Here is a 57,671-nt window from a genome sequence, read left to right on the forward strand (position 1 = left end):
CTTGCGGGTCGTATCGTTGCTGCCCTGGCTGAAGCTTTCAAATATTGCCTGCAGTTTTTCGGCAGGTATGCCAATGCCGGTATCTTCCACGGTAAACTCCAGCAACACGTCCGATTCCGATTCGGAAAGCAGCTGCGCTGTCAGTTTCACCTGTCCGTTCTCGGTAAATTTGATGGCGTTGCCCATCAGATTGAGCAGCACCTGCCGCAGCCGTACCGGATCGCCTACCAGACTGCCCGGCACCTGCTGGCTTACCATGCTGAGCAGTACGTTATGGTTTTCTTCTGCCTTTGCCTCCATCAGGTCGATGGTGTCCTGCATCAGTTCGCGCACCTGGAATGCTACCTCTTCAAAGGTAAACTTCTGCGCGGCGATCTTGGAGAAGTCGAGCAGGTCGTTGATGATCACCATCAGGTTGTTGGAAGATGTCTGGATGGCTTTCAGGTATTTGCGCTGTTCGGGGTTAAGTGTGGTTTTCTGCAGCAGACTGGCAAGGCCGATGATGCCGTTCATCGGGGTCCGGATCTCGTGGCTGATGTTAGCCAGGAACTGTTCCTTTACGCGCACCGATTGCTCTGCCAGCTCTTTTGCCTGCGTCAGTTCCCGCTCGTTCGACACGCGGTCGGTAATATCGAATACATAGCCTGTTACACCGATTACACGCTGCTGTTCGTCCCGTACCGGAATGTAGTGCGCCTTGAAGAAAAAGCCGTTCAGCTCATCCACAGACTGCAAGGTTTCACCGGCCATCGCCCGACGCAGGCGTGCCATTGTCCGCGGGAACCGCTCAAACAGATCAAAGAAGGATTTGCCGACAATGCTCCGGTTATCAATACCTACCAACTCGTAGGCCATGCCGTTGGCAAACGTAATGATTCCGTTATGATCGGTGCTCCAGAGGGCGATGGGGCTATTTTCCACAACAAACTCGAGTTGGTATTGTGTAGCGCGCAATTGCTCCTCGGCTTGCCGGCGCTGTTGCTCTGCTTTGTGCAGCCTGATGGTGGTGCGAAGGCTAAGGGCTACGCCGGCCGGTGTCAGCAGGCTCTTTGGAATATAGTCGGCGGCGCCTAGTTCAAAGGCTCTGGAGGCTGTACTTTCATCGCCATGCGAAGTAACAACCAGTATGGGCGCCTGCACTCCTTTAGCCCGAAACTGCTGCAGTAGCTCCAGGCCATCCATGTCCGGTAGCTGGATGTCGATAAAGATACAGTCGTATGCCTGCTGCTGAACCAGTTGTAGGCCTTCAGCGGCAGTTGTGGCGGCATGAACGCTTGTCTGCAACCCGGAAGAGAGCAGAGAACGCTGAAGAGCCATCTGATCTGCTTCATCACCGTCGATGATCAGCAGGTGAAGCCTGTCGGCAGGTATAAAGCCGAAAGCAGGGTATGTTTGGGTTGTAAGCTTCATGTATGGGTGCCTGTAAACGGAGGCAAACGCTTCAGGGCTTTAGGGTATCTAAAAGGCAAAGGTATTGCTCCTGTAATTCTATGTAAGATAGCAGTCCCGGCTGAAACAGCATCTTTTGCGGGCTAAAAAGATATCAGTAAGCCATTCGGTCTAATTTTCGAACCCAGGCTCTGAAAGCTTCCTGTGCCTCTTCCCGCAGCATTTGTACCATTGGTATCTGCCTTTCCGATAAGGGCTTCTCTATTTCCTCGTAGATGAACTGATCGTCGAAGCCGATGTGGGCAGCGTCTGCTTTGTTGTTGCCAAAGTATACTTTGCTGGGTCTGGCCCAATAAATGGCGCCCAGGCACATGGGGCATGGTTCGCAGCTGGTATACAGCTCACAATCGGTAAGCTGGAACGTGCCCAGCGCCTGGCAGGCTTTCCGGATAGCATCTACTTCGGCGTGTGCAGTTGGGTCGTTGGAGGTGAGCACGTTGTTATAGCCACGGGCAATGATCTCGCCGTTGCGCACTACTACGGCACCAAACGGCCCTCCATAACCTGCTTCCATTTTCTCGATCGAGAGCCGAATGGCCTCCCGCATAAACTCTTCCTTCTCTTTCATACGTTACAGATTTCAGCACTTATACGTACGCCAACCAAAGCGTTTTTAAGCTGGCATATTTAGCGATACGGAAAGCTGATTCCGGGCTTCCCCATAAACATAACATACTTTAGTAGACAAGGGAAGATAGTAAAAGCCTGAAGTGCTACACGCATGCTGCTGATCTGAAAGCAAAAGGGAAGGAGCAGTGCAAAATAAATGGGAGAAGAAAGTATAGCGGGTAGGCCTGATGTGTAAAAGCGACAGGAGATATAAGTATAAAAAAATAGCCTACACTGCACTTGTGCCGTTTCTTGCATACTCGCAGTGTAAGCTATCACGTCCGTTGCCCCCTAATATTCCCACTCAACACTATAGGAGGCTGTCCTTTAAATTCAATCCTGTCAGAGACACGGTTGCATTTTTTAATACAATTTCCGTGCTCTTTAAAATTAATACGGTTGATCAGATGATAAGTTCCTGGTAATAACGCAATTACAGGTTTTTATTTGTTAAAAAGTTTGAGAATGAGTGTTCTGCAAATGTAATGCTATATAATATCTTAAAGATGTTTGCACTCGTATCTACATAAATAAACAAATTAAAAGCATGTGTTAACTATGAAAAATTATATAAACAGCTTATTTGGCTTGTTCTTGCTGATGAATTTTGTTCTGATCAGCTGCTCTGCCTCCCGCGAACAGGAAGTTGAAGGCGACCTGAATGAATTCCGTTCCTGGGTGAATACCCAGACTGCCAACATTGCCGACCGCACCGAAGAAGACTGGCAACGCACAAAAGACGACTTTAAGTATAGAACACAGGAGTTGGACGAGAAGCAGGAAAAGTTTAGCGACGATGCAAAAGAAGAGTATAAGCAACTGAAACAGCGCTTCAACGAGGCGGATGAAGAGCGGGCCCGCACACGGGAGCAACGCACCGCGCTGGAAAACTGGAAAAAAGAACTTTTGGGTGCATATGCCGACACATCCACGATCACAGCAGCCAATGTACGGGAGGTATACATACTGTTTATGGAAAATGTACGCTCAAAGCATAAAAACTGGAGCAGCCAGGACTGGGATATGGCCGATATGGTGTTCGATGAATTGGGCAAGCGCAAAGAACAGGTAGACGACGAGCTGCCGGGAGATGACGAAGTGAAGATAAAAGCCCTGCAGATGGAATACCGCACGCTCGAAACAGCAGGCGACGTTGAAGACTAAGCTGTTTTTAGATGATGATCTGGCCTTCAATTGTATTGCCGTAGACGGCGGCCTGTCCGTTTACATACCGGTAACCGCTGTACCAGGCCAGCACGGCATCCAGCTGGTGCCAGTTCTCAACTGGTCGCTCTAAGTGAGTTTGTATACATAGGTGCAGGGCTTCCCGGAAGTCAGGAGTAGGCCCTGCTCCCTTTTTATAGGTACCAAGGTGAGGAAAAAGCAGGCGTGCCAATTGCGAAGGATACGTTTCCATAACCGAAATAGCTGCAGACGTAAGCTGCGCCTTTAGCTTAATGGCTCGTGCGGTCAGCCCTCCTAAAAACATCGGCGACATGGCATGTAAGGTACGGTCACACTCCCGGTAGAAATAGTCTGCATCAGCTAAGCCCGTTCCCGAAGTATAAACCGAAGGCAGGCTGAGCGGTGCATCGATAAAGATCATTTTCGGGCTCATTTCTGCTGCCAGGTTCAACAGCCATGCATCAGCGTCCTCACCGCGCTGGGTTTGCCATACCTGTAGCCGGCCCTGCACGAGCATCGCCGCAGCGGTGGTGCCAGCCAGTTTAGAGCCGTAATCCACCCCCATGATGTTATGACTGCTTACATCCATATTATCGAAATCTTCTTCTGAGAACCATCAGGGCTCGACCTCAGTTAAAGTTGATATACTCTTCTCAGCGGTTTGCTGATTCACAACATGAAATAGCAAGATAAAAAGCAGATTGGAAGTATATGCTTTGATGTCGGAAGCATAATCCTGAACACGCGACAGCCCCATGCGTACCAATTTATACGTACGTTGCTGCTCTACCGCAAATGCCGGGTTTGCGTCTCACCCTTCCGATGCAAAGTATAACCAGGAGGGAGCTTATGTGTTTTTCTGCTGAAGCAAGTTTTGGGGCAAGTGCCGCGTTGTGTACGATCGGTGTTTTGGCTGTGCGTGAGACACAAACACGAGAGCAAACGCTGCTGGCAGGTATCCCGTTCCTTTTTTCGGCACAGCAGTTTACCGAGGGCATCGTGTGGCTGGGAGAGAGACACACCTCTTTTGCTAGTCTGCAGCAACCAGCAACCTATCTTTTCCTGGTGATCGCTTTGCTCGTGTGGCCTACGTGGATCGTTTTTTCTGTGTTTATGCTTGAGAAAGAAGTATGGCGCAAAAGACTACTGGCTGCCCTGCTATTGCTGGGTGTTTTGGTTGCAAGTATTCTGGGGTACGGTTTGTTCTCTTTTCCTGTAAAGGCGGAAGTGCTCCATCAGCACATCCATTACCGCCTGGAATTTAAGCAATTGCTGGTGGGCCGAAGCAGCATCTTATACTTTATCCCTACTGTTGTTCCTCCCTTTGTCTCAAGTGTAAGGCTGATGTGGCTCCTGGGATTGGCGCTTCTGGTAGTTTATGTCATTGCCAAAGTATACTATACGGCAAACATCGTCTCGGTCTGGTGTTTTTTTGCCGCGATCATCAGTGCAGTGGTGCTCCTGGTCCTGAGAAAGCAGCATGCTGCTGATCTGAGATAGTGTCTTATCTTTCCTTTTCGATCTCTTTCAGCAGGTCTTCCAAATCAAGTGCAATGGTATACATATGGATCGAGCCATCCGGTTTGTGCGGCCATTGTTCTGTTGGCCGGTCCCAGTAAAGCTCTATGCCGTTGTTGTCGGGGTCGTGCAGGTAGAGCGCTTCTGAAACACCGTGATCGGCAGTGCCGGTCAGAGGCCAGCCGGCATCCAGCAGGCGTTTGTAGGCAATGGCCAGGTCTTTGCGGGTAGGATATAGTATGGCAGTATGAAACAATCCGGCACTCCGCACCGGGGCGGGCGGCGCGTCTTTGCTGTACCAGGTGTTCAGGCCGATATGGTGGTGATAGCCGCCAGCAGACACGAAGGCGGCTTCTTTTCCATACATGGTCGTTAGGGTAAAGCCCAGCAGGTCGCAGTAAAAGGCAAGTGAACGCTCCAGGTTGGCTACTTTCAGGTGCACGTGCCCAATCCTAGTGGCTGCTGGTATGGTGTAGGCTTCGCTCATCAAAATACAAGTAGTTATACCTTTTGTACTTTTACCGAAGCCGAAAAGTTTTATTACCTGATTCCTGCCTGGCCGGTAACGTTTTCCAAGTATTTCTGGCCAGAGCCTGTATTCAGCAGCAATATGCTTTCTGATGGGCTTAACCAGCCACTGGTGATCAGTTTCCGTGCTGCCATCCAGACAGCGGCCCCTTCCGGCGCAACAAAAAGTCCTTCGCGGTGGCCCAGTTCGCGCATACCTTCCAGCATTTCTGCCTCCGTAATGCCCATCACCGTTCCCTCAGATTCCTGTATCACACGCAGCATCATGTTCTCGCCAATAGGTCGCGGAACAGCCAGTCCGTTCGCAATAGTAGGTTTGCCGACATACTGCTTGGCGTTTGCCTGCTTTCCGGTATAGGTGTCAATCAAAGGGCGGCAGTTTTCTGCCTGCACGGCCACCATGCGCGGCAGTTTGATGTCGCTGGCCAGCCAGCCAAGTGCTTTTAGTTCCTGGAAGGCTTTCCAGATCCCGATCAGTCCTGTGCCGCCGCCGGCAGGGTAGAGGATCACATCGGGCAGGCTCCAGTTCAGCTGCTCGGCAATCTCATAGCCCATTGTTTTCTTGCCTTCCAGGCGGTACGGTTCTTTCAGGGTCGACACATCCAGTAAACCGCCATCAGCATTCAGCTCCTGTACTTTGGCAGCACAGTCGTTTATGAGGCCATCGATCAGGTGTACTTCTGCGCCATACCAGTAGCACTCTTCTTTAAAGGCCGCAGGCGTATGGCGCGGCATTACCACCACGGCTTTCATACCTGCCCGTGCGCAGTAGGCGGCCATGGCCACGCCTGCATTACCAGCGGTCGGAATGATACACCCGGTAACGCCAAACTCCTTTGCTTTGGAGATAGCCATGCTCAGCCCGCGCGCTTTGAAAGAACCGGTCGGGTTTTGCCCTTCGTCTTTTAGCACCAGCGAAGAAAGCTCATACTTAGCAGCCAGGTTGTTGAGTTCAAGTATAGGTGTGAAGCCCTCGCCGAGACTGACGATATTGGACTTACTCAGCACGGGGAGCAATTCGCGGTAGCGCCACATGGTGCCTTCGCGTTTCGCTAAAATTTCTTTTGAAAGTGGCTCGCTGAGGTCGTATTCCGATACGAGCGGCATGGCGCAGCAACCGGATAGTTTCTGCAGTTCGAAAGAACTATACTGCTGGCCGCATGAAGAACAGGCTAAATTACGAATTCTGCTTGCTGACCTGATATTTGTTTCCATAGTTGTTCAGATTTATGGAAGCAAGTAGGCTATCTGTTATGACTAAACAAAATAGCGATTAGGTATAGGCTATTCCTTTTTGGAATAATGGCGTTTTACATATTGGATGAAATCTTTGTAAGGTGTGTTGTTCTCGGTGCCTTTGCGCTGTATAAAGTTAAAGGTGCGTTTTACCTTCAGGTCGCCGATGTTCAGCTCTACCAGTTCTCCGGATTCCAGCTCCTTTTTGACTGCCTGGCGGGGCAGGAAAGCGAGGCAGGTGTCGTCTACCCGCACAAAATTCTTCAATGCCTCGGTGCCGCCAAGCCTTACCTTGATGGGCAGGTTCAGCAGTTTTATGCGTTTCTGTAATAGGGCCTCTTCCAGCACGGCCAGTGTGCCCGACCCGACCTCCCTGATCGCCAGCGGAATCTCGAACAGGTCTTTGGCCTCAAGCTGCTGCTTTTTTAAAGGGTTTTTAGCCGAGCAGACTGGTATCACATCATCCGTCAGGAAAGGGGTATAAGTAATATTGCTCAGCTTGTTAATGCCTTCCACCACGCCCAGGTCAATCTCATGCTCGATCAGGGCTTTGAGTATGTTTTCGCTGTTCCGGTTCTTTAAGCTAAGCTGAATGTTCGGATTCTTAGAAAGGTATACCGATAGTACCGGAGGAAGTATGTACAGCGAGATGGTGGTACTGGCTCCGATCACCATACTAATCTGCGGGGAGAATTCTTCGTTCAGCGCTTTAAACTCCTGGAAAAGCTCGTTCTGAATCTGTTTTACATCCAGCAGCTTCTGGTACAGCAGCTTTCCTGATGGCGTCAGGGTGACGCTGTTGCCCAGTCGCTCAAAGAGCCCGGTTTTGTAATACTCCTCAAGCGCCTTGATGTGCTTGCTGATAGCCGACTGGCTGATGAACAAGGTATGGCTCGCCTTGGTGAAGCTCAGCAGGCGGGCTACTTCCATAAATATCTGGTGTTTGTGCGAGAGCATGATAGTAAAAGTACGGACAACAGCACAATAGCCTTTAACCTAAGGCTATTATTTTGCAAAATAGCTGAAAGCCGGAAAGTATGATCTCTTTACCGCTAAAGGATAAGATGCAGGTTCAAAATTACGCAGCACCAAAGGGGCATAGAAGTATAAAACGATAAGCAGCCATTTACTTCAGCAGCATTTGCTTTATGTGATGTACCTGCGTGAGGTGGTGATCAAAGTGATCCTGCAGGAAAGAGAGGGTCTGAGAGATGGTAAGATAGCCGGCGTACGGGTGTTTGAAAACGCACTTGTTAAGCAGGGATGGCGGAACTTCTGTGAGCACATCTTCCAGTTTGAAGCGTACTACATCCCACTGCCGGCGCAACGAAGGGAGCGTGGCCTTATCCGGTACGGTAGCCACCACAGCCGGGGCCTGGATCTTCATTCCTGATTTGAGGACAAGCTTTAAAAGTATAGATTTATAAATGCCCGAAAAGGAAGCACTCGGTAGTTCTTCGGGCTGTTTTACTTTTCGCTCAACGTACTCAGTGGTTAACTTGTCGACCAGCACCAAGTGTGCCACCACCTGGTTAAGCGACCATTTGCCCTCCGCCGGAGATGTGTTCAGCAGCCCTTCTTCCAGTCCCTCCAGTTCATCTAACAGCCGGTTACGCGTTTTCTCCAGGCGCAGGTATTTTGCTTCTAACCTTGGGTTCATAAACTGAATATGGTTATAGGAGGCTGTGTTCATTAGTCTAATACTATTCTTAGCTGTTGTGAAATCTACGTAAAATTTTAATTAATACAACTATATGTATTTATTTTTTTAATGTAACAGATTGATAGGTAGAGAGGTATTGCAATATTAGTGGTGCCATATAATTTGATTTATTCAATAGTGTATATCATAATGGCAAAGAAATAACGTAATTTGTGTACAAGATTGTATGCAGATGACTGGAAAAAAAGACCCGATCGGGACCGCTATACAGGATTACCTGAAAGGAAATAAGAGAGCAGAGATAGTGGTAGAGAGCAGCATTACGGAAGATGATGTGATACCTGTAGACTACCTTTTCAGAACCCGGTATGAGATGCCCGAACTGGAGCAACTGGCTCTGGATGAGTGCAGCGGAAGGGTACTTGATATTGGTGCAGGGGCCGGATGCCATAGCCTGGCCTTGCAGGAACAGGGGCTGGAGGTGGTTGCCCTGGATATTTCGGAAGGCGCCGTGGAGGCGATGCAGCAGCGTGGCGTGCAGCAGGTACTCCGACAGGACATCTTCAAACTAAAAGGGCAGCAGTTCGACACCTTGCTGTTGCTGATGAATGGTATTGGTATTGTCGGGGACCTGAAAGGGCTTGATCGGTTTCTGAAACATGCGGCCACTCTGCTGCGCCCGGGCGGAAAGATCCTGCTTGAGTCGTCGGATATTTTGTACATGTACGAGGAGGAAGACGGCTCTGTGTTACTCGACCTGAATGCGGGCTATTACGGTGAGGTGAAGTATAACATGAAGTATAAAGACCAGGCGAGCGGCTGGTTTAACTGGCTCTTCATTGATCCGGCCATACTGCAGGACTACGCCGAAAAACACAACTACAGCTTTGAGCTGCTGTACGAAGGCGAGGACGGCAACTACCTGGCTCGGCTGTCGCTTAACCCGTAGGTAAAGCAAGAAAGCAGCATCCCGGAATTAAACTTAAGGTAGGCCGCAGCATGGCAGTGGCTTACCTGTATCTTCATCTGGCTAATAAACGTTTATGTGCCGTATGTATAATGCCTGCCGAACCTCTAGCGGCCGCAGCAAGTATGACATACTGAACCTAAGGAAACATGAACACTGGAAAGCCATCTACATGGGAGGTAACCAAGAAAACCTTCTCCAAGTTTTTCGATGATAATCCGCTGGATTATGCCGCTATCATTGGCTTTTATACCATCTTTTCGCTGCCGGCTGTACTCATCATCACCATACGCATTGCCGGGGCTGCCTTTGGGCAGGAGGCTGTGCGGGGCGAAGTGGTAAGGCAGATCGGTGGCATTGTTGGGCGTAACAGCGCCGCGCAGATACAAAGCATCATCGAAAACGCAAACCAGTCAGATGCATCGGTAATAGGTACCATCGTAGGGGTGAGCGTGATGGCCTTTAGTGCCACTACCGTATTTGTCGCCCTGCAGGATTCGATCAATGGGATGTGGAAGGTAAAAGCCAAGATCGAAAAAGGCTGGCTGAAGCTTGTGGTGGCTCGGGTACTTTCGCTGGCTATGGTGGTGAGCCTTGGCTTTCTGTTGCTGGTTTCCCTGTCCATCGATGTGGTGCTGGGCCTAGTAAACGATTACCTGAAGCAGGAGCTCTCCGGAATAGCCGTTTACCTGATGACGGCAGCCAACATCACGGTATCCATCCTGATCAGCATTCTTATCTTTGCCATCATCTTTAAAGTATTGCCCGATGCCAAAACCAAATGGAAGAATGTATGGATTGGGGCAACCGTTACGGCCATACTTTTTGCTATAGGCAAGTACATGCTCAACATTTACTTTCAGCACGACCCGCTGGCCGATACTTACGGCGCAGCCGGTTCGCTTGTCCTAATTCTGGTATGGGTATACTATGCTTCCATCATTTTCCTGCTCGGGGCTGAGTTTACACAGGTCTATGCGCAACTACATGATCATTACATAGAGCCCACAGATACTGCAGTGAAGGTAAAAAAGAAAGAAATAGAAACGGACCTGGATACAGGTAAAGTAGAGGAGAAGGAAAAATAAAAGGCGGAGCACTTGTGCTCCGCCTTTTATACTTTATACTTGTTCGCTTGCTAGATTAAGCGTTCTTATACATTACTTGCTTCACTGCGTCAACTGTACGCTGTACGTTTGGCAACGAAGCTTCGATCAGCGTCGGCGCATACGGAAGCGGCACGTCGCGGCAGGTAACACGTTTCACCGGCGCATCCATGTAATCGAAAGCATTGCTCTGGATGTGGTAAGCCAGTTCTGCAGAGATAGACGCCAATGGCCATGCCTCCTCTACAACTACCATACGGTTTGTCTTCTTCACAGACTCGATCAGCGTTTTGTAATCGATTGGGCGAACCGTGCGCAGGTCAATCACTTCCGCATTGATGCCGTCTTTTGCCAGCTCTTCGGCAGCAGCCAGGGCCACTTTCATCATTTTGCCAAAAGAAACGATCGTTACGTCTGTTCCTTCGCGCTTTACATCCGCCACACCGATCGGAATCAGGTATTCTTCTTCCGGAACTTCACCTTTGTCGCCGTACATCTGCTCTGATTCCATGAAAATAACAGGATCGTTATCGCGGATGGCAGACTTCATCAGGCCTTTGGCATCGTATGGGTTAGAGGGTACTACTACCTTCAGGCCAGGTGTGTTGGCATACCAGTTCTCAAAGTTTTGAGAGTGCTGCGAAGACAGCATACCGGCGCTACCGGTTGGTCCGCGGAATACAATAGGGCATGAGTACTGACCGCCTGACATCGACATCATCTTGGCAGCAGAGTTGATCACCTGATCGATGGCCACCAGCGAGAAGTTGAACGTCATGAATTCGATGATCGGACGCAGGCCGTTCATGGATGCACCCACACCGATACCGGCAAAGCCAAGCTCGGCAATCGGGGTATCGATTACACGCTCCGGACCAAACTCGTCAAGCATGCCCTGGCTTACTTTGTAAGCACCGTTATACTCAGCAACTTCTTCACCCATCAGAAACACGCTTTTGTCGCGGCGCATTTCCTCCGACATGGCTTCGCGCAGTGCTTCTCTAAACTGTATACTTCGCATATAGTTAAAATAGTTAATTCTCTGTTCTGAGGGTAAAATTAAGAGAACTCTCTCAATTTACAATGCCGTTTTGCTATTTAAGCACCCGACTTAGCGAATCAGGGCATCCTCATAAGGAGGCTTGTTATGGTAGGCTTCAAATTCCTTGTCTGCGATGGCCTTCTGGGTATAGGTTTTATCTGCACGTACCGCTCTTCTGAGGTTCTCCGACAGCATTTGCTCGTTCTTGGTTCGGGCTCCGATAATGGCTAAGCTGTAATAGGCAAGCGCATCGCCGGGTTGCTGCTCAAGGGCACGGTTGTAGAACTCTACAGCACCTTCATAATTTTCTTTCAGCAGGTAACTCAGGCCCAGGTTCATGTTGGTCTGGTAGCTGTCGCCGGCATAGCGCAGGCTTTCGATGGCATCGTCGTACTGCCCAATCTCGATCTCCAATGCCGCTTTGTCGGCGAATATGCGCTGCAGCAGCTCTTTGGAGCCTCCCAGTTTGATGGCATAGTCGTAGTATTGCAGGGCCTCCAGTTTGTCGCCGCGCACATGATAGCCGCTGGCCAGGCTGTAGTATACTTCAGCCTTCGGATTGCGGAAGCCGGCAAAGGTCAGGTTATGGATGGCTTTAGCCAGCAAAGCCTTTTTCGCTTTCGGACGATAGTCTTTGCGGGCCATCTCGATGTATACTTTGCCCAGGTTGTGGTAGGCAGGCCATTTGTCGGTGGTCTTTACAGCGGCTTCGTACAGCTTGCGTTTCTCGTCCAGGAGCGGGGTGAGCGTAGCTGCGTGTTGCAGCTCCTCTTCTGTCAGCACGTCGGCATCTGCGGTTTCATTGGCGATCTTCTGGGCCAGCAAGTATAGCTCGTAATTGGACTTACGACTGCGGTTATAGTTTATTTCTACATCTGCGTAGCGCATGGTAGGGTACACGTACTGCTGCAGGTAATCGTATGCCTCCGTCTGCTCCAGCGCCTTCTGCTTTTCCCGGTCCGTCTTCTTGCTTTGTACGATAGCTGCTACTTCCTGCACCTGTGCTTTTGGCAGGGCAGATGTCTTTACTTTTTGAACTAACAGCTTCCAGTTCTGCTCCTCTACTCGAGTCTGCAGGTCTATTTTCTTGCCGCTGTAGTCCAGAGCTTTCACCTTAGAGCGGTAGTAGTCTTCCAGCACCTTGGCGCGTTTTTTTGCCAGTCCGCTGCCAGCTTCATCCGGCGATTGTCCCGCCACGATCTTAATTTTCTGCTCGCCTACATTATCCATGGTGTACTGCTCCAGTGCCTGCAGATTAGAGCCGATGTAGTTTCGGAGCTTGGCCTGGTCCTGCTCAAAAAAGAAGCTCAACACTGTTGGGCCGGCAGCTTCTTCCGCGTAGTTGTCCGGAATATAAGTTACCTCGTTGTTGCGCACCATCAGGAGCGGGGTGGTGAGCAGTCCGGCAGCCACCTGCTGCGGTTCTGTATACTTTACGTCATCGTCGCGCTTGTCGATGGCGAGCCCCTGCACCATCAGGCGCCCTTTATCTTTCTTCGGATCGTAAGGGAAGGCTAGCACTTTCGTGATGGTGGGTTTTCCGTCTTCGTAAATAAACTCGCCAAACTCGAAGTTAAAGGATCCCAGCTCGTCTCGTTTTTCCTCGCCATACTCGTAGTATACTTCCAGTTTATACCGGTGCTTTTTTTTGATAAGCTTCTCGGGTACAGAGGCCTTCATCTCAAAAGAAACTTCGTTACCACTGGCGGCCAAAGGGTTGGGTTGCACTGAAATCTCCTGCTTCTTGGCGTGCTTTACCATGCGCGAAAGCGTACATCCACTGGTGAAAAAGCCCAAAGCGAGGGTGAGAGGCAGCAGGCGCCAGTAGTTTTTTTTGAGGTGTTGCATATCCTGATTCTGCTTCAGCCGTAAAAATGGTACACGTGAAGCTATGTTTTTGCGTTAGCATATCTTCTTGCCTCAGTTTTTCTTGATGCAAGTATGATAAATATATAACTTTAATTTTTAATCGACTACCAAATGAAAAGGCTCCAATACTTTATAGAATCTCAGGCCTTCGGTGTGTGTGCCATGCTGGGAGAAAAGCTTGGGATTGCTTCCAGCAGCATTCGCCTGTCTTTCATTTATGTTTCTTTCCTGACGTTCGGCTCGCCGGTGCTGCTATACTTTGTGCTGGCATTCTGGATGAACGTGAGCAAACACCTTCGCCGTGAGCGTAGTACCGTCTGGGACTTATAACTCCCGCACGGTTCGCTTCTGCCTCACAAAATATTCCCAGACTATACTTCCCCTGTAAACGCCTGCCATACGGGGAAAATTACCTTTGTGGCGTTGTTCTTTTCGTCGCTTGCGCCAGTAGCTGCTATTGCGCAGCAGATCGGCGTGGGCATCCAGCACGGCCCGGGCATCAGCTGTTTGACCTGCCAGCAACATACGGAAGGCTGCCATCCAGTCCAGCAGTATGCGCAGCGTTATAGTTGGGATTAGTTCTGAAGACGGCAGGTTCTTGTAGACCAGGGCCAGTCCGTTCCGGAAGTTCAGGAAAGTCTTGCGGGGGTTGGATTTGTGGAGGGTGCCACCGCCCACGTGCAACACATGGCTGTGGCCATTGTACATTACCTTGTAACCGGCGTTCTTGGCGCGCCAGCAGAAGTCAATTTCCTCCATATGGGCAAAAAAGGCAGGCTCCAGTCCGCCCATGCTATGGTACACCGAGGCCCGGACAAACATACAGGCACCCGTTGCCCAAAAGATCTCCTGCACATCGTTATACTGCCCCTTGTCTTCTTCCAGCGTCTCGAACAGGCGGCCACGGCAGAAAGGATAACCCAAAGCGTCTAATTGTCCGCCTCCGGCTCCGGCGTATTCGAAAAAATCCGGGTGCTGTTGCGCCAGTATCTTTGGCTGACAAACGGCGATCCGCTCATCCGAATCCATGAGGGTAACAACAGGTGTCACCCAATCAGGGGAGACGGCCACATCGGAATTGAGGAGCACGTAGTATTTGGCATCTACCTGCTTAAGTGCCTGGTTATAGCCTTCGCAAAAGCCCAAGTTAGAGCCGTTTTGTATGATCCGCACCTGCGGAAACGTTACCTCCAGAAAAGAAACAGAGCCATCGGTAGAGGCGTTGTCGGCAACGATCACTTCGCAGCCGGGGCTGTTGGCCACTACCGATGGCAGAAACTCCTGCAAAAAGCGGAGCCCGTTCCAATTAAGTATAACAATAGCCGTGTGGCTGGTATTAGAATCCAAGATTGCCGAAGTCTAAGCCAGGAATGTTTGGAAGTAAGCCTTCTGTTTTTCTTTTCATCTCGTCCTGGGCGCGCTCGCCGGCAGTGAGCATGGCGTTGTTCACGGCTGCCACTACTAGGTCGTTCACCATTTCCCGGTCGTTGGTATTCATGATAGACTCATCGATCTCGATCTTCAGGAGCTTGCGCTGGCCGTTTACGGTAGCTTTTACCAGCCCCGCGCCGGCTTCAGCGGTAACCGTAATGTGCTGCAGGTTGTCTTGTGCTTCTTTGAGTTTGGCCTGGACTTCTTTCATTTTGCCCATCATGCCCATCATATCAAACATAGTATCTTCTTTTAGTTTTATGTACGCGGGCCAGTTGTTTTAGCCCATCCTTTCACAAATATACAAGCATTTCGCATTAAAGTGGATGCCAGTATACTTCTACCGAAGCAAGGTAACAGTACCGGTGCGGCGTTTGGGGGTGCCGTCCTGGGTGGTATAGGTTATTTCGTAGGCATAGGCGTCGGCGGGCATTTCGCGGCCTTCGAAAGTACCATCCCAGCCGTTGTTGCGGTCGTTGCCCTGGTATACCACGTTCCCCGTGCGGTTGTAGATCGTGATCCGAAAGTTCTCGAAGAATTTGCCTTTCACCACCAGCACATCGTTTAGCCCGTCGCCATTTGGGGTAAAGGCGCTGGGTACCAGCAAGCGCAGGGGCTGCTCTATCACGGCAATGTTAGAGTAAGTGGTAGCGTTGCCGCTGCGAGAGGTGGCCTTGATGCGGTAGCGGAGCACCTGTACGTCTTCGCTGGGGCTTCGGTCGTTGTAGGCGTTGCCGCTAACCGGGGTGCTGAAGATTACGTTGCCTGTTTCGTCGAGCAACTCTAATGTGTACTGACCTACACCATTGGTAAAGCCAACAAAACCTGTCCAGGCAAGCAGCACCGGGCCTCCTTCCTGAGCAGTGGCTAGCAGGAACACCGGGCAGGTGGAGCCGCTCAGAGCAGAACTGGTGCCGCAAGCGTTGGTATAGCTGGCCCGGTAGCAAACAGGGGCGGGACTTATACTTTGGTCGGTAAAGGTGGTTTGCTGCACACCGGCCACCTGCTGATAAGGAGCGCCTTCTATACTTCGTTGGTAAACGATCTGCCTTGCTTCCTGCTCCTGCGGCACCTGGAAGGTAAGCTCTACCTGGTTGTTCAGGTTGAACGTTGAGAACAAAGTGCCGGCCACGGGTACAGTGGTGGAGGTGATGGAAACGCATTTTTCTGCCGATACCGAAGTGATAGCACCATCCGCGGATACAGCCTTTATTGTATAGCAAATGTTTTCGCCGCACTTGATCCCGGTGTCGGTGTAGGTCCGGGCCGTAGCCGGCAATGTTTGAATGAGCGTATTGCCTCGGTATACTTCGTACCTGCCGGTGTTGGTAGCCGTGTGCTGCCAGCTCAGGTCAGCTCTTTCGTTACCAGCCGTGGCCTGCAGTTTAACCAGGCAAACAGGGGAGGAGGCAACACTTGTGCCGCACACATCCGTTACCCGGATCCGATAGCAGGCTGCGTCGGTGGTATTCAGGTTGTTCAGGTCGTAGGTGATAGTGCCACCTTGTGGTGCCGTTTTGATCGTGTCGATGGAAGTATAGCTGCTGCCTTGCGCACGCTCCACAATGTAGAGGTAGGAAGGAGGGAGTTGCTCGATGTTCAGGCGAAGGGAACCGTCCTGCGTACCTTCTTTCAACACTTGTAATTGAGTAAGCCGGGGCATGGTAGCCGGCGGCAGCTGCTGCACCGTCACACTGTTGCTGATCCTGCAGGTGGCTCCGGTATAGGAGCCATTAAGCGTCAGGTTGTAAGACCCGTCGGTGGTGTAGGTGTATACTTTGGTTTGACCCGACTGAACAGTCTCGGTGGTGCCGTTGCCCAGGTCTAATGTATAGGTGTCGTAGGTCTTGTCGGTGATGGTGATGCGCACCTGCCGGTTGCCACAACCCGCGGCAGTAAAGGTGGGCAGTGGCGTATCCTTTACCACAAAAACTTTGGAAAGAGTATCGGTTTGGGTATTGCCGCCCTGGTTCGCAATTTGCAGCACCCGGTAAGTGCCGGGTGTGGTATACGTATGAAATTTTACTGTATCGGTTACGATCGGAATACCCTGACTTTTGCTGTACTCGAATACATAGTACTCATTCCTGGGATCCACTTTGCCTGTACAGTCTTTGAACCGTACCCGCTGTCCCTTGCAAATTGCCTGTATCTCTTTGCCGCTCATATCATAGGCTTTAAAGCACTTTTGCGACCAGGCGGGAAAGGTGCAGAAAAAAAGCAGAAAGAAGAGCAGGAGTCTCAAGGCTTTCAAGATGAGATGGTAGCTTTTGAAAGGATTATGCTATAGCTAAGCATACGAATATAAAGAGAAAATTACAGAAACCCGGGCAGTGGTTTTCGAAAGTATAGCAGCTACAAGTATAAATCTGATTAAAATAAAATCCCCCGCCATACTTGTAGCTATAGCGGGGGATCGGATGAAGAACTTTATACTAGCATGCGCTGCCTTCTGAAGCAGTCTGCAGCTTGTAACTGCGCAGGAAAGCAACAGCGCGTTGAATATCGTAGTGCAGCACCCGGTCAGCGGAAACAAACGGAACCTCCTGCCGGAAAGCAGCTACCATCTCTTCCAGCTCCGGCGAGGTGCGCTCCGGCCTACGGAAATCCAGTGCTTGTGCCGCATTGAATAGCTCGATAGCCAGCACCCGCTCTACGTTAAACACCACCTGCAGTGCTTTCGTAGCTGCGTTGGATCCCATGCTGACGTGGTCTTCCTGTCCGTTCGAAGATGGAATGGAGTCGATAGAGGCCGGGGTGCAAAACTGCTTTGTCTGACTTACGATGGAAGCGGCCGTGTACTGGCTGATCATGAATCCGGAATTCAAACCCGGCTCTGCTACCAGGAATTCCGGTAATCCGCGGGAACCGGAGATAAGCTGATAGGTTCTGCGCTCGGAGATACTTCCCAGTTCGGCCAGCGCAATGGCCATAAAATCCAGCGCCAGCGCCAGCGGCTGCCCGTGGAAGTTGCCCCCCGATATGATCTCGTCTTCTTCCGGAAAGATGTTCGGATTATCGGTAACAGAATTGATCTCCGTCAGGAAAACGTCCTCCGCATACTTCAGTGCATCTTTGGAGGCGCCGTGCACCTGCGGAATGCAGCGGAAAGAGTAAGGGTCCTGTACGTGCTTTTTGTCGCGACGGATCAACTCGCTGCCCTCCAGCAACTGCTGGATGGTGGCCGCCGTCTGCAGCTGCCCTTTGTGCGGACGGATCTGGTGAATGAGCGCGTTGAATGGCTCGATGCGCCCGTCAAAAGCGTCTAAAGAGAGGGCACCCACCACATCGGCCTGGTGCGACAAGCGGCGGGCCTGCAGCAGCGCATATACTCCGTAGGCGCTCATAAACTGGGTGCCGTTGAGCAGCGCCAGGCCTTCTTTGGCTTTCAGGGCGATGGGCTGCCAGCTGAACATCTCCAGCACGTGCTCGCTGGCCAGCTTATACCCCTGGAAGTTAACCTCGCCAAGCCCGATGAGCGGGAGGCACAGGTGAGCCAATGGAGCCAGATCGCCGGATGCGCCTAGAGAGCCCTGCTGATACACCACCGGGTATACATCGCGGTTGAAGAAATCTACCAGCCTTTTTACCGTTTGCAACTGCACCCCACTATGCCCATAGGCCAGGGACTGAATCTTGAGCAAAAGCATCAGTTTCACCACATCGGCCGGCACCTCTTCGCCTGTGCCACAGGCATGCGACATCATCAGGTTGCGCTGCAGCTGCTCCAGGTCGTTGTGCGAAATGCTGTTCTTGTATAGCGAACCAAAGCCGGTGTTGATGCCATAGATGCTTTTATCGGTGTTGGCTATTTTCTGGTGCAGGTAATTGTGGCAGCGCTGGATGCGCTCCTCTGCCTCCTGCGACAGCGCAAGGGTATACTTCTGCGTTAGGATCGTTTCGATTTGCTCCAGGCTCAGGTGCTGGCTGGAAATGTGGTGCACGTGGCTCATGTTTCGCCTTAAGATTTCAGTTGGGCAATGATCTCGTCAATATATAGCTCGTCCTGCTCGCCTGTCTGCATGTCGCGCAGTTTCAGCTTGCCCGTCTCCATCTCCTCAGATCCTACCAGCAGCACAAACGGTATCTTTTTCTGGTCGGCATAGCTCATCTGTTTCTTAAGCTTGGCTGCCTCCGGGTACAGTTCCGAAGCAATGCCGGCATCGCGCAGCTTCTGCAGCAGCGGCAACGCGTATTGCTCCGAAGCCTTATCAAACTGTACGATAAGCACTTTGGTGCCTACTTCAGCACTTACCGGGAACAGGTCCAGTTCTTCGAGCACGTCATAAATACGATCTACTCCGAAAGAGAAGCCAACGCCTGACACGCCCGGCAAACCGAACATGCCGGTCAGGTTATCGTAGCGGCCACCGCCGCTGATGCTGCCCATGCTTACGTTGTTCACCTTCACCTCGAAAATGCAGCCGGTGTAGTAGGAGAGGCCTCGGGCCAGGGTGGTGTCCAGCTGCAGGCGTGGTTTTCCGGAAGGGTTTTGTGTTACAAGGGCATAGCTGCCCAGTTGGTTCAGGTAGTTCCATACTTCGCGCAGGTCTGCCAGGCCGCGGGCACCCTCGGCTGTTTCGCCAAGTATGGCTTGCAGTTGGTCCAGCAATTCCTCGTTAGAGCCTTCCAGCGAATAAAGCGGCTCCAGTTTGTCTACGGCTGTTTCGGCAATGCCACGCTGCAGCAGCTCCTTGCGCACGCCTTCGGCTCCGATCTTGTCCAGTTTGTCGATGGCTACGCAGATGTCGCCTTCACGTCCTTTCTCGCCGATAGCTTCGGCGATGCCTGCCAGCACGCCACGATGGTTGATCTTGATCGTAAAATCGGTCAGCCCAAGCGTTGTCAGCACCTCATCGATCATCTGCACGATCTCCGCCTCGCACAGCAATGAGTTGGTACCTACCACATCGGCATCGCACTGGTAAAACTCGCGGTAACGCCCTTTCTGCGGACGGTCGGCACGCCATACCGGCTGTATCTGGTAACGTTTGAACGGAAACGAGATTTCGTTGCGGTTCATTACCACAAAGCGGGCAAACGGCACGGTCAGGTCATATCGTAACGCTTTCTCAGAGATCTTTCGCGTCAGGTGCTTGGAGCCCTGCTCTATATCATTAGCCGAGGTCTTGGTCAGGAAATCGCCCGAATTCAGAATCTTAAAGATCAGCTGGTCGCCTTCTTCGCCATACTTTCCTGTTAGCACAGACAGCTGCTCCATCGCAGGTGTTTCGAGGGGCAGGTAGCCAAACTTCTCGAACGTACGCTTGATAACGTTGAAAATGTAGTTACGCTTGACCACGACAGCCGGGCCAAAATCGCGGGTTCCTTTCGGTATAGATGGTTTTTCTTTGCTCATGCCTTATACTTATACCTGCGAAGTTAGTAAAACACGAGCAAATGCGGGAACTGTAGTGAAAAGTAAAGTGCTGCGACGGTATTGTTTGCTTAAAAAGCGCTGTCGTCACCACGCAGCATGTTATATACGGTGTAAAAGATGATCTTCAGGTCGAGCAGAAAAGTCCAGTTCTCGAGGTAGAAGATATCGAGTTTGACGCGGCCACGAATCTGGTATGCTTCTGTTGTATCGCCCCGGTAACCACGTACTTGGGAAAGTCCGGTTATACCTGGTTTTACAAAGTGCCTCACCATGTACTTCTCGGCCACCATGGCATACTCCTCGTTCACTTTGAGCATGTGGGGGCGGGGACCAACTACAGACATATCGCCCATTAATACATTAAAGAACTGAGGAAGCTCATCCAAGCTAGTCTTTCTTAGGAATGCCCCAATCGGAGTAATACGGGAGTCACCCCTGCGGGCAAGGAGTGAGTTTGCTTCGGAGTTTACATACATGGTCCGGAGCTTAAAGCAGTTAAAGGTTTTGTAATCTATACCTGATCGCTCCTGCCTAAAAAATATAGGACCTTTTGAACCGAGCATAATCAATATAGCTAGTACAGGCAATAGCCAGGACAATAAGAGTATAATGACAGTCAGCGAAAAAAAGATGTCGAATGTTCTTTTGATAGCTTTATTGATGACATCATCAAGGGGTATTGATCTTAGTGTAAGCACTGGCAGCACATCATTAAGATCTACTTTCAGATTCCTGAACGGGAAACTATTGGGCTCTGGAAGAAACTTCATCCGAATCAGATGATCCTCAACAAAATCAATTAGGCGTTCTACCTGCTCTTTTGTTAGGTCAAACGGACAACAGTAGATTTCGTCTACTTCATTCTCCAGTACAAACTGCTCTACCTGCGCTATACTTCCTATAGCCTTGGGAGCAAGTAAAACATTGTCATCAAAGTACCCCAGGAACTTATAACCATACTCCGGGTGTGATTTAAAAAAATGCTCCAGCTCTTCTGCCAGCTCACTGTAACCAACTACAATAACCCTGCGGTTATTGTAGCCTAAGCGCCTGTAGTAACGCAAAGCGATAAGAACCGAAGCCCGCCACAGTATCAAGAGTAACACCAGAATGCTATAGTGTGCAAACAGGAAAGGACGGGTAAAAGCTTCTATGCCTGCTATATTGAGGATAGCTTCTGTCAGCAGAATATAGAGTAGAATTACTTTGAGAGCGTCCAATATGACACTAGCTGTGCTGATGACGCGGAAGAACTTGTAAGTATTAAGTAAGTATGCGCATCCTAACCATACAAGTATGGAATAAAAAGTAAAATCAAGGTGACTACCAGCGAGAAAGCCTTGGAAGGTGCCGTCCACAAAGCAATAAGCCGTGGCAGAGGCAACAGCTACAGCAACTGTGTCTCCTGTTACATGGATGAGTTTTATATATTTTGAGTAGTAACTGGGCATTGATGTTCCCTAGTAAGAAGTGCGAAAATACATCATTTGCCCTAAAAATTAGAATTGTTTAATATTTTTTCTGTTGCTGTACTTTGCAACAATAAGAATAAAAAGAAACAAATAAATATTATTCCCTGTGCACTTCCCAGTAAAGATTCTGTAAGAGCGCAAAACATGATTAGCAAAGTGAAACTAGCTAAAAGCCAGCTTTTTCTTTGTTTGGCAAGGTATAATGGGTATAAAAAACAAGCCAAGAGAATAAAAAGAGCAGGTATACCAAGGCCTACCGTTGTTGAAAGGTATTGATTGTGTGGATCAAATCTATGTTGTGCCGCATAGGTGAAATTTCTTCTCTTATAGGCCTCCACCATTTCATTTTTTACATCGCCGGTGCCTACGCCAAAGAGAGGATGTTCTTTGATCAAATCAAAGGCACACACCCATTTGGCCAGTCTTAAATTAAGACCATTCCATTTGGTATCGCTGTCTGCTCCGGAAAAGTGATAAACCTCCTCTGTGTTTGAGAAGTCGTATGTTACGTTGTGCAGGCTCTTAAAACGCGCTATAGTTTGGGGAAATACCACTGAAAGCGTTGCTATAAAAGCAAAGAGAAGGGCAATGAGTATAACCGAATATTTTAACTTCCCATACCTGATTCCTGCTGCTACAAGTGTTATTATAAGAATAAGCAGCAAAGCTATCAGAGAGGCTCTTGTTGCCAGCAGGAAAAGTATCAGCAACAGAAAAACAATGCCTGCTACCGTTAACACCTTTTGTTTTGTGGCGATGCCTTTAAAACTAGAAAAAAGATAGTTTACCAGTATAAGAATTGAAGTGGCTACATAAATTGCATAATAGACAGCCCTTTTCTGCATAATGGATACAAGGCCATCACTGAAAAAATAATTAAAATCGTTCTTCTTAAGAACAACGAAGGACTGGTAAATGAGAGCGACCAGGCTGCACAGCACACAAGCAATAGCAAAGTATAGCAGCACCTTTTTAAGGTTTTCTATTTTGATAGAGGCTGAACCCAGCACCAGGGGGAAGACCAAAAGAGGAGCCTTTGTTTCCAAGCTTTTAAAACCTGCCCTAATGTCTTCGGTGTAAAATACCCCGATCAGGTACAGCAGGAAAAGAATGAAAAAAGGTATGGTAACCAGGTTAGCTCTCAGTCTGTGGTATTTTTCTGAAAATTTGCCTTCAAACACCCAAACTGATGCTAGCAGTATAACAGCCAGGTTGGTCAGATCTCTGCCGGGAGAAAACAGAGAAACAGCAACAAACAGGAGACAGAAGAAATAAGCTTTCTGTATCACATGCTCTTTGTCAGGAAATGTAAGAAGTCCTTTCATCTAAAAAGTAAAGCTTTTGCTTTTGCCACTACACTGTAGGGTAACGCACGCAGGACAATGTTTCTGATTAAACCCAGTACAAAGAAAGGAGAGGCCGTCCGATTATCAAGCAGTATCCTTATTTTACTTTTTAGTTGAATAGTACGTTTTGTATGTGAAATGCCGTTAGGGTTTATCTCACAATAAGTTAAGACTTCCGGGATAATATGTGTTTTATACTTTTGAGTGAATCTGAAAAAAAAAGCATAATCTTCGGCCGCTTTGTAGTTCAACGGGTACAATCCTATCTCATGTAAGGCAGCTGTGCGGAACATAACCGATGGGTGTATAAAACTACATTTCAGGTACATGTTGTTTATGATATCATCATGATTGGCCGGTGCCCTGTAAACATAAATTTTTTTTCCCTGTTCATTCACAAACTCTACCCATGAGCCGATCAGGTAAACATCCGGGTGACTATCAAGGTATTGCTTTTGTTTTATCAAACGGGTAGGAGCACAGGTATCGCCGCAGTCTAGTCTTGCCACATATTTGTTCTGCATGTGCTCCTGAATATACTTCAAGCCATTGTTCAAGGTATTCTCTATGCCTTCATTTTCAGGATTGTACAGGAAATGAAGGCTTAAGCTTTCAGAAAATAACTGATAAAGCTTTGCCTCATCGGGTTTAACAGCGCTGCCATCATCTACCACCAGCACATCCACAGGAAAAGGAGCCTCTATACTTCGTAAAGAATTCTCCAGGCCGGCTGGGTTATTATAATGAGGGATTAAAACTACAATATCATTCAACATCTGCTAGCAGCTTTTGTTTGTTTGATTCAATTCTTAAAAACAGGCCCATAAATAACCAGATCATAGCATCAGTGCCTCTGAACTGAATAAGTGATGCGATAAAATAAACCAGCAGAATAATGGCCAATGGATTACTAAGCCGTGATTTAAAAGCCTTTTTACTGATGTTGTATACCGATATCAGGTATAACAGTAGACCTATAATGCCAAATTCCAGCAGGAGTTGCATGTACAGGTTGTGCAAATTGTCTTCCGGGTAATCATTACCTGAGATAGACTCAATGGCATACATTCCGTTGCCAGCTCCATAACCTAAAAATTTACTGTCCCAAAGTGCAGTGCCATAGTAGCGCCACATGGCAAACCTTCCAGCCATTCCTTTGTCTGAGCTACCCCCAAACTCTGCAAAACGCCTCAGAGCATAAACTTTTTCAGACAGACTCTCAAGGTCAACTAAAATAATAAAAGCCAAAGCAGCTGAAAATGCCATTGCAACAATAGCTTGCCTTTCTTTTTTTGAGGTAGCAGCAGAAATAAACTTAAAGCCTGCCACCAATAGCGCAATCACAACACCGACACGGGAAGCATAAATTATGCTGATGGAGAGGGTTGTAGCAAGTAAAATATAAAACAGTTTTTTTTTGTTGATAAAAAGCGCTGTATTCAAGCCTATCCATGTAGCTTCTAGGTTCACTCCCCCGCCATAAATAGTATAAATATTCGGGTGACCATCAGGGGCTTTCATAAAACTGCGTATTTCAGGTATATGAAAAAAAAGCTTTCCCACAATTATCGCAAATACTCCTAAGGCTACCTTTTGCAATAGCTTTAGCACCTGTTCCCTATCAAAAGAAGATGCCACATAATACCCTATATAGAAGGTGTAAAAAGCAAATAGGTGGTTAATCAGGACACGATTAAAAGGGTAAAAAATAAAAAGCAGCAATGAAATCAATGTAATACCTATAAAATAATGCCACACATAACTTGGGACCTTTGGCAGCCCCTTGTTGATGCGTAACAAGACACATGGAATAAACAGTAAGGAAAAAAGATGGTATAGCTTCACCATTGACTCCTCCTCAGCGCCCATCCAACCTTTTATCGAAAGTGTCTGCAGGTTAAGGAAGAGAAAGAATAAAATAAAAAAGAAGCTAAGGAAATTTATAGTTGATCGCATTATTGCTTATAAATTATCCGCTTTCTAGGAATGATTTTAAGTAAATTCAACTTATTGCGCCTTGTTGATAGTTTTTAATACTGTCGCTTTATAGGAGAAAGATGTTTACGATACAGTTTATTAATAAAAGACAACGGTGTTCGCGACAAAGTAACATATGCAGTACGCCGGAGCACTTGCCAGTAAAAATAAAACTGATTGGTGATTTTATTACCTAACACATCGTTCTTTACCTGCAAGACCTCTCTATAACATGCAATCACATTAGAGGAAGCACCCCCATGACGCATGTTAGTAATAACACCATCTACATATATAAAAGTGGCTCCTGCTTTGTAGAACCGGAGCAGGAGGTGGTAATCCATTGCTAGTTTGAAGTTTAAGTTAAACACGCCATACTTGTGGTAAAGGCTGCTGCTTACAAAAACTGTTGGGTGGTTGAGACTCATTTCAAAAGGCAAAAAGTGCAGGTTAGGTGCTGCCTGTACATCTTTACTGCCATCTAAATTCCAGTACTGCAGACTTCCATATAGTACGCTGTCTGGCTGGTAGCGACTCACAATGCGGGCTACAGCATCTGGTTCATACCAGTCGTCAGCATTCAGGATGCCGACCAACTCGCCTGTTGCCAGGGCAACTCCTTTATTGAAAGCGTCACTTATTCCTTTGTCAGGTTCACTCTTCCAGTAGGCAATTTGGTCATCGTACTTTCTCAAAATTGATAATGTACCATCGCTTGAACCGCCGTCAACAACAATGTATTCAATGTTTGGATAAGTTTGGGCAAGTACACTGTTGATAGTGTGCTCTAAAAACTTTTCACCGTTGTAAACAACAGTTATAATAGAAACTAATATTCCTGATCTGGTTTTGTTCCCCTTTAAACGGTAGCCGCCTTCCTGTATAAAATTCATGTAGTAAAGTTCTGAAAAAATATACAACGCTGCTTAAACAATAGCATGATATAGATTGCCAGTACACTCAGCGGTTGTTTGCCATTGAAAATTAGTTGCACGGGCTACGCCTTTTTGTGCATATATATTCCGGAGTTCTGTATTCTCTAAAATTTGCTCTGTAGCATGTATCATTTCTTCTGCTGAGGTTGGATCAAAATAAAGTGCCGCCTTACCTCCCACTTCAGGCAAGGAACTAGTGTTACTGAGCAGGGCAGGGCAACCGCAGGAGAAAGCCTCAACTACCGGAATGCCAAATCCTTCATACAAAGAAGGAAAAACAAAGGCAGTAGCATGGCGGTAGAGGGTAGATAGTTTTTCATCATTAATTGCAACCTGCCGGATACGATTTTGTAGCCTGAGTGTAGCAATCAGCGTCAATTCTTCTTTATTGAAGCTTCCGCCTCCCGCACATATAAGGTGTAAATTGTTATACTTCCGAAACAATGAGCTAATAGCACGCAAGTAACTTTGAAAATTCTTGTACAACGCCCGATTGCCTACAAATAACAAATATTGTTCCGGTAAATTTTGTTTCAGCGTTGGGTCTTGAATGGAGGGGGAGAGGGAACTTGCCAGGTAAATCACCTCAATCTTCTCTTCAGGTATCTTATAATATTCTACAATATCTTTTTTAGTATTCTCTGATACGGCAATCACCGCTGCAGCTTTTTCCAGCAGTTTCTTCTTTTGGCTTAAATTTACATCGTTAAGATTTTCATACTTATGTTGGTACCGCTCATGAATGAGGTCGTGGCATGTAAGTACAAATGGTACTTGGCCTAGTCTACCAAGTATAGCTGCATTGTAATAAGTTGGATGAACAAGATCTATTTTCTTATTCTTCAATATCCTTGCGCTGACATATCTGTTGTATTCATACATCAGACGTCCTTTGCCGCGGAAGTTTCTGGCTGGGAAGAATGGGCTGAAAGATTTACTTTTCAGTTGTGGGAGGTAGGCATTATTCGTGAATGTTAGTCCTACTTCGAAGTCTACTAGCTTATTGTTTTCGAACTGTTGCATCAGTTCAAAAAAGTATCTGGAAATGCCTCCGTAGGTTTGAGTAGAAAATATCTGATGATCAAAAAGTACTCTCACAAATGGTTTTCTAAGTTGAGTTTGTGTTTAATATTGAGAAAGTCAGTCTGGAGCAGCGATTTTCCAGAAGTTATGCCTTTTACTAGCAAAGAAATTTTGTGGTAGCATAGCAGCCTGAAGAGCAAAGGGCTAATCTTTTTCCTAGTTAAAAGATGCAGTGTTGATCCATTGGTATAAAAATTCATTGAAAAATAATCTGCCATTTTTTGTAAAGACGCTTTCGTGTAGAAGGCGATATGTTGTCCTGTTTCAGGTGCCAGATACCACCATGTATTAGGATTTATAGACTGATTAGTGGGCACAAGCTCTGTTGAGAACAAGATATTATCACTAAAGACTAACATCTTTTCTACTTCCTGCATTGGGTTTTCCAAGTGCTCGAATACCTCAAAAGCTGTCAGTACTTCAAACCTTTGATTTATAGACAGGTCATTAACATCAAAGTTCTTTGCAAAAATATTGTCACAGTATGTATCATGGCGGTAAAAATCGAATCCGATATCCCGTAACATCCGAACGAGTACTCCATACCCGCCACCATAATCTATAAATCTTGCTTTGGAGTCGAAGAAAGATCTGATCATAGAGGCTACAATTGGCTTGAAGAGTTCATTCCTGTATAGCAAGCCAATGTCCAGGCTGGTGATTGCGTTGCTGTATGCCTCCGGCAACCAATATGGTTTTTCTGTTTGATAGAAGCCGCAATTAGTACAGGTAAAATACTGAACATCATGTTTATGAAGAACTTTCGCCCGGAAGGCTTTCTTAACCTCAGCCTTACAAATTTTACAGTTCATAACGTAATCCATATTGTCACAGGATTTTATAATTATGGAAATACCAGTAAATGTCAGCCAAAGAGCAAACGTTGGCAGTTATACTTCATCAACTTATGCTTATTTTAAGCTGCAGCCTGTAATTTTTTGAATAGTACAAAGTATAGCAGAATAAAGCTTAAGCCAAGAGCCAGCAGCTTTAATGGTATAGAAGGTACCAGAATAAACGTTATAATAGCAATGCTTGGTAAAAGAAGTTTCAGGCCAGCTAATTTATCGAAATCATGTAATACCCTTCTGTGGAGAATGTTATACAGCAACGGAGAGGTTAAAGCGATAACAATAACTTTACCCCAAACCAAGCCAGATTCACCCATAATTTTAAATAGGATAACCATAGCTAGGGCTGTTGCTGCAGTATTCAAACCCATAATGAGCGTATTTAATCTTATATGCCCTGAAGCAATCAGGTAATAATAGGGTATGACTGATGTGATGAGAAGAACTTCAAAGCACAGAAACAAGGTAATAAAGTTTTGGGCCAGTGAGTAATCTTCTTCACCAAGCCATAAAGTAAAAACATAATCCTGAATAAATACCAAGGCCGCTATACCTATAATACCTAACGTTATAACCAGGAGTTGCATACGATAATAGATAGGTTTTATTTCTTGCTTTTGCTCAATACGCTTGGTGATCAGTGGGAAAATAAAGCCGGCCCCGGCCGCAAATACATTATGTATCTGAGTAGCTACCAATAAACCGATTGAGTAGTAAGCCAAAGTTTCCATATTTACGGCTGCCGCAACTATGTAGCGGTCTAGCTGCGCCGAAAATACACCAATTATAGTTTGTACCCATGCCCATGAACTAAAAGTAAATACCTCTTTAACTGTTGCCTTATCGAAGTCGGGAATAAAAGTACGTAACCCTAATTTACGAGCTACAAGAGCTCCCTCTACAATAATTGACAGAAGTGAAACAGCCACATTACTCCAGAGTATTGTAGAAAGTGAATAACCAGACAAAACAAGAGCTACACCTGCCATCAGCATAATGGCTTTAGCCAGAATTGAGATTTTTGAATAAATATCGAATCTTTCGAAAGCTTTGAAGTAAGCGAAGAAGATCTGCTCCAACAATCTAAGAGAAAAAGCCACGGTAGCTATCTGTAAAGCAACTATAGCTTCTGCTTGTAATCTAGGCGTGATTTTGAACAGATCGGAGTAGACCAGCCATTTGGAAGTTAGCATAACCAGTAAAACAGCCAGTACAAACACAACTAAAGTTATACTATAAGTTGCCCTGAAAATTCTTACAATTCCTTCTTTGTCTTCTAAAGCTCTGTACTTTGATATGAATTTGATGGTTGCATCACTCAGACCACCATTTAATACACCAATCCCAGCTATAAGGGAGTTTATTAGCATCCAGAGGCCATATAATTCAGCACCGAGGTGTTTGAGAAAAATAGGTGTTGCAAGCAGGTACATTGCAGGATAGATCACCACATCAGCAATGCTCCAATAGGCATTTTTGAAGTTAGGAGATTTTAATATCTTGTTTTTCTGCTCGTTATACTTGTTTAATTTATTTAACATAAATATCGAAAACTACAGCGCATTAAAGCTGCAAAAATATTTTACCACCTTACAAGATGTATAAAATGTGGCAAAGATAACTTTTTGTAGAGCAAATTATAAACTTAGTCTGGATAATTGCCAGATAAGTGGACATTTAGCTGATGCTCAGTTTTATCCTAATGAAGTTTTATTGTTGCTTACCTCATGGGCAGGTGCCTCCTTGAAATATTATCATTAGTTTTGTATTCTATTGGCAATTTATGCTTGTTTATCAATGAGAGTAGTTCATGTTGTAGAGTGCTTCGCGGCAGGCACCGCACATTTTGTTAATCTGCTAACCCGTTATACTATTGGTTGTGAGCATGTTGTAATTCATGGCGAACGTCTTGATGAAATTAAAGCGGAACTTGTAAAAGCCAAGTTTCCTAATGATGTAACCTTTATTAAGTGGGAAGGTGCCCAACGTGAAATAAGGCCAGGCCACGACCTGAAAGCTTTGACCACGCTGTTGAAGATTTTGAAAGGGCTGGAATTTGATGTAGTGCACTTACACTCATCCAAAGCAGGATTTTTGGGAAGGGTTGCATGTTTTATGTTGGGTATCAAAAACGTTGTTTATACTCCAAACGGAGCGGCTTTTTCAAGGGAGGATGTCTCTGAGAGAAAAAAGAAAATGTATATAACGCTTGAAAAGATTGCTTACAAGCTATCTGGTCAGGTCGTTTGCTGCTCTTTGTCTGAAGCCCAGAACTATCATAAAATTGGTATTGATGCCACCTACATCAACAATGGTACCACACTTCCTCAACTCTCTGGTGTTGCAGGCATGGATGCTAATGAGGTGAAGGTTGAGGATGTATTTACCATAGTCACTTGTGGCAGGGTAACGGAACAGAAAAATCCTGTCCTGTTTAATCAGATCGCTGCTTCATTTGCTCATCGATCAGATGTACGTTTTGTATGGATCGGAAGCGGTGATGAGGATCAGACATGCCTTCTTAGTTCCCCGAACATTAATATTACAGGCTGGCTTCCTAAAGAAGAGGTGCTTGCAACAATACAAAAAGCTGATTTATACTTATCATCTGCTCTTTGGGAAGGACTGCCTTTTTCTGTACTTGAAGCTTTAAGCTTAGGTAAGTGCCTCCTGTTGTCTAAGTGCGTTGGAAACGTTGATCTTGTGAGAGATGGATATAATGGTTTTAGTTATCGAACAGCAGCAGAGGCTGTAGAAAAAATAGAATGGCTCCTTGGGAATCGTGAAATCTTAAAGGAAATGGCAGCGCATTCGCGCGCGTGGTGTGAAAAGGATTTTGATGTTGAAGTGGTCTTTAAAAAATATGAGGAACTCTATCAATCATTGGTTTTAGGCGAATGATAGATGTAAAATGTGTAACCTCCTGCATTTTGACAGTTGCCCTCATATTTATTCAACAAAGTATAGTTTTGGCTATAAAGTATGGCTTTAATATTTACTTTTGTTTTCATTAAGCATTATCAATTAAAATGTATCAAAACACCAATGAAACCGAGAAGCCCCTTTCACGAAAAAGGGCCGATGATGAAATAGATGTACGTGATATACTACGCGGTATAAAAAATATCTTTCTTAGCATAGGGCAGGGTATAAGTGATTTAAGCTCGTTGATCATTAAGAGGTTTTTACTAGTGTTTGTATTGATATTAGCAGGATTTCTTCTCAGTTATGGCGCTTTTTATATCACTAAGCCTTATTACACTTCTTCCATGACGTTAATGCTCACTGATATCCGGAATGAGTTTGTGGAAGATCAACTGGCAAAGCTTAGTGATCTTATCGCTGACGATGATTTTGAAGCTGTGGCAACCCGATTGGAGATTGATTTGGATACAGCTAAAAAAATCAAAAAAATGGAGTTCTCTAACCTGGACCAGGACCGGGTAGATGAGGACAGTATTCTGACAGGTTCACCGTTCCGGATCGAACTTACCCTCTACGACAACCACTTGTTCAGTACAATGGAGCCTGCTTTAGCCAGCTACATTGAGAATAATCGCTTCTTTTATAAACAAAAAAATATAAAGAAGCGCCAGGTAGAAAGCATGATCAATAAGTATAAAAATCAAATAGCATCTATCGATAGCATTAAAACAGCTGTTATTGCACCGCGAGGACCCGTTAATGGATTTGTTTACGGAGAACCGATTGACCCCACGAATCTATACAGACAAAGTATGACCATGTATGAAGAACAGGTTAAACTTGAGAGTGAGCTAGATCAATTAAATAGCATACAAGTAGTGACTGGATTTTCTCCACGCAGATTACCAACTGGGCCAAACCTGCTGCTGTTCCTGTTCATTGGTGGGTTGCTAGGATTTCTTACCGCACTTTTTTGGGCGCTCAAACTTGAATCCAGAGCTAAAAAAGTATAACTGCCTAGCTTCCTCAGCTATTTCAAAAGCCAAACGCCCCACTGTCTCTCAAGACAGTGGGGCGTTTGGCTTTAAGTAAAGTATAGCTACTCTTCCTTCCGTACGACCCAGCTCAGGTTGTAGAGATCTTTGCGGCGATCACGGAGGTTACGCACGCTGCCGGCGGTATTCAGGTCCTTTAATAAGTCCAGGTCCAGGTCGGCGATCAGGGTCATCTCGGTGTTCGGAGTGGCTTCGGCTACCACCGCATCGTGCGGGAAGGCAAAGTCAGAAGGGGAGAAGACGGCTGATTGCGAGTACTGGATGTCCATGTTCTCTACCTTTGGCAGGTTGCCCACACTGCCCGTGATGGCTACGTAGCACTCGTTTTCGATAGCACGTGCCTGGGAGCAAAGGCGCACCCGCAGGTAGGCGTTCTTGGTATCGGTCCAGAAGGGTACGAACAGAATCTTCATGTCCATATCGGAAAGCATACGGGCAAGCTCCGGGAACTCTACATCGTAGCAGATCAGGATACCAATCTTACCAATGTCTGTGTCGAAGATCTTCAGCTTATGGCCACCGCGCATACCCCAGTAGTGCGATTCGTCCGGCGTTACGTGCAGCTTGTACTGTTTGTCATAGGTGCCATCACGACGGCAGAGGTAGCTAACGTTGTAGAGCTTATTATCATAATACTCCGGCATGCTGCCCGCAATGATGTTGATGTTGTACGACAGGGCCAGGTGTATCATCCGCTCCCGGATCTCATCAGTATACTCAGCCATACTTCGGATCGCTTCTGAAGGGGATTCCTCGTTTGTAAGGGCCATCAGAGGAGCATTGAAGAACTCCGGAAATACGACGATATCCGACTTATAGGAACTCACCGTATCCACGAAGAACTCTACCTGCTGCATGAAATCATCTATGTCCTTGATGGCGCGCATCTGCCATTGCACGATGCCAATTCGCACAATGGTCTTCTTGCCACCAATCAGCTTCTCTTTTTCCTCATAATACACGTTGATCCACTCCAGCAGCGTAGCATAGGCCTTCGATTCTTTGTCTTCGGGCATGTAGCCTTTGAGGATGCGGCGCACGTGGAATTCGTTGCTCAGCTGGAAGGATAACACCGGGTCAGAAAGCTCCTTGTTGCGCACCATTTCGATGTACTTGGCAGGAGTGAGCTTGTCTGAATAATCCTTATAACCCGGTATACGGCCCCCTGCAATAATGCCGCGCAGGTTCAGCTTCTCGCACATCTCCTTACGGGCATCGTACAAACGGCGGCCCAGGCGCAGGTTACGGTAATCGGGGTGCACAAATACGTCGATGCCGTACAGCGTGTCGCCTTCCGGATCGTGGGTCTTAAAGTTACCTTTGTCCACGATCTGCTCATAGGTATGTTTGTCGCCGTACTCGGCGTATTCAATTATAAGGCTAAGTGCAACCGCTACTACTTTGCCCTTGTCTTCAATACAAATCTGGCCTTCCGGAAACTTTTTCAGCAGGTTCGAGAATTCTTTTCGTGTCCAGGCACCCATGCTTGAATACACGATTTCCATGATCTCCTTTACCTCCTTATAATCTTTCAGCTCCAGCTGGCGCAGTAATAATCTGTGTTCGGTATGTTCTTCGTTCTTTTCACTCATAAAATTGGACATTGCATATACTTGCTTCCCATATACGGTGAGCAAGTATAGTTTAGATATAATAGAAGTATGAAAGCTCCCGTGCAGGACCCTCTTTAACAAAATTAAATACAAAAGCGCAGCCTTCATAAGCTGCGCTTTTGTATGATGTCGTGTATGGTGTTTTTAGAGCTGCACTTCCGGTATTTCTCCCTCAATGATCAGTGTACCTTCGGTAGCTTTTTTGATATCTTCCACACTTACGCCCGGGGCTCGCTCAAGGAGTTTGAATCCCTGTTCGGTTACTTCCAACACGGCCAAGTCAGTAACAATTTTTTTTACACATTTGAGACCGGTAATAGGAAGACAGCATTCTTTTAGAAGTTTGGAAGAACCATCGCGGGCAGTGTGCTGCATGGCCACGATAATGTTTTTAGCGGATGCTACCAAATCCATGGCGCCGCCCATACCTTTCACCATTTTGCCCGGAATCTTCCAGTTGGCAATGTCGCCTTTTTCAGATACTTCCATAGCGCCCAGTACGGTCAGGTCCACATGTTCCCCGCGTATCATACCGAAGCTCTCAGAGGAGCTGAAGATAGAAGAGCCGGGGAGTGTGGTGATGGTCTGCTTGCCCGCATTGATCAGGTCTGCGTCTACTTTATCTTCGGTAGGGAAGGGTCCCATGCCCAGCAGCCCGTTCTCCGACTGCAGCACCACTTCTATACCTTTGGGAATGTAGTTAGCAACCAGGGTTGGTATACCAATACCTAGGTTCACGTACATGCCGTTTTTAAGTTCTTTTGCGATGCGTTGCGCTATTTGATTTTTATCTAAAGCCATAACTTCTTGATTTGGAGATTTGAAGATGAGGAGATTAGAAAATGAAAAAACTAACCTCCTTGCTCTCTATTTACTTTTAGCACTGATGATGATTTTGGAAATTATTCTTTTGATCGGAATCAGTTTCTCTTGAAGATGCGACGGTTCAGGATAAGAGGGTACTCGCTGACAAAGCAATAGCCAGTAATCAGTTTCTTCTATCTCTTTAGCCGCAACTTTGAATTTGTGGATGAAGTCCGCTTTGCTTTCAGCATTCTGAGCTTCTCTAACATTTGCACCAATTGAAGTTCCGCTCTTTAAGAGCTGGTTGGCAATAACAAATTTCCGTTTGCTTTCTAACTCCTCAGCAAAATGGATAACGTCTACTGCGAAATCCAATGTCAATGTTAGTATCAGGTTGTCTTTCTCCACATTTTCAAATTTTCACATCTTCAAATTTCCAAATCAGCTACTTCGCACCGTGCGTTGTTCTATGCGTTTCTCATACTTTTCTCCTTGGAAAATACGCTGTACATAGATGCCCGGCGTGTGGATTATATTCGGGTCCAGTTCGCCGGCAGGCACGAGCTCTTCTACCTCGGCAATGGTAATTTTGCCGGCAGCAGCCATCATCGGGTTAAAGTTTCGGGCTGTGCCTTTATAGATCAAGTTACCGGCGGTATCGCCTTTCCAGGCTTTTACGAGCGCGAAATCGGCTTTCAGCCAGGTCTCCATCAGGTACATTTTGCCATTAAATTCTCTGCTTTCCTTGCCTTCGCCTACTTCCGTACCGTAGCCTGCAGGAGTGAAGAAGGCCGGTATACCAGCACCGCCGGCACGTATGCGCTCAGCCAAGGTTCCTTGTGGTGTCAGTTCTACTTCCAGTTCGCCGGAAAGCAGCTGGCGCTCGAACTCGGCATTTTCGCCCACATAGCTGGATATCATTTTCTTTACCTGGCGTTTCTGTAGCAGCAAGCCTATGCCAAAATCATCTACGCCGGCGTTGTTCGAAATACAGGTTAACTCTTTGGTTCCTTTGCGCAGCAGCTCCAAGATGGAGTTCTCCGGAATACCGCACAATCCGAAGCCCCCCAGCATCAGCGTAGCCCCGTCCTGAATGTCGCGAAGCGCTTCTTCCGCGTTCTTTACAGTTTTATTTATCATAGTTATGTGAAGTGCAGGTGTTTTGATGAGTAATGGTAATAATGAATCATCAAAGCACCGGTTTACATTTTGTCCTACAGGTAGGTAAGTTAGATATAAAAAAAGCCATATACAATGTATGGCTTTTCGTTTTTTGGGTGAAATAGGTTATAGATCAGGTGAAATTTATCGGGATCAGGTTTTACAGGATGTGCTAAGATTGACCAGATGACCTCACAGCGTCTTGTAGACCTGTGAGTGTCTTGGTTGATCGAAGTTAAGCAGCCGTTAACACAGACGCTCACAGGAGCTACGCACGCTGTGAGGTCATTAGAAACAGGCAAGTCCAGCACATGATTTTTTACTTCATATCTACTCAACGTTCGGACAAGATCCGCTCAGTCGCTTCTTTATCCAAAGCAAGTTGGACCTTAAGCGCTTCCAGTCCGTCAAACTTTTGCTCTTCGCGCAGCTGCTCTACAAACTCTACAGTTATACTTTGCCCGTAAATGTCACGGTTGAAATTCAAGATGTGCACCTCAAGGGTTAGTTTTGTACCATCTACTGTAGGGCGTACGCCAATATTCATCATACCGACAAAACGTTCGCTGCCAATTTTTACCCAAACAGCATACACTCCGTGCGCAGGAATAAGCTTGTGCGACTCAGGAAGCTTCAGGTTTGCGGTAGGGTAGCCGATGGTGCGGCCTAGCTTGTTGCCTTCTTCCACCACAGAAGTTAGCGTATAATTCCGTCCGAGGTAGCGGGTAGCGGTTTCCAGGTCACCGCTCTCAAGGGCCTTTCGTATCTTGGTGGAGCTTACCCCAACATCGTCCACATCCTGGCGCGGAATTTCTTCAACCTCAAAGCCATATTGCTGCGAGCGGGCTTTCAGATGCTCAAAGCTGCCTTCACGGTTCTTGCCAAAGCGGTGGTCGTAGCCGATCACCAGCACTTTGGTATTAATTGCCTTTACCAGTATATCTGTAATGAAGCTGCGGGAGCTCATGCGGGAGAATTCTTTGGTGAAGGGGATGATCAGCAGGTAATCAATACCAAAGCTGCTAAGCTGTTCGATTCGTTCTTCAATGGTAGAAAGCAGCTTCAGCTCGTTGTCTTCCGGAAAAAGCACTAAACGGGGATGAGGCCAGAAGGTAATCACCACACTCTGCCCATTTTGCTGCTTTGCCCGCTCAATTACCCGCCTCAGGATTTTCTGATGCCCTACATGGACGCCGTCAAACGTGCCGCTGGTAACCACCGCATGGCTGAGTTTTGGGAATTGAGCAATATCACGGATTACTTCCATTCGCTTCCAGCTGTGCTTTTCGTATGGCCTGTATGTCTTCTATGGTAAGGGAATCTGCCAGTTTATACTCACCGATACGGGTACGTACCAGTGATGATAAGTGAGCGCCTACGCCAAGCTTTTGCCCGAAGTCGTGGGCAAGGCTGCGAATGTAAGTGCCTTTGGTGCAGACAACCTTAAAAGATATCACAGCACCTTCTATACCCGTAATCTCGAATGCTTTAATGGTAATGGTACGAGGCTTGATCTCCGCTGTTTTACCACCCCGAGCCAGATCGTAAGCGCGCTTGCCCTCTACCCAAATGGCAGAGTAAAGAGGAGGAACCTGCTCGATGGTGCCAACAAAGCCTGCCGCTGCCGCATACAGGTGTTCCGGTGTCAGGTGGCTGATGTCTTTGGCTTCGCTTACGGGCGTCTCCAGGTCGTAGGAAGGAGTGGTCTGGCCGATGGTCATGGTACCGGTATACTCTTTTTCCTGCCCCTGTATCTCGTCGATGCGCTTGGTATACTTGCCGGTGCAAAGTATAAGCAAGCCGGTCGCCAGCGGGTCGAGGGTGCCGGCATGGCCTATTTTTTTCACACGCAGCGTATTGCGTACTTTCTTTACCACATCGAAAGAGGTCCAGTCGATAGGTTTGTTGATCAGCAGTATTTCGCCCGCTTCGAAGTTATAGGCCATTTTATACTTTATACTTTCAAATCTACGCCCATTGCCAGCAGGGCCAATAATACAATACCTAAGGCGATGCGGTAGTAGCCAAACAGCTTAAAGCCATACTTTGTCAGGAAGCTGATGAAGAAGCGGATCGCGATCATGGCCACAATAAAGGCCGCCACGTTGCCGATCAGCAGCAGTTTCAGGTCGTGTGCCGTGATCACCTCAAAGCTGTTTTGGATCTTTACCCAGTCAAATTTCAGGATATCAGATATTTCCAGACCTAACAGATCCTTGATGAGTTTGTACGAGGCTGCTGCCAGCATGGTAGGTACTGCCAGGAAAAAGGAGAATTCGGCTGCCGTTTTGCGGTCTACGCCCAGCGACATGCCCCCGATGATGGAAGCCGCAGAACGGGAAACACCCGGGATCATGGCGATACACTGGAAAAGTCCGATCAAAAAGGCATTTTTATAGCTTACCTTTTCCTGTTTGGCATGGGCAAACCACTTATCCACGTACAGCAGCACCACACCTCCTATCACCAGCATCAGGGCAACTATAAGCACGCTTTCCAGCATGGCATCAACGACATCGTTCAGTAAAAAGCCGATCACTGCAGCCGGAACAAAAGCCAGGAGCAGTTTCTTGTAAAAGTCGAAGCCTTGCAGGAAGCGGCGCCAGTACAGCACCACCACCGACAGGATAGCTCCGAACTGGATGTTTACAGCAAATATTTTCGTGATCGGGAGCTCGTTTATACCCATCAGGGCCGAGGCGATGATCATGTGACCTGTAGAAGAGACAGGTAGGAACTCGGTTAATCCTTCAACTATGGCTAAAAGTATAGCCTGCCATTCGTTCATTTATTCCTGTGTTTTATCTTTTACCATGATCGCAAAGAGCTCTACAACAAAGCCGGCGAATACGACAAGCGGGCCCAAGGTAATGCCCATAAAGCCAAGACCGTACTGCTCCTTGTCGAGTGTCATGATAATGAAGCCTACTGCCAGCAGGGCGATTCCCACCAGCATCAGGATGTAATTCTTTTTGCCAAAGGCAAGCCTGTTCTTATTTTCCATATTAGTATAATTCATCTAAAGACATGCGCAGGTACTTCCGGATGGCCCTGTAGGAGCTCAGGAAGCCTATGATACAGCCAATTACCACCAGCCCGATCATCAGGATGAACATTTGCTCCTGATCGCGCAGCAACTGCAATTCGGTAATTTCGCTGTAGGCGTACTGCATCAGCGCAAAAAGCAGCACGGAGGCAATGATCCCGCTCATGATGCCCTGCCAGGCGGCACGGTTCAGGAAGGGACGCTGAATAAAGAAAGAGGTAGCCCCCACCAGCTGCATGCTCCGGATCAGGAAACGCTGCGAATACAAGGCCAGTTTTATGGTGTTGTTGATCAGGATGATGACAACCACCAGCAGGATAGCAGCAAAGCCGATCAGCAACAGGCTGATTTTCTTGATGTTGGAGTTGATGGATTCGATCAGGCTCTCCACATACTGCACTTCGTACACGCCGTCTATACTTTCCAGGTCGGATTTAATACTTTTCAGTTCAGCGGAAGTGGAGTGTTCGGCCTCGATTTTAAGGGCAAAGGCATCGCGAAGGGGATTGTCTCCCAAAAAAGCCATAAAGTCTTCGCCGGTATTGTCCAGAAACGCTTTTGCACCTTCTTCTTTGGATACATAGCGTACCTGCGCGGTGTCTTGTTTATAGGCAATGTATTCTTTGGCAGCCAGGGTTTTCTGCAGGCGCACCCGTTGTACCTCCGTCAGGTTACGGTCCAGGTATACCTGCATCTCGATACTCTCCTTTACGATCTCAGATAGCTTGCCCGCGTGGATCAGCAGCATACCAAACAAGCCAATGACTAACAGGGCCAGTGTAATGCTGAATACTACCATGGTGTGGGGGTAGTTGCCGAGTTTCTTCTTTTTAACTGATTTGGGGGTCTTCGTTGCCATACCTGCTGTTTCCACACAAAAATAGAAATATATTTTAAATAAGCAGAGGCAAGGCGACCAGTAAAGCAAAAAGCCGGACTTCCTTCAGTCCGGCTTTGGTTACAGTTTCAGGCGAGGGTCTGAGTCCAGTATGATTGGCTCCTGCTCCTGTTCTCTCTTGCGCTCGCGCCGGTTCGGGTTGCCCCGGCCAAACAGTTCGTTCAGGTTATCGAAGCGTTTGGTGTGCAGCAAACTCATGCGTTGGCTGTTGCTGGGGGAAAGACGCTCTGTATAGCCCCGCTGAATAGTATTATACTCTAAGCGGGCCCTCAGTTCGCCGCTCTTGGTGATATAATATTCAATAGACCAGTCGCCCTGGTAGCCACTGGATCCGGTAACTTCACTGGCGCCAACCCCGGTCTGGCTTGTCACACGCAGCCTGCCCTGGAAGAAAGTATAGCTAAGCCGCAGCTGCAGGTTTGAAATGTCATTTTCATCCATACCGCTCAGCCCGATGTCTACTTCCAGGTTGCTGTCGATGCTGTTAAAGAAGGTGTTGAGCTGCGAAGAAAGCAAACCGCCCAAACTACCGCTAACCGTACTTGCGTCGAGGGCTGCAAAAGTACCCGCGGGTGAAAGCCTGCGCAGCACCAGCAAACTGAACACCTGGCGGTTCAACTCATTCTCATCGTTGCGTATGCCATTCAGCAAGGGCTCTATGATGGTGGCAGCAGCTGCCGGAATCTCGTCGAAATTAAGGCCAAGCTTAATTTCGGGCGTCAGGAGCGGCCCTTTCAGGTCTACTACGGCTGTTACGGGGTAACGCCGGTTCAGTATGTCTTCAAAGCCACCTGTTTGGGTAATGTCCTCCAGGGAAGTAATCTGGGTGTAGGTAGCCCGGATATTCATCAGGCCATTCAGCGGATCACCGTTCCAGGAGATCGTGCCACCGGGCGTTACCTGAAACTCCCGCGAAACCAGGCCTTCGAGCAGGTTCAGGTTATAAGCGCCTTTTGCTACCTCAAAGGTACCGTACATGTTAAATTCCCCGCGCGTATCAATGGTCATCCGGATGTCGCCGCTTCCCGAGCCGCGGATCACGTCCCCGGTAGTACGGTCAATGATGATCTCAAAGTAGGCATCATCTGTCACATCCAGGTCGAAATTCATGTTGATGCCCGACAGGTCCACTTTTTGTTCCTCCACGGCAATGGCAACACCGGTGGTATCGGTTCGGTTGCGGTTCACAAACTTGATAAAGTCTTTTCGGGCTACATCGGTCTGGTTATCCATCGGGAGCACCAGGCGCGTGTTGGCTTCGCTTCGTGCGTCCACATTGATGCGCAGGTTCTCGACTGGGCCCAGTACACTGGCCGTGCCGGTAGCGAAGGCCGTGCCATAGTATAATTCATTCTGCTCGCTGGTGGTGTTCAGTATCATGAAATTTCGGTAGCGCGCCTCAATATCGAGTACCATGTTCTGGAAGCCGTCGTGGGCGATACCGCCTGTTACGGTGGCATTGTTGCCGTAAATGTCTTTCAGGCCGGCATTCCGGAAGCTGATGCTATTCGGCCCGAAGTACACCCTGTCGGAGAAGCGGTAGGTGGTGCCCAGGTAATCGAACATGAATTGTCCGTTGCTTACCATCACCGAGCCTTTCAGAACAGGAGAGGTGAGTTTGCCCAGCACCCGGATGCGCCCTTCCATGGTACCTTCCATCCGCGACATAATAGGCCGTAGCAGCGGCTCTACGATCTTGATCTGGGTTTCGTCCATTACGGCAAGCAGGTCCAACTGGTCGTCCTGCGCCTGCGGGTTGTAGTTGCCTGTTATCGAAAGCACTTTTTTATTATCCCGCTCAATGCCCACATTCACGGCCAGCTGGCGCAGGCTGTTGTTCCAGTCAGAGGAGCCCGCCACGTTGCCGATCAGCACATCATCCATATAGAAAGAGTCGATCCGCATAACAGAGTTTACGATGGCCTTGTTATAGATGTCCTGGGCAATCAGCTCTGCCGTAAGGGAGCCGGCGATCTGCTGCTTGATAAGGGGATTCAGGTTGCGGAGGTCAAAGTCCTGCACGTTGAACGCAAGACGGCTCTTCGGATCTTCGGAAAGGGTGCCGTTTACTGTAATGACCTGGTTCTGGTTGGAGAGCGCAAAGTTTTCGAAATCTACGTACCGTCCTCCTTCACTTATATATATAGTGTTGTTGGTGGCAAACGTCCAGGGGTTTTCCCGCAGTGTTATGTTTGACTTGTCGAACACGATCCGCAGCCGGTCCGCCAGGAAGGTCAGGTCGCCGGTGATGGTGGCGCGGTTGTTTTGCGCCGGCTGAAGTATGGAAGTATAGAAGTCGATGGTGCGCTCGCTCCATACTCCTTCCAGCAACATGCTTTCGGTCTCGCCTGCAGAAGGTAACAACTGTTTTTCCGAAGTGAACGAGGCGCTGGCCAGCACATCCGGGCTGTTCTGTAGTTTGGAGGTGTTCAGTTCTATGTTGTTGCGGTAGAGCTGTGCATCGCCGTACAGGATGGTATCGATGCGGGTAAACATGTTCAGAATAACCGTATTGCCGTGACGGAAAGTGCCTTCTACCCTGGAATTATCCGAGATGGTAAGCTCGGGCATGAAGAGCTGCAGCACCGGGTTCACGCGCTTCAGGTATACATCGTAGGCCAGGTTATACTCCCTGCGGTTGCCGTAGTTCTTGCGCCGGTAATAGGCACGGGTGGCGGCATCGTTGCTTTCAAAGTTCAACTGATACTCCTGTACCAGTTGCTGCAGGTCTTTGAGCAAGACAGAATAGTCGAAATCGCCGCTTGCCTTCAGCGCCAGGATGTCGGAGGAGAGGGAGAGGCTGCGTTGCCCGTTGGCTATTTCAGAGAAGATCTGTACCGAGTCGAGCGCCATTTGTTTTCCCTCGTAGGTAACGATGGCACTGTCGAAATCGGCCGAGCCGACGAAGTCGTCCAGGCGAAGGCCTTTAAAGTTGAGGTGGGCATTGGCACTAAGAATTACCTGCTTTTTGGTTAACCGGAGAGCCTGCAGGTTTATCTTCTGCAGGTCGGCCACCATATTGAAGGCCTGCTGGTCTCTTGCCAGATCGACATCGCCATCTGCTGTAAACACCAGGTTCGGGTCTTTGATGGATACCTTACCGGTGAACTTCTGTTTGCTGAGCACACCGTCAGCCTTTATGTTCTGGTAATTGTAATCGAGCACATGCAGTTGCCGGATGCTGGCATCGAGCTCTACGCGGGCGTCCTGCAGCGTAAAGCCAGAGCCGGCGATGCGCCCTTCCATTGAAATGGTTTTTACCAGATCGGTGTTGTTGATAAGGCGACCGAGGTTGAAGTTGTTTGTTTTCAGATTCCCTCTGTAGGTAGAGGTGCGGGTGTCGTCGTCGATCTTGAGGTTGATGTCCGAATCCAGTTTACCAAGTGCGGTAGAAAAGCTGCCGTTTGATACAAAGTCGTTGTAGAAGCCCAGAAACTTGCCTTGCAACTTTACAGTGCCTAAACGGGCGGCTATCGTATATGCGTCCTTTGGCAGGAATTGCTTCAGGTCGTTGGCATTGATGGTGGAAGGTTGCAGGCGGATGTTGGCAAACGTCTCCTTGAAGTTTGGCAGTCCATCGGCTCGTAGGCTCCCGACGATGTGCGTGTTCTCACCATACTTCAGGTTCAGGTTGTTGGCTGTGAATTTTGTCACCTTGCCCTTTACCTCTGCCGAGTAGACCAGCACATTCTCGTCATAGTCTTTAAGCTGCGACGCAAAAACGGCGATGTCCTTAGAGTATACTTTCGAATCTTTCAGGTCAGCGGTAACGGTTACACTATCGATAAACTGCGAGAAGTTGCCGAACCTGTTGTAGTCGAAGCGAACAAAGTCCTGCAGGTTGCTCTTGTTTACTTTCAGGTCCAGTTCGTCCCACTCCCAGAAGGTGGGAGCATAGGTCATGTACACATCCAGGTTGTGCAGTCTGGTGTTGGAGCGGGTTTCGCTCGCACGCAGGTCCGTAACGCGCACCTGCAGGGTATCGTCTAAGTTGATCTCGTTGAACCGGCCTGAAAGGCTGTCGATGGTCATGTGGAAGTAATCCATGCCGTGCGCCGCCCGGGGCTTGTTGAAGTCGTCGAAGGTAAAGCGCCCGTTCGCAAGCACCAGTTCGTTTATCTGGAACCGGAACGGCTGGCCTTTTTTGGTGGTATCCTTTACGATCAGCTCGTTCAGCGACTTGATAAACGTGGTCAGGTTCAGCGAGTCGGTGCCCTCATACTTGATGAGACTTGCCCGTGGCTCCTGGAGCTCCAGGGTGGCGATGTGCAGTTCGTTCGGGTGGAAGATAGAGAAAAGGCTGATATCGGCTTCGGCTCGCCCTACGTAAAAGAGTTCTTTGTCGCGGTAATCGAGCACGCTGACCTTTTCCAGCACCACATTAGAGAAGAACTCGATGTCCACACGGCCGATGGTTACTTCATGATCGAGGGTGCGGGAAAGGTATTCAGCGGCTTTTTGTGCCAGGCGGGTTTGCACCCCAGGGTAGCGGATGGCAACAAAAACTACCCCAAACAGCACCAAAAGGAGCAGGATAAGGCTTAAAACTATTTTTAGAATAGCTTTTCCTATAACTTTGAAGTAATTTATTGACTGTTCTTTTTCCAAAAGATGACTGAACCTACGATTTTAGCGATCGAATCTTCCTGCGACGAGACCTCTGCTGCCGTAATACGCGGCGGCAAGGTGTTGTCCAATATCATTGCCACACAAGCCGTTCACGAGAAGTATGGCGGTGTGGTGCCGGAGCTAGCTTCCCGTGCACATCAACAGAATATCATACCGGTTGTTTCGCAGGCCCTGGCTACTGCAAATGTAACTAAAAGTGAGTTAAATGCAGTGGCTTTCACGCGCGGTCCCGGATTATTAGGTGCCCTGCTGGTGGGCTGCTCGTTTGCCAAGTCGTTTGCGCTGGGGCTAAACATTCCGCTGATAGAGGTAAACCACATGCAGGCGCATATCCTGGCCCATTTTATAGACGACCCCAAGCCAAAGTTTCCGTTCCTGTGCCTGACCGTGAGCGGCGGCCATACCCAGATCGTGCACGTAAAAGACCACCTGGATATGGAGATCATCGGCCAGACAACGGACGACGCCGTTGGCGAAGCTTTTGACAAGACGGCCAAAATGCTGGGCCTCCCGTATCCCGGTGGACCCATGCTGGACAAAGCTGCTGCTACCGGTAACCCGAAGGCGTTTCCTTTCCCGGTCGGGAACATGCCCAACTATGATTTCTCGTTCAGCGGGATCAAGACCTCCGTGTTATACTTCCTGAAAGATAAAACGAAAGAGAACCCCAACTTTGTACAGGAGAATATGGCCGATATCTGTGCCAGTGTGCAGTATACGCTGATCAGGACATTATTGAAAAAGCTGGTAGAGGCCTCGAAAGATCTGGGCATCAACGAAATTGCCATAGCCGGTGGAGTATCGGCTAACTCGGGTCTTCGGCAGACGCTGCAGGATTACGCCGGGAAGTATAACTGGAATGTGTATATACCGGCCTTTCAGTACTGCACCGATAATGCAGGTATGATCGCGATGGCAGCTCATTTCCAGTACCTTAAAGGAGACTTCGCCGACCAGTACGTGAGCCCAGAGCCAAGGCTGAAGTTCTAGGAAGCTAGAGAGTTAGAAAGTTAAAGAGGTTGAGAGTAACTAACCGAAATTTCCCTCTTGTGAGGGGTAGGAAGGTAACAATTAACAACTAACAATTAGTAATGAGAAATCCTTTTCGTCCCGGCGATAACAAAGTATACGTGAAGCATGTAACAGCAGCAGACTTTGCTCGTTTTGACGATGGGCTGGTGCATGCCGTCTGCTCTACGTTCTCGCTGGCGCAGGCTGCCGAATGGGCAGGCAGGTTGTTTGTGCTGGAGATGAAAGAAGAAGATGAAGAAGGGATAGGTACTTTTCTGACGATCAACCACAAAAGCCCGGCATTTGAGGGGGAGGATGTCGTAATAACTGCCACCTTGAAATCGCAGGAGGGGCAGGAGGTGATCTGCAGCTACAAGGCTGTAGTAGGTGAACGCCTGGTGGCCGAGGGCGAAACCGGTCAGAAGATCTTAAAGAAAGAAAAACTAGCCAGAGTTCTGGCTCCTAAGAAAGTATAAATGGCAAAAGAGAAAGACAGGATACAGAAGCATGTGAACATCGTAAACCGCCGTGCTTCCTTCGAGTACCAGTTCCTGGACAAGTATACCGCAGGCGTTATGCTGATGGGCACAGAGATCAAATCGATACGCGAAGGCAAGGTAAACATGCAGGATGGCTACTGCGTGTTCCATAACGACGAGCTGTGGCTGCACAACGTGCATATTTCTACCTATACCGAGGGTACTCATTACAACCACGAGCCCATGCGTACACGCAAACTGCTGCTTAACAAGAGCGAACTACGCAAACTGGCCAATAAGTCTGAAGAGCAGGGGGTAACCATCATTCCCACCCGGATCTTTATCAACGACCGGGGCTTTGCCAAGGTAGAGATTGCGCTGGCCCGCGGCAAAAAGCTTTACGATAAGCGCGAAGACATCAAAGCCAAAGATGTGAAGCGTGAAATGGAGCGTAGCGGGTATTAAGCGCTTACGCACAATTATGAATTACGAATTAGAAATTAGAAATTAGGGCCAGTTTTACTGGCCTTTTCTATTTGAAGAGCTCCAGCAGGTATTTTTAATTCATAATTTCTAATTCATAATTAAAAAACGTGGAATACGGAATAAGCTTGCTGAGCTATGTGGCTTTGCGGGCAGAGACATCAGACAGGGCCGAAATAGTCACTCATATGCTCTTTGGGGAGTGTTACGAGGTAGTAGCCCGGCAGGATAATTGGGTTTGCGTGCAGCTTGCCTCAGACAACTACAAAGGCTGGATAGACTATAAGCAGCACAACCCCGTAACGGTTGCCTATTACCAGGAGTGGAAAGCTGCTCAGCATCCCCGTGTACTGGAGGTGTTGCAGGTGGTCAGCAAAGAGGATGTTCGCATACAGGTAGGGCTGGGAGCATACCTTCCTTTCCTGGAGGGGACACAGTTTAGGGTAGGGGAGGAGAGGTATACCTATAACGGCCTTGCCTCAGACCCAGCTGCGGAGTTGGTTCCAGAGAAGGTTGTAGAAGTAGCATACAACTTTCTGAGATCTCCATACTTATGGGGAGGAAAGTCGGTGTTCGGTATTGATTGCTCTGGGTTTACACAACAGGTTTTCGGAGTGTGCGGCTATCAACTTCCGCGCGATGCCTACCAGCAGGTTGCGTGCGGCGAGGAAGTGCATTTTGCCAACCAGACCAAGCCAGGCGACCTTGCTTTCTTCGCAAACTCGGAAGGCCGGGTTACGCATGTCGGCATTATGCTTGATGGCCAGCGCATCATGCACGCGCACGGCGAGGTGCGCATCGATACCCTCGATCATAATGGTATTTACAACAGCGATCTCAAACGCTATACCCACCAACTCCGCATCATCAAGCGTATTTTTTAGTAAGTGGCTGTTTTTTCTCTGAACTTAGGCTGTAAGTTGTTGGTTTTCTTTCGTATAAGCCTAAGTTCAGAGAAGAGTCATGAAAAATCGCGTGCTTATACTTAATCAGGATTTTAGTGCTATCGCGGTTTGCACGGTACATAAAGCTTTTCTTCTCGTTTACCTCGAGAAAGCCGAAATGGTAACCAAAGCAAAAGATTATTACCTGCATACTGTCAGTCATACCTATCCTGTCCCTTCTGTTATCCGCCTTCAGAACTATGTGCGGGTGCCCTATCATGGCATTGCCCTTAGCCGCCATAACATCATGCGCCGCGACAACTATGCCTGCCAGTACTGCGGAGCTGCCAAGAACCTGACACTTGACCATCTGCTGCCCCGCTCCAGGGGTGGGGAGACATCGTGGTATAATCTGGTAACAGCTTGCATGCGCTGCAATACCCGCAAAGGCGATAGAACGCCCGAAGAAGCCGGCCTTAAACTCCTTCAGAAACCAAAGAAGCCTTCGCTCCAATCCTTCCTTAAACTGCACCTGGATATGCACAACGAAGACTGGCGTGTGTACCTCGGGTTGGAAAAATAAGTTGTAATATAGTGTTACTAATATATTTAGCAGGTGTGTTTTAAGTGTGTGTAAATCAGTTGGTAGTAGTCTTGTAGGTTTGCTGTTGGTGGAAGTGATGATTTGGATTGTTCGTTATTAGCTTTGATAGCGTATGTAAGCGGTATTTTGAGGGTTTGGGTTTTCACTTCTGCTGTTAGTTGGGCTTGTAGGAGAGATGTCGACTCAAGTATAGACACACCCCTGCACCCCTTTCAAGAGGGGAATTGCTGCTTATTGCCTCTTTTCAAGTATAAGTTTGATGGCTGCTGTTGGTCATCCCCCTACCCCCCCTTCAAAGGGGGACTTGGTTCCCGTTGCATAGCCGCTCACGAAGCAGTGATGTTTCCAGTCCTTGGGTTGAGCGCCTATGCGAGTTTTTCCGGTGTTGCGTGAGCAACATTGCGACGATAGGAGCAAAGGAAAAGCTCCCAGCGCGATGCCTGAGGACGAGGCCCCGCGGCCCTGAGCGTGCCAAATTATAAAATGAAACTACAGGCAAGTAAAGCTGAGCAAGAAAGGCAACTACGAAGTGAAGTCTTGCTGGCTGCAAGTATAAGCTTCAACTATAGTTCTGAAGAAGGTTGGCAAGTCGGAAAGACAGAGTAAGAAAGTACTAGATGTACAGCTTCAGAACCCAAGCTAGTTGAGACATTACCATATTACAGATGTGTTAGGTACCTACACTTATATATGAGTAACTATTTGCAATATATAGTATACACTTATCCTTGATAGCACACCCTTTACTAATTCCTGCACTGCCTTTACTCCCGATAAGTATACTTCCGGATTTTACATCGAACTAAAGCGGTTTAATTTGGCTTATAATCAAAGTATTTATTACTTTTGCGCTTTCATCCGGGTGGATGGCCCGAGGCACTTGTGTCGCGGGAAATGTAAAACTAAACCAAACCGGCCTATTGCTCTAAGTCGGTGGCTTCTCCAGAGCAGCAAAACATTATGAGTAATTCTCCAGAAAATTTCGATTGGGACAAGTTTGAGTCTCAAGGTTTCGGCGGCGGCTACAGCAAAGAAGAGAAAGCCGAAATGGAAAAAATGTATGACGACACCCTGACTACCGTACAGGAGCAGGAGGTTGTTAAAGGAACTGTTGTTGGCATCACTGATCGTGACGTGATCCTGAACATCGGTTTCAAATCAGACGGCTTGGTTGCTACTTCAGAATTCAGAGATTTGCCTGATCTGAAAATCGGTGACGAAGTTGAAGTATTTATCGAAGACCAGGAAGATCCAAACGGTCAGCTTATCTTATCCCGTAAGAAAGCGAAAATCGTTTCTGCCTGGGCTAAAATTTACGATGCACTTGAGAATGACAACATTCTGGAAGGCGTTGTTAAGAGAAGAACCAAAGGTGGTCTTATCATGGACCTTTACGGTGTTGAAGCGTTCTTGCCAGGTTCTCAGATCGATGTTAAGCCAATCCGCGACTTCGATGTGTTTGTAGGTAAGAAAATGGAAGTGAAAGTTGTGAAAATCAACGCCGCTTTCGACAACGTGGTTGTATCTCACAAAGTACTTATCGAGAAAGACCTGGAGCAGCAGCGTGCCGCTATCCTGAACAACTTAGAGCGTGGTCAGGTACTGGAAGGCGTTATCAAGAACATGACAAACTTCGGTGTGTTCATCGACCTTGGTGGCGTAGACGGTCTGCTTCACATCACAGATATTTCATGGGGCCGTATCAACCACCCGGAAGAAGTATTGCAGCTTGATCAGAAAGTACAGGTAGTAGTACTTGACTTTGATGATGACAAGAAGCGTATTTCTCTTGGCATGAAGCAGCTTACTCCACATCCGTGGGACGCGCTTCCAGCTGAGATCGAGGTTGGCTCTAGAGTTAAAGGTAAGATCGTTAACGTTGCTGATTACGGCGCGTTCCTGGAGCTTATGCCAGGCGTTGAAGGTCTGATCCACGTTTCTGAAATGTCATGGTCACAGCACCTGCGCAACCCACAAGACTTCATCAAGCAAGGCGACGAGGTTGAAGCAGTTGTACTGACACTTGACCGCGAAGAGCGTAAGATGTCTCTGGGCATTAAGCAGCTTACTGAAGATCCTTGGACAAAAGAAGATGTGTTGACGAAATATGGTGTAGGCACTAAGCACACTGGTATTGTTCGCAACCTTACAAACTTCGGTCTGTTCCTGGAGCTTGAAGAAGGTGTAGACGGCCTGGTACACGTATCTGACCTGTCCTGGACTAAGAAGATCAAGCACCCATCTGAGTTCGTGAAAGTTGGTGACAAGCTGGATGTAGTTGTTCTGGAGCTTGATGTTCCTAACAGAAGACTTGCCCTTGGCCACAAGCAACTGGAGGAGAACCCATGGGATACATTCGAAACTGTATTCAACATCGGATCTGTACACAAAGCAACTGTACTTGAGAAATCAGACAGAGGTGCTACACTGGAGCTGCCTTACGGTATCGAAGGTTTCGCATTCCCGAAAGGTCTTGCAAAAGAAGACGGTTCTCAGGTAGAAGCTGGTGACACCCTTGACTTCCGTGTAACTGAATTCTCTAAAGACGATCGTAAGATCATTCTTTCGCACACTGCTACTTTCTCTGAAGCTGACAATGCGCGTGTAGCAAAAGCTACTAAGAAAGCTGCTCCTGCTGCAGGTGAGAAGAAAGAGCCAAAAGCTCCTAAAGTTCAGAAAGAAGCAGATCGTTCTACTCTTGGTGACCTGGATGCTCTTTCTGCCCTGAAAGAGAAGATGATGGACAACGAGAAAGAAGCTGGTGTTAAGAAGTTAGAAGCTGCTGCTGCTAAAAAAGCACAAGGTTCTGACGAAGCATCTGAAGAGAACAACGCTTAGTTTTAAGCTTGTATCATAGTAAAAGCCCCGGAGCAATCCGGGGCTTTTTTGTTTTATACTTGTACAAAGTATAAATTGAAGTATAAATGTTAATTTGCTGAAGTATGTGTGATGATGTCCATTTGTGCTTTGGTTTAAACACCAAGGTTATTAAGAATGTCATTATACTTAAAATACAGATAACAGTCATAGTGACGTTTATCCAGAAGTAGGCAGCAATTGTAATCAAGAATTTAAAATGAAGATTCGGATTAATTTATTCAAGAATATTCTGTTAGGAATAATAATAATCTTCCTCGACTTGGTTGTTTATTTGCTTCTTGGAACAATGATGATGGGCTACGACGACTCCTATGATGAGAGCAAAGGTGAGTACTGGAGTTGGGAGAGTATGAACGACTTTGACAAAGCAGTTGTAGTCGGACTCTACTTTTGGCATGCAGTAAACATCGTCGGGATATGCTATCTAATCTACAAGTTTATAAAAGGAACTAAGCAGCGGACAGAAACTGCATTGACCGACAGCTAATAATACTTTGAAAAAGGTATAATTGCTGTTTTTGACCTATTTTCTGGAAAAGAGGCGGGAAATGGAAAGAAACAACTTCTGCCAACAAGGTGTAAGCGTCAGCTTCGGCCGCCGGCCTTCGCCGTCGTTTACACTTGACGTTATACTAAACAAGGCAATAAAAAGCGGCTTTTTTTCGACAAAAGAAATCTAAGTTAAACGATAGAGCCAGCACATAGCTTCAAATAATTACGCCTGAGCATTTTAGCCTGTATCAACACAAGCTGCAATAATTTAACGGCCTTCCTGCATAATATCTGCTGCTAATACCGTTATACCTTTTGTATTTATCACATTTCTTCCGAGCAAGTTTTTTTAAATTCTACTTCCTATAACTGAATATGAAACCTTATTTTTGTAACAGGATCTCGTGTTGGTAGTTTCAGGTATGGCTTTTCCTAAAATACAATTCATATTGCAAAGATGCTTCGTGGCATCTCTTTTCTGTTTGTCCCTGCTTTCCTGTCAGGAATCGAAAAAAGAGGACCAATCAGGTAACGTATCGTCGGAGGAGCAGGAAGATACCAGGCAGCGGGTGGCTGTTCCGGCTTCGTTTACCCCAGCCAAAGCCGAGAGGCTAAGTAACCAACTCGATTCTATTTTCACGAAGCTGCACAAGCGGAATGGCTTTAACGGAACCGTGCTGGTTACCAAATATGATCAGGTGATCTACAAAGGTGCTTTCGGCTATGCTGACTTTTACCGGAAAGATACCCTGACTACAGAAACAGCTTTTCAACTGGCCTCCGTATCAAAGCAGTTTACCGCCATGGCCATTATGATGCTGAAAGAGCAAGGCAAGCTCCGCTACGATGACAGTGTGCAGCAGTATATACCTACTTTCCCGTACAAAGGCATCACCATCCGGCAGTTGCTTACCCATCGCTCCGGCTTATCGAACTATACTTATTTCAGCGATCAGCTTTGGCCCGACCGGAACAAAGCCATTACCAACGAAGATGTGCTGAACCTGATGGCTGTGCACAAGCCAAGACCTTACTACGAGCCCAATACGCACTTCAACTACAGCAACACAGGTTATGCACTGCTGGCTTCTATTGTAACCAAGGCCTCGGGCATGCCTTTTCCTGTGTTCATGCAAAAACATATTTTCGGGCCTTTGAAGATGCGGAACACGTTTACCTATAGCGAGAACGCTACCGCCCTGACGGGCAAAGTAGCAACAGGCCATACCGGCCGCAGACAGAAAAGAACAACGGATTACCTGGATACCGTACTCGGCGACAAAGGCTTGTTCTCTACCGTAGAAGATCTGTATAAATGGGACCAGGCACTGTACACCCAAAAACTGGTAAAACGGAAAACCCTGGAAGAAGCCTTTACCGGCACCCGCACAGAAAAGCGGAAGAAAGAAGATTATGGTTTTGGCTGGCGCATTCTTCCACTGGAGAGTGGCGATACCGTGGTATACCATGCAGGCTTATGGCACGGCTATACGACGTACCTCTTGCGAAACCCCAAAGATCACAGCGCCCTGATAGTGCTGAGCAACCTACCAAATGGCAGTCTGCGGCACCTTAAAGAGTTAAGAAGTTTTTTGTATCCGCCACAGCCTGATAACGGCGCAGAAGCAAATCAAACTAAAAACGCCAATGCCCGGTTATAAAGACGAGGATGCCCAGGAGAGGAAATCTGCTCTATGAAGAAAGTATAAAGTATGAAAACAGGAGAGCAGTGCAAGTGTAAAACCAGCATATCAGAAGTAAATAAAAAAGCAGTAGTCAGTAAAAAAAAGCTCCTATAGTTTGACAAACATACTTCTCTTTGTATATTTGCACTCCCAATCACGGTAACGTGGCCGAGTGGCTAGGCTCAGCTCTGCAAAAGCTGCTACAGCGGTTCGAATCCGCTCGTTACCTCTTAAAAACAGCCGCAACAGGTTTTATACTTGCTGCGGCTGTTTCTTTTCCGGCCTCGCTTATTGCACTGTTTTCCCACTACAATCTGCATACGGTTACTGAGTACTGGATGTCAGATGCTTATACTTTGGCGCACGTTTTTTTGATCCGGAGCTAATCTTTTAAGCCTTTCTTCCGTAATGGTAGCTAAATCAACCAACACGATACCTGCACCCCAGCAGGAACCTCATTAAAAACTATAGCAAGAGCAGAGCGGCCTATTGTTTTCTCAGGCGCTGAATAGGACACAAATCATACAGAACTGAGCTCAGGAGATATCAGGCAAGGCACTGGCTCCATCAATACCCGACCACCTTCAATACATAACAGAAAGCAAACCTATTGCATACTTAGAGTAACTATAGATGAAGATCATAGATTTGCGCATCATGCGCGGACCAAACTACTGGTCAGTTACACATCCCAAAATAATTGTTCTGAAACTGGCTCTGGATGAGCTGCAAGACAAACTAACCCATGAGGTACCAGGCTTCCTCAATCGCCTGCAGAAGTTGTTCCCGGGCATGTACAGCCATCGCTCCACAGAGGGCACAGAAGGGGGCTTCTTCAAAAATGTAGCGGATGGTACCACCTTCGGGCATGTAGTGCAGCACGTGGCCCTGGAACTGCAGACAATGGCAGGTATGGAGTCTGGCTTCGGCCGCTGCTACCCGGCACACGAAAAGGGCTCAGTATACGTCATCTTCTCTTACCAGGAAGAGCGGGCAGGAGAGTATGCAGCACATACTGCCGTGCGTATTACAGAAGCGCTGGTAAAAGGCGAACCATGCCGTATACAGGACGACGTTACGCGTCTGCACCAGATCCGGGAAGACGAATACTTCGGACCGAGTACGTACTCGATCGTTTCAGAGGCAGTGAGTCGTAACATACCTTATATACGCCTCAACCGCCACTCTCTTATCCAGCTTGGCTATGGTGTAAACCAGAAGCGCATACAAGCCACCCTTACCAGCAACACCGCCTGTTTTGCTGTAGAAATTGCCGGCGATAAAAATGCCACAAAAGAACTGCTCGATGAAGCAGGCATACCAGTACCAAAGGGAACTACCGTTTACTCCATGGAAGAACTCCGGGAAGCGGTAAATAGGCTGGGATATCCGCTTGTGCTGAAGCCGCTCGACGGAAACCACGGCAAAGGCGCTACCATCAACATCACGAACTTCAAAGATGCGCAGAAGGGCTTTTCGGAAGCACGCAAGTACTCCAATGCTGTTATGGTAGAGCAGTTCATCGAAGGCTCAGACTTCCGCTTACTGGTGATCAATGGCAAGTTCGTGGCGGCGGCCATGCGTACGCCGGCTATGGTAACAGGGGATGGCGTATCTACGATAAAGCAGCTGGTTGACCGTGAGAACAAGGACCCGAGACGGGGCATAGGCCACGAAAAGGTGCTGACGAAGATAACAATCGACACCCATACAAAAAATATTTTAAAGGCTCAAGGGCTTACTAGTCAATCGGTTCTGGCGGAAGGGCAGGTGGTATACTTAAAAAGTACTGCTAACATAAGTACTGGAGGCACTGCAACCGACGTTACTGATCTAGTGGATCCGTACAACATCCTGATGGCAGAGCGAATAGCCGGCATTATTGGCCTGGATATTTGCGGTATTGATGTGATGACGACGGATATCGCTATTCCGCTGAACGAGACGCGAGGAGCGGTACTGGAGGTAAATGCAGCGCCTGGGTTCCGGATGCACATTTCGCCAACCTATGGGTTGCCGCGCAACGTAGCCGAACCAGTTGTAGACATGCTCTTCCCACATGGCAAACCTTCCCGTATCCCGATCATTGCGGTAACGGGTACCAACGGTAAAACCACCACCACGCGCCTGATCGCGCACATGGTAAAACATAAAGGCTACCAGGTTGGTTATACTACCACCGACGGCATCTACATTCAGGACAAGCTGCTGGAGAAAGGCGATACGACCGGCTCTTACAGCGCCGAGTTTGTACTGAAAGACCCGACCGTAAATTTTGCGGTGCTTGAGTGTGCCAGAGGAGGCTTATTGCGTTCAGGGCTGGGGTTCCAGCAGTGCGACATCGGCATTGTAACGAATGTGAGCGCGGATCACCTGGGCTTGCGCGACATCCATACGCTGGAAGATCTGGCGAAAGTAAAGTCTGTCATCCCGAAGAGCGTAAGCAAAGACGGGTATGCCGTACTGAATGCCGACGATGACCTGGTATATGCCATGGCAGAAGAAGTACAGTGCAACGTAGCTTTCTTCAGCATGGACGAAAACAACCCGCGCATCCTGAAGCACATTGCAAAAGGAGGGCTGGCTGCAGTTTTTGAGAACGGCTATATCTCCATTTTCAAGAACAGCTATAAGATCCGGATCGATCGTGTGGCAGATGTGCCGCTTACGTTCGGGGGTAAGGCGAAATTCAACATCGAGAACATACTGGCGGCAACGCTGGCCGGCTATATCTCGCATTTTGAAATAGATGATATTAAAACGTCGCTTCGCACGTTTATTCCTTCGCCTACAAAAACGCCGGGTCGTATGAACCTGTTCAAGTTCCCTCAGTTTGAGGTGCTGATAGATTATGCGCACAATGTAGGAGGTATGAAAGCGATCGGTGATTTTATGGAAGACGTGGAGGTGAGCAAGAAAGTCGGCATTATTGCCGGCGTTGGCGACCGCAGAACCGAAGACTTCTATGAATTGGGCAAAGTAGCGGGGCAGATTTTTGATGAGATCGTCATACGCCTTGACAACGACCTGCGCGGTAAGTTGCCCGAAGAGATCACCATACCGTTAATGCAGGGCATTGAAGAGGTGGCACCTTACAAGACAGTGAAGCTGATACCAGAGGAGATGCGCGCCATTGCTTATGCCCTTGAGACTGCAGTGGAGGATTCTTTCATTGCCATTTTTACAGAAGACATAGCTGAAGCTGTGAAGCTCGTCGAGAACTTCAAAGTGATTCAGGATAGAAAGGTTCTTGTTGATTAAAATTTCTAACGCTGGCGTTAGAGCTATTACATGTGAACGATGGACTAAAGCCCCTTCCTCAGGAACGGGGCTTTTTTTATGGAGGTGGGGGAAGTGCGTGTAGAGCAATGGGACCGAAGTTTCCTGCTGACGCCAAACTTGCAACATGGGGTGGGCATGGAGAAAGACTAAGATGGCGCGAGCGTCCTCGCTCGTGACGGGCTATAGTTGGGCCTTTGGCCCAGTCGAGTCACAGACTCAACATCCTAATAAGACACGGGTTGCAAACCCGCGCCAGCAAAAGAAGATAAGGTTAGAATTCCCCTCCTTTGTCAAGGAGGGGTAAGGGGTGGGTTTATACTTTTGCATACTGCACTGTAGCTACCAAAGACACTCACAGGTCATTAAGACACTGTGAGGTCATCCTGTTCATCCTTACACATCCTGCAAATCCTGATTCAGACAAATAAAAAAGCCCCTGCTAGTTAAGCAGGGGCCTTTTTATACTTGGTTTATACTTTCTATTTTAGTACAAAAGAGGTTTTTCCGATCATGAAGCCATCTGAATAAAGCTCTACAGTATGCTGGCCTTTCTTATACTCTGCGTTTTTGTCGTACACAAAGCTTACCTGCTGCTGGGTGTTGTCGAAAACGATGTCGCGCTTGGCTGTGTAATACATGTCTTCGCCATCGATCTGGAATGAGCCGGAACCGGTAGACAGGTTGTACAGGGCAGCTCCGTCTGGCTCGATCAAGCGCATGTAAATTGTCTTAGGCTCTTTTTCAGCTACATCGTTCTTGGCAAGTTTGAAAAGTACACGGATCTTGTCTACTCGCTTGGCTTTGAACTCGTTGTCGTTGTCTTCTTTCTCTTTTCCACGCTGGTTGATCACGTTTACCACCAGGCTTTGAGCCTCCAGGCGTGAAGCCACTTTCACCTTCTCTGTCAGGTTCTGGTTTGTAGACTTCATGGTGGTAAGGCTGTCAGAAAGCTTGTTTTGCGTCGTTTTCAGCGTGGTGTTCTCCGTGAAAAGAACTTCGTTGTCCTCCTTCAGTTTAGCAATCTCCTCGTCCTTAACCTTTAACTGCTTTTCAAAAGCACTTGCTCTATCGCGGAAACGGCGCTGGTCAGCCAGGCTGTAGCTGCTTTTGCGGAAACCACGTAGTTCGTTCAGGTCTGAGGTGATAGCTGCAATTTTAGATTCCAGCGAATCGTTCTCCAAACCCATGGCCTGCAGTTCCTGGCTCTGGCGCTCAAAGTCGGCTTTCAGTGCCTCGTATACTTTGATCTGGTTTTCCAGTTCACTGTTTTTAACTCTGATAACTTCTGCCTGCTCTTCTGTCTTCTCTTTTTTCTGATAGTTCATATAGAGCAGAATACCATTGATGCTGATAAGGATGACGAGGAGGCCGCCGATCAGAAGCTTGCGGTTGCTTCTCTTTTCAGAAGGATTCATGGGCGTTTCTTCTTGTTTTGGTTTTGCATTTTTTTCCAGAGTGTTCATTAGCTTGTTAGTTTGATAAGGGTTTTATTAGTGCGCAAGTTTCAAATATAAGAGTTTTGCTTTATTATCATACAATATGACTCAAGAATTTAGCGCCAGTTATTGGCAGAAACGTTACGAAAATGCACAGACCGGGTGGGACGTTGGAACCATAACGCGGCCACTAAAAGAATATTTCGATCAGTTGCAGAATAAGGGCCAGCGGATCCTGATACCCGGCTGCGGAAACGCCTACGAAGCAGAATACCTGTTCGGGTTAGGCTTCAGAAATGTATTTTTAGTGGATGTGGCAGAAGCGCCTCTGCAGTCTTTTGCTGAGCGGGTTCCCGGTTTTCCAAAAGCACAATTGTTGTTACAGGATTTCTTTTCGCTGGAAAGCAAGTATGATCTGATCGTGGAGCAGACGTTTTTCTGTGCCCTTCATCCCGCTCAGCGTCAGGCGTATGCAGCAAAGTGTGCCGAACTGCTGACCCCGGGTGGTAAACTGGTTGGCTTGCTGTTCGACACTGAATTTCAGCACGAAGGACCTCCCTTCGGGGGCAGTCGCGAAGAGTATCGCACCTACTTCGAACCATACTTTAAGTTTCTGCACTTCGAAACAGCCTATAACTCCATTCCGCCACGGCAGGG

Annotated in this window: 49 protein-coding genes and 1 tRNA gene (2 of these 50 cut by a window edge); 17 read left to right on the forward strand and 33 right to left on the reverse strand. The window is 47.7% G+C overall.

What is annotated here, in order from left to right; genetic code table 11:
- A protein-coding gene (locus tag MJ611_RS14780) for a hybrid sensor histidine kinase/response regulator (RefSeq protein WP_250430714.1) crosses the window boundary here: on the reverse strand, positions 1 to 1,410 show its 5' portion. The gene continues 930 nt to the left of window position 1, outside the view; 1,410 of the gene's 2,340 nt are visible here — the first part of the coding sequence; it begins with the start codon at positions 1,408 to 1,410; the stop codon falls past the left edge of the window.
- Between the two features lie 133 nt (positions 1,411 to 1,543).
- Complete coding sequence (locus MJ611_RS14785; protein WP_250430716.1) at positions 1,544 to 2,017, reverse strand: nucleoside deaminase; 474 nt, start codon at positions 2,015 to 2,017, stop codon at positions 1,544 to 1,546.
- A 599-nt stretch (positions 2,018 to 2,616) separates the two neighbouring features.
- Between MJ611_RS14785 and MJ611_RS14790 the strand changes: the two genes are divergently transcribed.
- The gene (locus MJ611_RS14790) at positions 2,617 to 3,222 is read left to right on the forward strand and encodes a DUF6565 domain-containing protein (RefSeq protein ID WP_250430718.1); all 606 of its coding nucleotides are present in this window, start codon (positions 2,617 to 2,619) and stop codon (positions 3,220 to 3,222) included.
- A 7-nt stretch (positions 3,223 to 3,229) separates the two neighbouring features.
- On the opposite strand, the gene MJ611_RS14795 is transcribed toward MJ611_RS14790, so the two are convergent.
- Positions 3,230 to 3,832 carry a DUF429 domain-containing protein gene (locus tag MJ611_RS14795; RefSeq protein WP_250430720.1) on the reverse strand — a complete coding sequence of 201 codons (603 nt, stop codon included), beginning with the start codon at positions 3,830 to 3,832 and terminating at the stop codon, positions 3,230 to 3,232.
- Between the two features lie 260 nt (positions 3,833 to 4,092).
- Here MJ611_RS14795 and MJ611_RS14800 point away from each other — a divergent pair, with 260 nt between their 5' ends.
- Positions 4,093 to 4,743, forward strand: coding sequence for a DUF6629 family protein (locus MJ611_RS14800; RefSeq protein ID WP_250430722.1), 651 nt, complete (start codon positions 4,093 to 4,095; stop codon positions 4,741 to 4,743).
- Between the two features lie 4 nt (positions 4,744 to 4,747).
- Here the strand turns inward: MJ611_RS14800 and MJ611_RS14805 are convergent, their stop codons facing one another.
- From MJ611_RS14805 to MJ611_RS14820, 4 genes are all read right to left on the reverse strand, one after another.
- Positions 4,748 to 5,248 carry a VOC family protein gene (locus MJ611_RS14805; protein ID WP_250430724.1) on the reverse strand — a complete coding sequence of 167 codons (501 nt, stop codon included), beginning with the start codon at positions 5,246 to 5,248 and terminating at the stop codon, positions 4,748 to 4,750.
- Between the two features lie 53 nt (positions 5,249 to 5,301).
- Entirely contained in the window at positions 5,302 to 6,504 is a 1,203-nt protein-coding gene (locus MJ611_RS14810) for a threonine synthase (protein WP_250430726.1), read from the reverse strand.
- A gap of 69 nt (positions 6,505 to 6,573) precedes the next feature.
- Entirely contained in the window at positions 6,574 to 7,482 is a 909-nt protein-coding gene (locus MJ611_RS14815; RefSeq protein ID WP_250430728.1) for a LysR family transcriptional regulator, read from the reverse strand.
- Positions 7,483 to 7,651: 169 nt separating this feature from the next.
- A complete protein-coding gene (locus tag MJ611_RS14820; RefSeq protein WP_250430729.1) occupies positions 7,652 to 8,185 on the reverse strand; it encodes a DinB family protein in 534 nt (177 codons plus the stop codon).
- A 235-nt stretch (positions 8,186 to 8,420) separates the two neighbouring features.
- Here MJ611_RS14820 and MJ611_RS14825 point away from each other — a divergent pair, with 235 nt between their 5' ends.
- Positions 8,421 to 9,137, forward strand: a complete 717-nt coding sequence (locus MJ611_RS14825) for a class I SAM-dependent methyltransferase (protein ID WP_250430730.1) — start codon at positions 8,421 to 8,423, stop codon at positions 9,135 to 9,137.
- 167 nt (positions 9,138 to 9,304) lie between these two features.
- Positions 9,305 to 10,243 (forward strand): YihY/virulence factor BrkB family protein, encoded by a 939-nt coding sequence (locus tag MJ611_RS14830; RefSeq protein WP_250430732.1) that lies wholly within the window; start codon positions 9,305 to 9,307, stop codon positions 10,241 to 10,243.
- A 55-nt stretch (positions 10,244 to 10,298) separates the two neighbouring features.
- On the opposite strand, the gene MJ611_RS14835 is transcribed toward MJ611_RS14830, so the two are convergent.
- On the reverse strand, positions 10,299 to 11,300 hold the full coding sequence (locus MJ611_RS14835) for a pyruvate dehydrogenase complex E1 component subunit beta (protein WP_317233151.1): 1,002 nt from the start codon (positions 11,298 to 11,300) through the stop codon (positions 10,299 to 10,301).
- 72 nt (positions 11,301 to 11,372) lie between these two features.
- A complete protein-coding gene (locus MJ611_RS14840; protein ID WP_250430735.1) occupies positions 11,373 to 13,151 on the reverse strand; it encodes a tetratricopeptide repeat protein in 1,779 nt (592 codons plus the stop codon).
- A 132-nt stretch (positions 13,152 to 13,283) separates the two neighbouring features.
- On the opposite strand from MJ611_RS14840, the gene MJ611_RS14845 reads away from it, so the two are divergent.
- Positions 13,284 to 13,502 carry a PspC domain-containing protein gene (locus MJ611_RS14845; protein WP_250430737.1) on the forward strand — a complete coding sequence of 73 codons (219 nt, stop codon included), beginning with the start codon at positions 13,284 to 13,286 and terminating at the stop codon, positions 13,500 to 13,502.
- Here the strand turns inward: MJ611_RS14845 and MJ611_RS14850 are convergent.
- The 13 genes from MJ611_RS14850 to MJ611_RS14910 all read right to left on the reverse strand — a co-directional run bounded on the left by MJ611_RS14850 (position 13,497) and on the right by MJ611_RS14910 (position 29,188).
- Positions 13,497 to 14,519, reverse strand: a complete 1,023-nt coding sequence (locus MJ611_RS14850; protein WP_250430739.1) for a glycosyltransferase family 2 protein — start codon at positions 14,517 to 14,519, stop codon at positions 13,497 to 13,499. The two genes, MJ611_RS14845 and MJ611_RS14850, sit on opposite strands and share 6 nt — an antisense overlap.
- On the reverse strand, positions 14,509 to 14,844 hold the full coding sequence (locus MJ611_RS14855) for a YbaB/EbfC family nucleoid-associated protein (RefSeq protein ID WP_250430741.1): 336 nt from the start codon (positions 14,842 to 14,844) through the stop codon (positions 14,509 to 14,511). The genes MJ611_RS14850 and MJ611_RS14855 overlap by 11 nt, the downstream gene beginning before the upstream one ends.
- Positions 14,845 to 14,943: 99 nt before the next feature.
- Positions 14,944 to 16,770 (reverse strand): T9SS type B sorting domain-containing protein, encoded by a 1,827-nt coding sequence (locus tag MJ611_RS14860; protein ID WP_250430742.1) that lies wholly within the window; start codon positions 16,768 to 16,770, stop codon positions 14,944 to 14,946.
- Positions 16,771 to 17,038: 268 nt separating this feature from the next.
- On the reverse strand, positions 17,039 to 18,556 hold the full coding sequence (gene hutH, locus MJ611_RS14865; protein ID WP_250430744.1) for a histidine ammonia-lyase: 1,518 nt from the start codon (positions 18,554 to 18,556) through the stop codon (positions 17,039 to 17,041).
- An 8-nt stretch (positions 18,557 to 18,564) separates the two neighbouring features.
- Positions 18,565 to 19,962 (reverse strand): histidine--tRNA ligase, encoded by a 1,398-nt coding sequence (gene hisS / locus MJ611_RS14870; RefSeq protein ID WP_250430746.1) that lies wholly within the window; start codon positions 19,960 to 19,962, stop codon positions 18,565 to 18,567.
- A gap of 89 nt (positions 19,963 to 20,051) precedes the next feature.
- Positions 20,052 to 21,434, reverse strand: a complete 1,383-nt coding sequence (locus MJ611_RS14875) for an undecaprenyl-phosphate glucose phosphotransferase (RefSeq protein WP_250430748.1) — start codon at positions 21,432 to 21,434, stop codon at positions 20,052 to 20,054.
- Positions 21,435 to 21,475: 41 nt separating this feature from the next.
- A complete protein-coding gene (locus tag MJ611_RS14880; protein WP_250430750.1) occupies positions 21,476 to 22,780 on the reverse strand; it encodes an O-antigen ligase family protein in 1,305 nt (434 codons plus the stop codon).
- Positions 22,777 to 23,577: a glycosyltransferase gene (locus MJ611_RS14885; protein WP_250430752.1), complete on the reverse strand. Its 801-nt coding sequence runs from the start codon at positions 23,575 to 23,577 to the stop codon at positions 22,777 to 22,779. The genes MJ611_RS14880 and MJ611_RS14885 overlap by 4 nt, the downstream gene beginning before the upstream one ends.
- Positions 23,567 to 24,757, reverse strand: coding sequence for an O-antigen ligase family protein (locus MJ611_RS14890; RefSeq protein ID WP_250430753.1), 1,191 nt, complete (start codon positions 24,755 to 24,757; stop codon positions 23,567 to 23,569). The genes MJ611_RS14885 and MJ611_RS14890 overlap by 11 nt, the downstream gene beginning before the upstream one ends.
- Positions 24,758 to 24,831: 74 nt before the next feature.
- Positions 24,832 to 25,671, reverse strand: coding sequence for a glycosyltransferase family 2 protein (locus tag MJ611_RS14895; protein ID WP_250430755.1), 840 nt, complete (start codon positions 25,669 to 25,671; stop codon positions 24,832 to 24,834).
- Positions 25,672 to 25,704: 33 nt separating this feature from the next.
- Positions 25,705 to 26,811 (reverse strand): glycosyltransferase family 4 protein, encoded by a 1,107-nt coding sequence (locus tag MJ611_RS20650; protein WP_250430757.1) that lies wholly within the window; start codon positions 26,809 to 26,811, stop codon positions 25,705 to 25,707.
- On the reverse strand, positions 26,808 to 27,620 hold the full coding sequence (locus tag MJ611_RS14905; protein WP_250430759.1) for a methyltransferase domain-containing protein: 813 nt from the start codon (positions 27,618 to 27,620) through the stop codon (positions 26,808 to 26,810). Before MJ611_RS14905 ends, MJ611_RS20650 begins: the two co-directional genes overlap by 4 nt.
- A gap of 92 nt (positions 27,621 to 27,712) precedes the next feature.
- Positions 27,713 to 29,188 carry a lipopolysaccharide biosynthesis protein gene (locus MJ611_RS14910; protein ID WP_250430761.1) on the reverse strand — a complete coding sequence of 492 codons (1,476 nt, stop codon included), beginning with the start codon at positions 29,186 to 29,188 and terminating at the stop codon, positions 27,713 to 27,715.
- A gap of 256 nt (positions 29,189 to 29,444) precedes the next feature.
- Between MJ611_RS14910 and MJ611_RS14915 the strand changes: the two genes are divergently transcribed.
- Both MJ611_RS14915 and MJ611_RS14920 read left to right on the forward strand, forming a co-directional pair.
- Positions 29,445 to 30,548 carry a glycosyltransferase gene (locus tag MJ611_RS14915; protein ID WP_250430762.1) on the forward strand — a complete coding sequence of 368 codons (1,104 nt, stop codon included), beginning with the start codon at positions 29,445 to 29,447 and terminating at the stop codon, positions 30,546 to 30,548.
- A gap of 128 nt (positions 30,549 to 30,676) precedes the next feature.
- Positions 30,677 to 31,585: a chain length determinant protein gene (locus MJ611_RS14920; protein WP_250430764.1), complete on the forward strand. Its 909-nt coding sequence runs from the start codon at positions 30,677 to 30,679 to the stop codon at positions 31,583 to 31,585.
- 86 nt (positions 31,586 to 31,671) lie between these two features.
- On the opposite strand, the gene MJ611_RS14925 is transcribed toward MJ611_RS14920, so the two are convergent.
- The 10 genes from MJ611_RS14925 to MJ611_RS14970 form a co-directional block, all read right to left on the reverse strand.
- Positions 31,672 to 33,219: a carbon-nitrogen hydrolase family protein gene (locus MJ611_RS14925; RefSeq protein WP_250430766.1), complete on the reverse strand. Its 1,548-nt coding sequence runs from the start codon at positions 33,217 to 33,219 to the stop codon at positions 31,672 to 31,674.
- A gap of 165 nt (positions 33,220 to 33,384) precedes the next feature.
- Entirely contained in the window at positions 33,385 to 34,041 is a 657-nt protein-coding gene (locus tag MJ611_RS14930; protein WP_250430768.1) for a 3-oxoacid CoA-transferase subunit B, read from the reverse strand.
- A gap of 66 nt (positions 34,042 to 34,107) precedes the next feature.
- A complete protein-coding gene (locus tag MJ611_RS14935) occupies positions 34,108 to 34,452 on the reverse strand; it encodes a four helix bundle protein (RefSeq protein WP_250430770.1) in 345 nt (114 codons plus the stop codon).
- Positions 34,453 to 34,485: 33 nt separating this feature from the next.
- Positions 34,486 to 35,184: a CoA transferase subunit A gene (locus MJ611_RS14940; protein WP_250430771.1), complete on the reverse strand. Its 699-nt coding sequence runs from the start codon at positions 35,182 to 35,184 to the stop codon at positions 34,486 to 34,488.
- A 355-nt stretch (positions 35,185 to 35,539) separates the two neighbouring features.
- Complete coding sequence (locus MJ611_RS14945; protein WP_250430773.1) at positions 35,540 to 36,472, reverse strand: bifunctional riboflavin kinase/FAD synthetase; 933 nt, start codon at positions 36,470 to 36,472, stop codon at positions 35,540 to 35,542.
- The gene (truB, locus tag MJ611_RS14950; protein ID WP_250430775.1) at positions 36,456 to 37,151 is read right to left on the reverse strand and encodes a tRNA pseudouridine(55) synthase TruB; all 696 of its coding nucleotides are present in this window, start codon (positions 37,149 to 37,151) and stop codon (positions 36,456 to 36,458) included. The genes MJ611_RS14945 and truB overlap by 17 nt, the downstream gene beginning before the upstream one ends.
- 8 nt (positions 37,152 to 37,159) lie before the next feature.
- On the reverse strand, positions 37,160 to 37,993 hold the full coding sequence (locus MJ611_RS14955; RefSeq protein ID WP_250430777.1) for an undecaprenyl-diphosphate phosphatase: 834 nt from the start codon (positions 37,991 to 37,993) through the stop codon (positions 37,160 to 37,162).
- Positions 37,994 to 38,209, reverse strand: a complete 216-nt coding sequence (locus MJ611_RS14960; RefSeq protein ID WP_250430779.1) for a DUF3098 domain-containing protein — start codon at positions 38,207 to 38,209, stop codon at positions 37,994 to 37,996.
- A 1-nt stretch (position 38,210) separates the two neighbouring features.
- On the reverse strand, positions 38,211 to 39,110 hold the full coding sequence (locus MJ611_RS14965; RefSeq protein ID WP_250430781.1) for a cell division protein FtsX: 900 nt from the start codon (positions 39,108 to 39,110) through the stop codon (positions 38,211 to 38,213).
- A gap of 99 nt (positions 39,111 to 39,209) precedes the next feature.
- A complete protein-coding gene (locus MJ611_RS14970; protein ID WP_377497228.1) occupies positions 39,210 to 43,757 on the reverse strand; it encodes a translocation/assembly module TamB domain-containing protein in 4,548 nt (1,515 codons plus the stop codon).
- Between the two features lie 3 nt (positions 43,758 to 43,760).
- Here MJ611_RS14970 and tsaD point away from each other — a divergent pair, with 3 nt between their 5' ends.
- From tsaD to cphA, 9 genes are all read left to right on the forward strand, one after another.
- Positions 43,761 to 44,768: a tRNA (adenosine(37)-N6)-threonylcarbamoyltransferase complex transferase subunit TsaD gene (tsaD, locus tag MJ611_RS14975; RefSeq protein WP_250430782.1), complete on the forward strand. Its 1,008-nt coding sequence runs from the start codon at positions 43,761 to 43,763 to the stop codon at positions 44,766 to 44,768.
- Between the two features lie 101 nt (positions 44,769 to 44,869).
- Positions 44,870 to 45,265 carry a thioesterase family protein gene (locus tag MJ611_RS14980; protein ID WP_250430784.1) on the forward strand — a complete coding sequence of 132 codons (396 nt, stop codon included), beginning with the start codon at positions 44,870 to 44,872 and terminating at the stop codon, positions 45,263 to 45,265.
- On the forward strand, positions 45,266 to 45,733 hold the full coding sequence (gene smpB / locus MJ611_RS14985) for an SsrA-binding protein SmpB (protein ID WP_250430786.1): 468 nt from the start codon (positions 45,266 to 45,268) through the stop codon (positions 45,731 to 45,733).
- Positions 45,734 to 45,861: 128 nt separating this feature from the next.
- Positions 45,862 to 46,635, forward strand: a complete 774-nt coding sequence (locus MJ611_RS14990) for a C40 family peptidase (protein WP_250430788.1) — start codon at positions 45,862 to 45,864, stop codon at positions 46,633 to 46,635.
- Between the two features lie 79 nt (positions 46,636 to 46,714).
- A complete protein-coding gene (locus tag MJ611_RS14995) occupies positions 46,715 to 47,218 on the forward strand; it encodes an HNH endonuclease (RefSeq protein ID WP_250430790.1) in 504 nt (167 codons plus the stop codon).
- Between the two features lie 981 nt (positions 47,219 to 48,199).
- On the forward strand, positions 48,200 to 50,077 hold the full coding sequence (rpsA, locus tag MJ611_RS15000) for a 30S ribosomal protein S1 (RefSeq protein WP_250430792.1): 1,878 nt from the start codon (positions 48,200 to 48,202) through the stop codon (positions 50,075 to 50,077).
- A 998-nt stretch (positions 50,078 to 51,075) separates the two neighbouring features.
- A complete protein-coding gene (locus MJ611_RS15005; protein ID WP_250430794.1) occupies positions 51,076 to 52,272 on the forward strand; it encodes a serine hydrolase domain-containing protein in 1,197 nt (398 codons plus the stop codon).
- 182 nt (positions 52,273 to 52,454) lie between these two features.
- Positions 52,455 to 52,525 (forward strand) — tRNA-Cys (locus tag MJ611_RS15010).
- A 404-nt stretch (positions 52,526 to 52,929) separates the two neighbouring features.
- Positions 52,930 to 55,557, forward strand: a complete 2,628-nt coding sequence (cphA, locus tag MJ611_RS15015; protein WP_250430796.1) for a cyanophycin synthetase — start codon at positions 52,930 to 52,932, stop codon at positions 55,555 to 55,557.
- Between the two features lie 500 nt (positions 55,558 to 56,057).
- On the opposite strand, the gene MJ611_RS15020 is transcribed toward cphA, so the two are convergent.
- Positions 56,058 to 57,041: a hypothetical protein gene (locus tag MJ611_RS15020; protein WP_250430798.1), complete on the reverse strand. Its 984-nt coding sequence runs from the start codon at positions 57,039 to 57,041 to the stop codon at positions 56,058 to 56,060.
- A gap of 76 nt (positions 57,042 to 57,117) precedes the next feature.
- Between MJ611_RS15020 and MJ611_RS15025 the strand changes: the two genes are divergently transcribed.
- A protein-coding gene (locus tag MJ611_RS15025; RefSeq protein ID WP_250430800.1) for a methyltransferase crosses the window boundary here: on the forward strand, positions 57,118 to 57,671 show its 5' portion. 31 nt of this gene lie beyond the right edge of the window; only the first 554 of its 585 coding nucleotides appear in the window; its start codon is at positions 57,118 to 57,120; the stop codon falls past the right edge of the window.

Source organism: Pontibacter ruber (assembly GCF_023630205.1).
Lineage (GTDB): Bacteria > Bacteroidota > Bacteroidia > Cytophagales > Hymenobacteraceae > Pontibacter > Pontibacter ruber.

What these genes read in the sequence shown, in the direction of transcription:
- MJ611_RS14785 (WP_250430716.1), bottom strand. Translation starts at nt 2,017, where the DNA reads ATGAAAGAGAAGGAAGAGTTTATGCGGGAGGCCATTCGGCTCTCGATC.
- MJ611_RS14790 (WP_250430718.1), top strand. Translation starts at nt 2,617, where the DNA reads ATGAAAAATTATATAAACAGCTTATTTGGCTTGTTCTTGCTGATGAAT.
- MJ611_RS14795 (WP_250430720.1), bottom strand. Translation starts at nt 3,832, where the DNA reads ATGGATGTAAGCAGTCATAACATCATGGGGGTGGATTACGGCTCTAAA.
- MJ611_RS14800 (WP_250430722.1), top strand. Translation starts at nt 4,093, where the DNA reads ATGTGTTTTTCTGCTGAAGCAAGTTTTGGGGCAAGTGCCGCGTTGTGT.
- MJ611_RS14805 (WP_250430724.1), bottom strand. Translation starts at nt 5,248, where the DNA reads ATGAGCGAAGCCTACACCATACCAGCAGCCACTAGGATTGGGCACGTG.
- MJ611_RS14810 (WP_250430726.1), bottom strand. Translation starts at nt 6,504, where the DNA reads ATGGAAACAAATATCAGGTCAGCAAGCAGAATTCGTAATTTAGCCTGT.
- MJ611_RS14815 (WP_250430728.1), bottom strand. Translation starts at nt 7,482, where the DNA reads ATGCTCTCGCACAAACACCAGATATTTATGGAAGTAGCCCGCCTGCTG.
- MJ611_RS14820 (WP_250430729.1), bottom strand. Translation starts at nt 8,185, where the DNA reads ATGAACCCAAGGTTAGAAGCAAAATACCTGCGCCTGGAGAAAACGCGT.
- MJ611_RS14825 (WP_250430730.1), top strand. Translation starts at nt 8,421, where the DNA reads ATGACTGGAAAAAAAGACCCGATCGGGACCGCTATACAGGATTACCTG.
- MJ611_RS14830 (WP_250430732.1), top strand. Translation starts at nt 9,305, where the DNA reads ATGAACACTGGAAAGCCATCTACATGGGAGGTAACCAAGAAAACCTTC.
- MJ611_RS14840 (WP_250430735.1), bottom strand. Translation starts at nt 13,151, where the DNA reads ATGCAACACCTCAAAAAAAACTACTGGCGCCTGCTGCCTCTCACCCTC.
- MJ611_RS14845 (WP_250430737.1), top strand. Translation starts at nt 13,284, where the DNA reads ATGAAAAGGCTCCAATACTTTATAGAATCTCAGGCCTTCGGTGTGTGT.
- MJ611_RS14855 (WP_250430741.1), bottom strand. Translation starts at nt 14,844, where the DNA reads ATGTTTGATATGATGGGCATGATGGGCAAAATGAAAGAAGTCCAGGCC.
- MJ611_RS14860 (WP_250430742.1), bottom strand. Translation starts at nt 16,770, where the DNA reads ATGAGCGGCAAAGAGATACAGGCAATTTGCAAGGGACAGCGGGTACGG.
- hutH (WP_250430744.1), bottom strand. Translation starts at nt 18,556, where the DNA reads ATGAGCCACGTGCACCACATTTCCAGCCAGCACCTGAGCCTGGAGCAA.
- hisS (WP_250430746.1), bottom strand. Translation starts at nt 19,962, where the DNA reads ATGAGCAAAGAAAAACCATCTATACCGAAAGGAACCCGCGATTTTGGC.
- MJ611_RS14875 (WP_250430748.1), bottom strand. Translation starts at nt 21,434, where the DNA reads ATGCCCAGTTACTACTCAAAATATATAAAACTCATCCATGTAACAGGA.
- MJ611_RS14880 (WP_250430750.1), bottom strand. Translation starts at nt 22,780, where the DNA reads ATGAAAGGACTTCTTACATTTCCTGACAAAGAGCATGTGATACAGAAA.
- MJ611_RS14885 (WP_250430752.1), bottom strand. Translation starts at nt 23,577, where the DNA reads ATGTTGAATGATATTGTAGTTTTAATCCCTCATTATAATAACCCAGCC.
- MJ611_RS14890 (WP_250430753.1), bottom strand. Translation starts at nt 24,757, where the DNA reads ATGCGATCAACTATAAATTTCCTTAGCTTCTTTTTTATTTTATTCTTT.
- MJ611_RS14895 (WP_250430755.1), bottom strand. Translation starts at nt 25,671, where the DNA reads ATGAATTTTATACAGGAAGGCGGCTACCGTTTAAAGGGGAACAAAACC.
- MJ611_RS14905 (WP_250430759.1), bottom strand. Translation starts at nt 27,620, where the DNA reads ATGGATTACGTTATGAACTGTAAAATTTGTAAGGCTGAGGTTAAGAAA.
- MJ611_RS14910 (WP_250430761.1), bottom strand. Translation starts at nt 29,188, where the DNA reads ATGTTAAATAAATTAAACAAGTATAACGAGCAGAAAAACAAGATATTA.
- MJ611_RS14915 (WP_250430762.1), top strand. Translation starts at nt 29,445, where the DNA reads ATGAGAGTAGTTCATGTTGTAGAGTGCTTCGCGGCAGGCACCGCACAT.
- MJ611_RS14920 (WP_250430764.1), top strand. Translation starts at nt 30,677, where the DNA reads ATGTATCAAAACACCAATGAAACCGAGAAGCCCCTTTCACGAAAAAGG.
- MJ611_RS14925 (WP_250430766.1), bottom strand. Translation starts at nt 33,219, where the DNA reads ATGAGTGAAAAGAACGAAGAACATACCGAACACAGATTATTACTGCGC.
- MJ611_RS14930 (WP_250430768.1), bottom strand. Translation starts at nt 34,041, where the DNA reads ATGGCTTTAGATAAAAATCAAATAGCGCAACGCATCGCAAAAGAACTT.
- MJ611_RS14940 (WP_250430771.1), bottom strand. Translation starts at nt 35,184, where the DNA reads ATGATAAATAAAACTGTAAAGAACGCGGAAGAAGCGCTTCGCGACATT.
- MJ611_RS14945 (WP_250430773.1), bottom strand. Translation starts at nt 36,472, where the DNA reads ATGGAAGTAATCCGTGATATTGCTCAATTCCCAAAACTCAGCCATGCG.
- truB (WP_250430775.1), bottom strand. Translation starts at nt 37,151, where the DNA reads ATGGCCTATAACTTCGAAGCGGGCGAAATACTGCTGATCAACAAACCT.
- MJ611_RS14955 (WP_250430777.1), bottom strand. Translation starts at nt 37,993, where the DNA reads ATGAACGAATGGCAGGCTATACTTTTAGCCATAGTTGAAGGATTAACC.
- MJ611_RS14960 (WP_250430779.1), bottom strand. Translation starts at nt 38,209, where the DNA reads ATGGAAAATAAGAACAGGCTTGCCTTTGGCAAAAAGAATTACATCCTG.
- MJ611_RS14965 (WP_250430781.1), bottom strand. Translation starts at nt 39,110, where the DNA reads ATGGCAACGAAGACCCCCAAATCAGTTAAAAAGAAGAAACTCGGCAAC.
- tsaD (WP_250430782.1), top strand. Translation starts at nt 43,761, where the DNA reads ATGACTGAACCTACGATTTTAGCGATCGAATCTTCCTGCGACGAGACC.
- MJ611_RS14980 (WP_250430784.1), top strand. Translation starts at nt 44,870, where the DNA reads ATGAGAAATCCTTTTCGTCCCGGCGATAACAAAGTATACGTGAAGCAT.
- smpB (WP_250430786.1), top strand. Translation starts at nt 45,266, where the DNA reads ATGGCAAAAGAGAAAGACAGGATACAGAAGCATGTGAACATCGTAAAC.
- MJ611_RS14995 (WP_250430790.1), top strand. Translation starts at nt 46,715, where the DNA reads ATGAAAAATCGCGTGCTTATACTTAATCAGGATTTTAGTGCTATCGCG.
- rpsA (WP_250430792.1), top strand. Translation starts at nt 48,200, where the DNA reads ATGAGTAATTCTCCAGAAAATTTCGATTGGGACAAGTTTGAGTCTCAA.
- cphA (WP_250430796.1), top strand. Translation starts at nt 52,930, where the DNA reads ATGAAGATCATAGATTTGCGCATCATGCGCGGACCAAACTACTGGTCA.
- MJ611_RS15020 (WP_250430798.1), bottom strand. Translation starts at nt 57,041, where the DNA reads ATGAACACTCTGGAAAAAAATGCAAAACCAAAACAAGAAGAAACGCCC.